The sequence below is a fragment of the Gordonibacter sp. An230 genome (assembly GCF_002159915.1).
Classification (GTDB): Bacteria; Actinomycetota; Coriobacteriia; order Coriobacteriales; family Eggerthellaceae; genus Rubneribacter.
The window spans coordinates 1-53208 of record NZ_NFJP01000010.1; the positions used below are offsets into that span (position 1 = coordinate 1).

At 60.4% G+C, this 53208-nt stretch carries 67 protein-coding genes, 4 tRNA genes and 1 other RNA gene; 9 read left to right on the forward strand and 63 right to left on the reverse strand.

All coding sequences use genetic code 11. From position 1 onward, the window contains the following. From arcC to arcA, 3 genes are all read right to left on the reverse strand, one after another. Window positions 1-953, reverse strand: a 953-nt coding sequence (gene arcC, locus B5F40_RS06640) for a carbamate kinase (protein WP_140396441.1), incomplete at its 3' end; no start/stop codon positions are given. Between the two features lie 21 nt (window positions 954-974). Next, on the reverse strand, window positions 975-1970 hold the full coding sequence (gene argF / locus B5F40_RS06645; protein WP_087193567.1) for an ornithine carbamoyltransferase: 996 nt from the start codon (window positions 1968-1970) through the stop codon (window positions 975-977). 135 nt (window positions 1971-2105) lie between these two features. Next, window positions 2106-3323 (reverse strand): arginine deiminase, encoded by a 1218-nt coding sequence (gene arcA / locus B5F40_RS06650; RefSeq protein ID WP_087193568.1) that lies wholly within the window; start codon window positions 3321-3323, stop codon window positions 2106-2108. Window positions 3324-3869: 546 nt separating this feature from the next. Here arcA and B5F40_RS06655 point away from each other — a divergent pair. Continuing rightward, window positions 3870-3945: transfer RNA gene (locus B5F40_RS06655), tRNA-Arg, on the forward strand. A 282-nt stretch (window positions 3946-4227) separates the two neighbouring features. After that, entirely contained in the window at window positions 4228-4470 is a 243-nt protein-coding gene (locus tag B5F40_RS06660; RefSeq protein WP_087193685.1) for a glutaredoxin family protein, read from the forward strand. A 412-nt stretch (window positions 4471-4882) separates the two neighbouring features. Here B5F40_RS06660 and B5F40_RS06665 read toward each other — a convergent pair. The 7 genes from B5F40_RS06665 to murI form a co-directional block, all read right to left on the reverse strand. Further along, a tRNA-Gly gene (locus B5F40_RS06665) sits at window positions 4883-4956 on the reverse strand. A 422-nt stretch (window positions 4957-5378) separates the two neighbouring features. Continuing rightward, complete coding sequence (locus B5F40_RS06670; RefSeq protein ID WP_087193569.1) at window positions 5379-6713, reverse strand: ABC transporter permease; 1335 nt, start codon at window positions 6711-6713, stop codon at window positions 5379-5381. Then, window positions 6710-7471 carry an ABC transporter ATP-binding protein gene (locus tag B5F40_RS06675; protein ID WP_087193570.1) on the reverse strand — a complete coding sequence of 254 codons (762 nt, stop codon included), beginning with the start codon at window positions 7469-7471 and terminating at the stop codon, window positions 6710-6712. The genes B5F40_RS06670 and B5F40_RS06675 overlap by 4 nt, the downstream gene beginning before the upstream one ends. A 171-nt stretch (window positions 7472-7642) precedes the next feature. Next, window positions 7643-8614 carry a helix-turn-helix transcriptional regulator gene (locus B5F40_RS06680; protein ID WP_087193571.1) on the reverse strand — a complete coding sequence of 324 codons (972 nt, stop codon included), beginning with the start codon at window positions 8612-8614 and terminating at the stop codon, window positions 7643-7645. 585 nt (window positions 8615-9199) lie between these two features. Beyond that, window positions 9200-9276: transfer RNA gene (locus tag B5F40_RS06685), tRNA-Pro, on the reverse strand. Between the two features lie 213 nt (window positions 9277-9489). Then, a complete protein-coding gene (rdgB, locus tag B5F40_RS06690; RefSeq protein WP_087193572.1) occupies window positions 9490-10095 on the reverse strand; it encodes an RdgB/HAM1 family non-canonical purine NTP pyrophosphatase in 606 nt (201 codons plus the stop codon). Between the two features lie 83 nt (window positions 10096-10178). Continuing rightward, entirely contained in the window at window positions 10179-11075 is an 897-nt protein-coding gene (murI, locus tag B5F40_RS06695; RefSeq protein ID WP_087193573.1) for a glutamate racemase, read from the reverse strand. Between the two features lie 162 nt (window positions 11076-11237). Between murI and B5F40_RS06700 the strand changes: the two genes are divergently transcribed. Then, window positions 11238-11852 carry a flavodoxin family protein gene (locus B5F40_RS06700; RefSeq protein WP_087193574.1) on the forward strand — a complete coding sequence of 205 codons (615 nt, stop codon included), beginning with the start codon at window positions 11238-11240 and terminating at the stop codon, window positions 11850-11852. A gap of 2 nt (window positions 11853-11854) precedes the next feature. After that, entirely contained in the window at window positions 11855-12352 is a 498-nt protein-coding gene (ybaK, locus tag B5F40_RS06705; protein ID WP_087193575.1) for a Cys-tRNA(Pro) deacylase, read from the forward strand. 168 nt (window positions 12353-12520) lie between these two features. Here the strand turns inward: ybaK and B5F40_RS06710 are convergent, their stop codons facing one another. Further along, entirely contained in the window at window positions 12521-13915 is a 1395-nt protein-coding gene (locus B5F40_RS06710) for a L,D-transpeptidase family protein (RefSeq protein WP_239442937.1), read from the reverse strand. Window positions 13916-15017: 1102 nt separating this feature from the next. Here B5F40_RS06710 and B5F40_RS06715 point away from each other — a divergent pair. Next, complete coding sequence (locus B5F40_RS06715; RefSeq protein ID WP_162610916.1) at window positions 15018-17774, forward strand: SHIRT domain-containing protein; 2757 nt, start codon at window positions 15018-15020, stop codon at window positions 17772-17774. A gap of 921 nt (window positions 17775-18695) precedes the next feature. Further along, window positions 18696-19043 (forward strand): hypothetical protein, encoded by a 348-nt coding sequence (locus B5F40_RS15890; protein WP_140396442.1) that lies wholly within the window; start codon window positions 18696-18698, stop codon window positions 19041-19043. Between the two features lie 100 nt (window positions 19044-19143). On the opposite strand, the gene B5F40_RS06720 is transcribed toward B5F40_RS15890, so the two are convergent. The 50 genes from B5F40_RS06720 to B5F40_RS06940 all read right to left on the reverse strand — a co-directional run bounded on the left by B5F40_RS06720 (window position 19144) and on the right by B5F40_RS06940 (window position 49584). After that, window positions 19144-20208 (reverse strand): LysM peptidoglycan-binding domain-containing protein, encoded by a 1065-nt coding sequence (locus tag B5F40_RS06720; RefSeq protein WP_087193577.1) that lies wholly within the window; start codon window positions 20206-20208, stop codon window positions 19144-19146. Further along, entirely contained in the window at window positions 20189-20899 is a 711-nt protein-coding gene (locus B5F40_RS06725) for a C39 family peptidase (RefSeq protein ID WP_140396443.1), read from the reverse strand. Before B5F40_RS06725 ends, B5F40_RS06720 begins: the two co-directional genes overlap by 20 nt. Beyond that, window positions 20892-21152 (reverse strand): phage holin, encoded by a 261-nt coding sequence (locus B5F40_RS06730; protein ID WP_087193579.1) that lies wholly within the window; start codon window positions 21150-21152, stop codon window positions 20892-20894. The genes B5F40_RS06725 and B5F40_RS06730 overlap by 8 nt, the downstream gene beginning before the upstream one ends. A gap of 1 nt (window position 21153) precedes the next feature. Beyond that, window positions 21154-21600: a hypothetical protein gene (locus B5F40_RS06735; protein ID WP_087193580.1), complete on the reverse strand. Its 447-nt coding sequence runs from the start codon at window positions 21598-21600 to the stop codon at window positions 21154-21156. 1 nt (window position 21601) lies between these two features. Then, window positions 21602-22048, reverse strand: a complete 447-nt coding sequence (locus B5F40_RS06740; protein WP_087193581.1) for a carbohydrate-binding protein — start codon at window positions 22046-22048, stop codon at window positions 21602-21604. Window positions 22049-22126: 78 nt separating this feature from the next. After that, window positions 22127-23044, reverse strand: coding sequence for an RNA-directed DNA polymerase (locus B5F40_RS06745; RefSeq protein WP_239442938.1), 918 nt, complete (start codon window positions 23042-23044; stop codon window positions 22127-22129). Window positions 23045-23451: 407 nt separating this feature from the next. Further along, the gene (locus B5F40_RS16950; protein ID WP_413467510.1) at window positions 23452-23592 is read right to left on the reverse strand and encodes a DUF6273 domain-containing protein; all 141 of its coding nucleotides are present in this window, start codon (window positions 23590-23592) and stop codon (window positions 23452-23454) included. Window positions 23593-23604: 12 nt separating this feature from the next. Further along, window positions 23605-24015 (reverse strand): hypothetical protein, encoded by a 411-nt coding sequence (locus B5F40_RS06750; protein ID WP_087193582.1) that lies wholly within the window; start codon window positions 24013-24015, stop codon window positions 23605-23607. A gap of 75 nt (window positions 24016-24090) precedes the next feature. Continuing rightward, complete coding sequence (locus B5F40_RS06755) at window positions 24091-24993, reverse strand: DUF6273 domain-containing protein (RefSeq protein WP_087193583.1); 903 nt, start codon at window positions 24991-24993, stop codon at window positions 24091-24093. A 15-nt stretch (window positions 24994-25008) separates the two neighbouring features. Then, complete coding sequence (locus B5F40_RS06760) at window positions 25009-26010, reverse strand: BppU family phage baseplate upper protein (RefSeq protein ID WP_087193584.1); 1002 nt, start codon at window positions 26008-26010, stop codon at window positions 25009-25011. Beyond that, a complete protein-coding gene (locus B5F40_RS06765) occupies window positions 26007-26408 on the reverse strand; it encodes a hypothetical protein (protein WP_140396444.1) in 402 nt (133 codons plus the stop codon). The genes B5F40_RS06760 and B5F40_RS06765 overlap by 4 nt, the downstream gene beginning before the upstream one ends. Before the next feature lie 11 nt (window positions 26409-26419). Continuing rightward, window positions 26420-28981: a phage tail spike protein gene (locus B5F40_RS06770; protein WP_087193586.1), complete on the reverse strand. Its 2562-nt coding sequence runs from the start codon at window positions 28979-28981 to the stop codon at window positions 26420-26422. Continuing rightward, a complete protein-coding gene (locus B5F40_RS06775; RefSeq protein WP_087193587.1) occupies window positions 28972-29709 on the reverse strand; it encodes a distal tail protein Dit in 738 nt (245 codons plus the stop codon). The genes B5F40_RS06770 and B5F40_RS06775 overlap by 10 nt, the downstream gene beginning before the upstream one ends. After that, on the reverse strand, window positions 29699-32353 hold the full coding sequence (locus B5F40_RS06780) for a hypothetical protein (protein ID WP_087193588.1): 2655 nt from the start codon (window positions 32351-32353) through the stop codon (window positions 29699-29701). Before B5F40_RS06780 ends, B5F40_RS06775 begins: the two co-directional genes overlap by 11 nt. Before the next feature lie 90 nt (window positions 32354-32443). Then, entirely contained in the window at window positions 32444-32689 is a 246-nt protein-coding gene (locus tag B5F40_RS06785) for a hypothetical protein (RefSeq protein ID WP_087193589.1), read from the reverse strand. 106 nt (window positions 32690-32795) lie between these two features. Beyond that, window positions 32796-33047, reverse strand: a complete 252-nt coding sequence (locus tag B5F40_RS06790; protein WP_087193590.1) for a hypothetical protein — start codon at window positions 33045-33047, stop codon at window positions 32796-32798. 10 nt (window positions 33048-33057) lie between these two features. After that, complete coding sequence (locus tag B5F40_RS06795) at window positions 33058-33651, reverse strand: major tail protein (protein ID WP_087193591.1); 594 nt, start codon at window positions 33649-33651, stop codon at window positions 33058-33060. 10 nt (window positions 33652-33661) lie between these two features. Next, the gene (locus B5F40_RS06800) at window positions 33662-33991 is read right to left on the reverse strand and encodes a hypothetical protein (RefSeq protein WP_087193592.1); all 330 of its coding nucleotides are present in this window, start codon (window positions 33989-33991) and stop codon (window positions 33662-33664) included. Then, complete coding sequence (locus tag B5F40_RS06805; RefSeq protein WP_087193593.1) at window positions 33988-34359, reverse strand: hypothetical protein; 372 nt, start codon at window positions 34357-34359, stop codon at window positions 33988-33990. Before B5F40_RS06805 ends, B5F40_RS06800 begins: the two co-directional genes overlap by 4 nt. Further along, window positions 34352-34663, reverse strand: coding sequence for a phage head-tail adapter protein (locus B5F40_RS06810; protein ID WP_140396445.1), 312 nt, complete (start codon window positions 34661-34663; stop codon window positions 34352-34354). Before B5F40_RS06810 ends, B5F40_RS06805 begins: the two co-directional genes overlap by 8 nt. Then, the gene (locus B5F40_RS06815) at window positions 34660-34962 is read right to left on the reverse strand and encodes a head-tail connector protein (protein ID WP_087193595.1); all 303 of its coding nucleotides are present in this window, start codon (window positions 34960-34962) and stop codon (window positions 34660-34662) included. Before B5F40_RS06815 ends, B5F40_RS06810 begins: the two co-directional genes overlap by 4 nt. Before the next feature lie 14 nt (window positions 34963-34976). After that, window positions 34977-36257: a phage major capsid protein gene (locus B5F40_RS06820; protein WP_087193596.1), complete on the reverse strand. Its 1281-nt coding sequence runs from the start codon at window positions 36255-36257 to the stop codon at window positions 34977-34979. Between the two features lie 4 nt (window positions 36258-36261). Then, window positions 36262-36897: an HK97 family phage prohead protease gene (locus B5F40_RS06825; protein ID WP_087193597.1), complete on the reverse strand. Its 636-nt coding sequence runs from the start codon at window positions 36895-36897 to the stop codon at window positions 36262-36264. Then, a complete protein-coding gene (locus B5F40_RS06830) occupies window positions 36878-38155 on the reverse strand; it encodes a phage portal protein (protein ID WP_087193598.1) in 1278 nt (425 codons plus the stop codon). The genes B5F40_RS06825 and B5F40_RS06830 overlap by 20 nt, the downstream gene beginning before the upstream one ends. A 2-nt stretch (window positions 38156-38157) precedes the next feature. Continuing rightward, complete coding sequence (locus tag B5F40_RS06835) at window positions 38158-39894, reverse strand: terminase large subunit (RefSeq protein ID WP_087193599.1); 1737 nt, start codon at window positions 39892-39894, stop codon at window positions 38158-38160. After that, complete coding sequence (locus tag B5F40_RS06840; protein ID WP_087193600.1) at window positions 39875-40297, reverse strand: hypothetical protein; 423 nt, start codon at window positions 40295-40297, stop codon at window positions 39875-39877. The genes B5F40_RS06835 and B5F40_RS06840 overlap by 20 nt, the downstream gene beginning before the upstream one ends. A 170-nt stretch (window positions 40298-40467) precedes the next feature. Further along, window positions 40468-40785 (reverse strand): HNH endonuclease, encoded by a 318-nt coding sequence (locus B5F40_RS06845; RefSeq protein ID WP_087193601.1) that lies wholly within the window; start codon window positions 40783-40785, stop codon window positions 40468-40470. A gap of 18 nt (window positions 40786-40803) precedes the next feature. Next, a tRNA-Ser gene (locus B5F40_RS06850) sits at window positions 40804-40891 on the reverse strand. A gap of 97 nt (window positions 40892-40988) precedes the next feature. Beyond that, window positions 40989-41438, reverse strand: a complete 450-nt coding sequence (locus B5F40_RS06855; RefSeq protein ID WP_087193602.1) for a hypothetical protein — start codon at window positions 41436-41438, stop codon at window positions 40989-40991. Beyond that, window positions 41435-41821 carry a hypothetical protein gene (locus tag B5F40_RS06860; protein WP_140396446.1) on the reverse strand — a complete coding sequence of 129 codons (387 nt, stop codon included), beginning with the start codon at window positions 41819-41821 and terminating at the stop codon, window positions 41435-41437. The genes B5F40_RS06855 and B5F40_RS06860 overlap by 4 nt, the downstream gene beginning before the upstream one ends. Window positions 41822-41833: 12 nt before the next feature. After that, the gene (gene dut / locus B5F40_RS06865; RefSeq protein ID WP_087193604.1) at window positions 41834-42271 is read right to left on the reverse strand and encodes a dUTP diphosphatase; all 438 of its coding nucleotides are present in this window, start codon (window positions 42269-42271) and stop codon (window positions 41834-41836) included. Continuing rightward, complete coding sequence (locus tag B5F40_RS06870) at window positions 42271-42555, reverse strand: hypothetical protein (RefSeq protein ID WP_087193605.1); 285 nt, start codon at window positions 42553-42555, stop codon at window positions 42271-42273. Before B5F40_RS06870 ends, dut begins: the two co-directional genes overlap by 1 nt. Before the next feature lie 11 nt (window positions 42556-42566). Beyond that, window positions 42567-43022: a single-stranded DNA-binding protein gene (locus B5F40_RS06875; protein ID WP_162610918.1), complete on the reverse strand. Its 456-nt coding sequence runs from the start codon at window positions 43020-43022 to the stop codon at window positions 42567-42569. After that, window positions 43019-43477 carry an integration host factor, actinobacterial type gene (mihF, locus tag B5F40_RS06880; RefSeq protein WP_239442940.1) on the reverse strand — a complete coding sequence of 153 codons (459 nt, stop codon included), beginning with the start codon at window positions 43475-43477 and terminating at the stop codon, window positions 43019-43021. Before mihF ends, B5F40_RS06875 begins: the two co-directional genes overlap by 4 nt. After that, entirely contained in the window at window positions 43474-43650 is a 177-nt protein-coding gene (locus B5F40_RS16220) for a hypothetical protein (RefSeq protein ID WP_162610919.1), read from the reverse strand. Before B5F40_RS16220 ends, mihF begins: the two co-directional genes overlap by 4 nt. Before the next feature lie 6 nt (window positions 43651-43656). Next, the gene (locus B5F40_RS06885) at window positions 43657-43908 is read right to left on the reverse strand and encodes a hypothetical protein (RefSeq protein ID WP_087193608.1); all 252 of its coding nucleotides are present in this window, start codon (window positions 43906-43908) and stop codon (window positions 43657-43659) included. A gap of 153 nt (window positions 43909-44061) precedes the next feature. Beyond that, window positions 44062-45240 (reverse strand): tyrosine-type recombinase/integrase, encoded by a 1179-nt coding sequence (locus B5F40_RS06890; RefSeq protein ID WP_204217346.1) that lies wholly within the window; start codon window positions 45238-45240, stop codon window positions 44062-44064. Then, window positions 45237-45458: a hypothetical protein gene (locus B5F40_RS06895; protein WP_087193609.1), complete on the reverse strand. Its 222-nt coding sequence runs from the start codon at window positions 45456-45458 to the stop codon at window positions 45237-45239. Before B5F40_RS06895 ends, B5F40_RS06890 begins: the two co-directional genes overlap by 4 nt. A 1-nt stretch (window position 45459) precedes the next feature. After that, window positions 45460-45657 carry a hypothetical protein gene (locus B5F40_RS06900; RefSeq protein WP_087193610.1) on the reverse strand — a complete coding sequence of 66 codons (198 nt, stop codon included), beginning with the start codon at window positions 45655-45657 and terminating at the stop codon, window positions 45460-45462. 153 nt (window positions 45658-45810) lie between these two features. Continuing rightward, a complete protein-coding gene (locus B5F40_RS06905; RefSeq protein ID WP_087193611.1) occupies window positions 45811-46092 on the reverse strand; it encodes a DUF3310 domain-containing protein in 282 nt (93 codons plus the stop codon). Further along, window positions 46089-46481, reverse strand: coding sequence for a hypothetical protein (locus tag B5F40_RS06910; protein WP_087193612.1), 393 nt, complete (start codon window positions 46479-46481; stop codon window positions 46089-46091). Before B5F40_RS06910 ends, B5F40_RS06905 begins: the two co-directional genes overlap by 4 nt. Before the next feature lie 122 nt (window positions 46482-46603). Then, on the reverse strand, window positions 46604-46900 hold the full coding sequence (locus B5F40_RS15895; protein WP_140396447.1) for a hypothetical protein: 297 nt from the start codon (window positions 46898-46900) through the stop codon (window positions 46604-46606). A 4-nt stretch (window positions 46901-46904) separates the two neighbouring features. Continuing rightward, window positions 46905-47321, reverse strand: coding sequence for a Lin1244/Lin1753 domain-containing protein (locus B5F40_RS06915; protein WP_162610920.1), 417 nt, complete (start codon window positions 47319-47321; stop codon window positions 46905-46907). 50 nt (window positions 47322-47371) lie between these two features. Next, window positions 47372-47599 carry a hypothetical protein gene (locus tag B5F40_RS16225; protein ID WP_162610921.1) on the reverse strand — a complete coding sequence of 76 codons (228 nt, stop codon included), beginning with the start codon at window positions 47597-47599 and terminating at the stop codon, window positions 47372-47374. Further along, complete coding sequence (locus B5F40_RS06920; RefSeq protein ID WP_022386139.1) at window positions 47586-47864, reverse strand: hypothetical protein; 279 nt, start codon at window positions 47862-47864, stop codon at window positions 47586-47588. Before B5F40_RS06920 ends, B5F40_RS16225 begins: the two co-directional genes overlap by 14 nt. After that, complete coding sequence (locus B5F40_RS06925; RefSeq protein ID WP_087193614.1) at window positions 47854-48255, reverse strand: hypothetical protein; 402 nt, start codon at window positions 48253-48255, stop codon at window positions 47854-47856. The genes B5F40_RS06920 and B5F40_RS06925 overlap by 11 nt, the downstream gene beginning before the upstream one ends. Before the next feature lie 192 nt (window positions 48256-48447). Next, the gene (locus tag B5F40_RS15900; RefSeq protein WP_140396448.1) at window positions 48448-48837 is read right to left on the reverse strand and encodes a hypothetical protein; all 390 of its coding nucleotides are present in this window, start codon (window positions 48835-48837) and stop codon (window positions 48448-48450) included. Next, window positions 48824-49084 carry a hypothetical protein gene (locus tag B5F40_RS06930; protein ID WP_087193615.1) on the reverse strand — a complete coding sequence of 87 codons (261 nt, stop codon included), beginning with the start codon at window positions 49082-49084 and terminating at the stop codon, window positions 48824-48826. Before B5F40_RS06930 ends, B5F40_RS15900 begins: the two co-directional genes overlap by 14 nt. Then, window positions 49081-49359: a hypothetical protein gene (locus B5F40_RS06935; protein WP_087193616.1), complete on the reverse strand. Its 279-nt coding sequence runs from the start codon at window positions 49357-49359 to the stop codon at window positions 49081-49083. The genes B5F40_RS06930 and B5F40_RS06935 overlap by 4 nt, the downstream gene beginning before the upstream one ends. Before the next feature lie 3 nt (window positions 49360-49362). After that, the gene (locus B5F40_RS06940; RefSeq protein WP_087193617.1) at window positions 49363-49584 is read right to left on the reverse strand and encodes a helix-turn-helix domain-containing protein; all 222 of its coding nucleotides are present in this window, start codon (window positions 49582-49584) and stop codon (window positions 49363-49365) included. Window positions 49585-49725: 141 nt separating this feature from the next. On the opposite strand from B5F40_RS06940, the gene B5F40_RS06945 reads away from it, so the two are divergent. From B5F40_RS06945 to B5F40_RS16230, 3 genes are all read left to right on the forward strand, one after another. Continuing rightward, window positions 49726-50100 carry a helix-turn-helix transcriptional regulator gene (locus B5F40_RS06945; protein WP_087193618.1) on the forward strand — a complete coding sequence of 125 codons (375 nt, stop codon included), beginning with the start codon at window positions 49726-49728 and terminating at the stop codon, window positions 50098-50100. A gap of 15 nt (window positions 50101-50115) precedes the next feature. Beyond that, the gene (locus B5F40_RS06950) at window positions 50116-50370 is read left to right on the forward strand and encodes a hypothetical protein (protein WP_087193619.1); all 255 of its coding nucleotides are present in this window, start codon (window positions 50116-50118) and stop codon (window positions 50368-50370) included. Window positions 50371-50462: 92 nt separating this feature from the next. Continuing rightward, window positions 50463-51953 (forward strand): recombinase family protein, encoded by a 1491-nt coding sequence (locus B5F40_RS16230; RefSeq protein WP_162610922.1) that lies wholly within the window; start codon window positions 50463-50465, stop codon window positions 51951-51953. On the opposite strand, the gene ssrA is transcribed toward B5F40_RS16230, so the two are convergent. Continuing rightward, window positions 51904-52272: a transfer-messenger RNA gene (gene ssrA / locus B5F40_RS06960) on the reverse strand. The genes B5F40_RS16230 and ssrA overlap by 50 nt on opposite strands. A 225-nt stretch (window positions 52273-52497) precedes the next feature. Next, the gene (locus tag B5F40_RS06965; RefSeq protein WP_087193620.1) at window positions 52498-53205 is read right to left on the reverse strand and encodes a hypothetical protein; all 708 of its coding nucleotides are present in this window, start codon (window positions 53203-53205) and stop codon (window positions 52498-52500) included. Between the last annotated feature and the right edge of the window lie 3 nt (window positions 53206-53208).

The following is a 53208-nucleotide window of genomic DNA, read 5'->3' on the forward strand; positions in this document are numbered from 1 at the left end:
TACCTCGTGATGACCGTGCCGGTCTCGCCGCGCAGGCCCGCCGCGGCGCACTCGAGGCTGGTGATGAGCGCCCTGCCGGCCGGGTACTGCTCGACGTAGTCGATGCAGGCCTCGACCTTGGGCAGCATCGAGCCGGGGGCGAACTGGCCCTGGGCGATGTACTCCTCGGCCTCGGCCACGCTCATCTGGTCGATGGCCCTCTGGTCGGGCCCGCCGAAGTTCACGCACACCTTCTCCACCGCGGTGAGGATGACGAGCATGTCGGCCTTGAGCTTGCGGGCCAGAAGCGCGCTCGAGCGGTCCTTGTCGATGACGGCCGGGACGCCCTCGTACTGGCCGCCCGCCTCGAACACCGGCACGCCGCCGCCCCCCGTGGAGATGACCACGTAGCCGTCGTTGACCAGGTCGCGCACCGCGTCGAGCTCGACGATGCGCACGGGCTTCGGGGAGGCCACCACCTGCCTCCAGCCGCGGCCGGCGTCCTCCTTGTAGGTCCAGCCGGTCTCGGCGGCCTTGGCGCGGGCCTCCTCCTCGGTGAGGAAGGCCCCCACGGGCTTGGTGGGGTTCCGGAACGCCGGGTCGTCGGGGTCGACGACCGTCTGCGTGATCACGTTGGCCGTGGAGCGCAGGATGCCGCGGGCCTTGAGCTCGTTGAGGATGGCCTGGCTGAGCTGGTAGCCGATGTAGCCCTGGGACATGGCGCCGGCCTCGGGGAAGGGCATCTCCGGGGTCTTGCCGTCGCCGGCGCTCGCGTGGGCGAACGCGTTGTTGATCATGCCGACCTGCGGGCCGTTGCCGTGGGAGACCACGACGTTGGTGCCGTCCTCGATCATGTCCACGATGTGGGCGGCCGTGTTCTTCACGAGCTCGAGCTGCTCCTGGGGCGTGTTGCCCAGCGCGTTGCCGCCGAGCGCGATGACGACGGTCTTACCTTCGCCGATAGTGTAAGGCATATCGATTCACCTTCGACTTTCTTAGGAAAGTGTCGCGTACATGACGGCCTTGATGGTGTGCATGCGGTTCTCGGCCTCGTCGAACACCTTGGACTGCTTGGACTCGAACACCTCGTCCTCGACCTCCATCTCCGTGACGCCGAAGCGCTCGGCGATGTCGGCGCCGATGGTGGTGTTGGTGTCGTGGAACGACGGCAGGCAGTGCAGGAAAATGGCGGAGGGGTCGGCCATGGCCATGACCTCCTTCGTCACACGATAAGGCTCGAGCAGGCGGATACGCTCGGCCCAGACCTCGTCGGGCTCGCCCATGGACACCCACACGTCGGCGTAGATGACATGAGCGCCCGTGCAAGCATCTTTGATGTCCTCGGTCAGCTTGACCGTAGAGCCGTTTTCGGCGGCGATGGCCTCGCAGGTCTTCACGAGCTCGGCATCGGGCATGTTCTCCTTGGGGCCGCAAGCAACGAAGTTCACGCCCAGCTTGGAGCACACCACCATGAGGGAGCGAGCCACGTTGTTGGCGGCATCGCCCATGAACACGAACGTCTTGCCCTTGATGTCGTAGTTGAAGTTCTCCTGCATCGTGAGGATGTCTGCGAGCATCTGGGTGGGATGCCACTCGTTGGTCAACCCGTTCCACACCGGCACGCCGGCGTTGGCGGCCAGCTCCTCGACATCGGTCTGGGCGAAGCCGCGGAACTCGATGCCGTCGTAGAAGCGGCCGAGCACGCGCGCCGTGTCCTCGATGGACTCCTTCTTGCCCATCTGGGAGCTGCCGGGGTCGAGGTAGGTCACGCCCATGCCGAGGTCCATGGCGCCGACCTCGAACGCGCAGCGGGTGCGGGTGGACGTCTTCTGGAACAGGAGGACGATGTTCTTGCCCTCGAGGTAGCGGTGCGGAGTGCCCGTCAGCTTCAGGTTCTTGAATTCGCGAGACAGCTTCAGGAGGTACTCGATCTCCTCGGTGGTGAAATCGAGAAGCCTCAGGAAATGGCGACCACTCAAGCTAGTAGGCATGGTTCGTTCCTTTCATCGTGCGTGTCCAACAACAAACGATATCGACAGGCTGCGCCAAGTATTCAGCCCGCCTCCTTTTCGGCTTTGGAACCGAAGCGGCTCCGACAGCCGGAAAAGACACAAGGGATCCTCGGACTAGTCCTCGCGCCAGATGGGCATGCTCATGCAGCGCGGACCGCCTCGACCGCGAGAAAGCTCCGCCGAAGGAATCTCGATGACGTTGATGCCTTTCTCCTTGAGCAGGGCGTTCGTCACGTCGTTGCGCTCGTACACCACCACGGTGCCCGGCGCGATGCACAGCGTGTTGCTTCCGTCGTTCCACTGCTCGCGCTCGGCCGCGATGCGGTCGCCGCCGCCGCAGGGGATGAGCTCCACCGAACGGCCGACGTACTTTTCGAGGATGTCCTCGAGCTTGCCGCTCATCTCACGCACCTTGATGCCAGCTCCCTCAGGAGTGATCTCGAATACCGTGAGCGGCCCCATTATGCCGGGGTGGATGGTGAACTTGTCCACGTCGATCTGCGTGAACACCGTGTCGAGATGCATCATGGCGCGATTGTTGGGAATGTTGAACGCCAAAATGGTGTCCACGGGGGACGTCTCGTCATTGAAGATGTTGTGGGCGATCTCGTCGATGGCGTCGGGCTCCGTGCGCTGCGAGATCCCGATGGCCAGCACGTGCTCGTTAATGTTGAGGATGTCGCCGCCTTCGATATGGAACGCGCTGTAGCGGCTGTAGTACTGCGGGACGTCCTTGAAGTCGGGATGGTGCGTGAAAATGTACTCAGCGAAGATCGTCTCCCGATTGCGCGTGACCGAGTACATGCGGTTGATGGACACGCCGTTGCCGATCATCGCGAACGGGTCGCGGGTGAAGTAGAGGTTCGGCATGGGTGCGATGACCATCTTGGAAGCCTCGGAGACGAGGTCGACGAGCGAGTTCGACTTGTCCGTGTGCAGCTCGGTGAGGTTGATGCCCTCCATCGTCTTGAGCACGAGATCGAAGTTGTCGGGATAGTTGTCGTTGAGGTAGTCGTAGATGATCTTCTGGTAGCGCTCAGTTCGGATGCCCGCCTCTTCGATGAACTGCTTGAGGAATTTCTCGCGCAGCTCGGGGTTTTGGTCGAGGACCTCGGCCATGAGCCTCTCGAGGTAGACGACCTCCACGCCGTTGTCCCGAAGGGCCTGGGCGAAAGCGTCATGCTCCTCCTGGGCCACCTTCAGAAACGGGATGTCGTCGAACAGCAGCTCCTCGAGCGTGTTCGGCGTCAGGTTCAGAAGCTCTCGGCCCGGGCGGTGCAACAACACTTTTTTCAAGGGCTTGATCTCGCTCTTGACGTTCACACCAGCCATAGCAACCCTCCTTCTTCTTCGATTTTATGCATTTTCCAGATTTGCGACCATCGGATCAGCCCGTTGCGCACCGGACGTCCGGTTGACAGGGTCAAAATCTCACGGTTCCGGTCAAATTGCAACCACAAAAACGAAACAAAACCGCCCCTCGGTGATTACCGCATGTTTTTTCGGCGAACGGTTTACCCGAACACGACCTTTCTCCACTTTTTCTTCAAATTTAGGCACATCCGATAGCACGAATCAGAGATGGAACGACAGCGCACAACGGTTGTTTTCAAAGCGATGGAGCATCATCTCGCTGAAAAAGCGATCGACCTGAATGCATAAAAATTCAGAAACATGCAGTTTCGGTGCAAACGCCGTTCCGCACTGCGGCACCCGAAGGGCAAACTGCGAGACCCTCATCCGCCCCAAACCTGTCATTTTTATCGTAATACCTGATGAAATCCTATATTTATCCGCTCATCCAGCAAATGAGGGTCCTTGCGCATCGAAAAGGTCCTGCGAGGGATTTTGCGGTATAATACCGACAGCGGCCGAAATGCGCCCATGGCTCAATGGATAGAGCAACGGACTTCTAATCCGTCGGTTGCAGGTTCGAGTCCTGCTGGGCGCACCATCGGCTTTCAATCGCTCTGTTCAATCTGAACTATTTTGCTTAAAAGCGTTTAATTATCCCATATTTAAAAATTATTGACAATGTTTTTTTGTGAAACAATTCGAACAGGCGATGCGCTCGCAGAACGTGAGGCGCATTTGTCGTGCGCATCAGAACGATTGGCAACCGATTGGCAACGATACGCTTACGACACAATAGCCAATGAACCTCATGTCTTATCATTATAGGCTCTATCGATGAATGCTCATTCGTTCGCTGAACGAGCATCGAGAGGAGCTTTGCATGCCTTATCTGGAAAACCACACGCTTTATTACAAAAAGACCTGCCCCTACTGCCAAAAGGTCCTGCGCTTCATGGACGAGCAGAGGATCACCATGAATACGCGCGACACCCTGCAGCCCGGCAATCAGAACGACCTCGTGCGCATCGGGGGCAAAAAGCAGGTGCCATGCCTGGTCATCGATGGCAAGGCTCTGTACGAATCCGACGACATCATCGCCTACCTGCGAAAGGCGAACGTTTAAATCAAGGCGCGCACCTTTCGGAAGGCCCCGGTCGCACGTGCAGCCGGGGCCTTCCCCATATGCGGACGAAGTCGCCACCAAAAACGCAGATCGGCACCCCTCCCTTTTTGTCCCACCATAGCACGCCAAGCAGGCAGTGCCCATCGAAGAGGAAGCGGAAGGCGGAATCCGAAGCAGCGTATCCCGCGGCGACCGGATCGGAGCCCTATGCGCCGGATCCGGCCAAACGGTGAGAGACCACGGGGCGTCGGAGGCGCGCTCCGCGGAATCGGCAGGAGCGAGTTTCGTGCTTTGATTGAACGCCATGATCACGTGCCAGCAAGGCATGCGAACCGGGATAAGGCCCGGAAAGCAAGAAGGGGCGCAAAAAAGCCAGGCAGAATGCGCGCTTCCGACCTGGCTTTTCGTTTGATGGAGCGGGTGACGGGAATCGAACCCGCGTCATGAGCTTGGAAGGCTCAGGTTCTGCCATTGAACTACACCCGCATGACGCGTCGGCTATTGTACCGCAACATCGGCCGTCGTGCGCGAGATTCCCTGGGAGTTTCCACCAGATTCCGCATAAACCCGATAGCAGAGCCGTCCGCGCCGAGGGAATCGGCAACTTCGAAGGCTTCCCGCGCCGCAACGGCCTCGTCGCGCGCAGACGCCTGATCGACGCCCAACGTCGAGAAGGTCGACGGCCGCCGTGCAGACAGCCGTCCCCGCCCCCGCCCCGAGGGCGTCGCCATTGACGGCGCGGTCGTCGCGAGCCCTGGAAAGCCCCTATCCGAAAGCTCCGCGCCTCGAAGGAAGGCGGCGCGGCAGCTTCTCCCGCACCGCTCCGGTTGCTCCCTGCGCGGACGGGCGCGTCCTGAGCGTCGCGCCGCGCTCGCCGTGCGCCCATCCCAGCGCGCGGCGGCGATGCGTCACTCCCGCGCGGCAAGCGCGGGCACCGCCCCTTTCCGCAGCACGGAGATCGTGGGGGCAAGCTCGGCGGCAAGCACCAGGACGAGCCCCGCAAGCGACACTGTCGCGCCCTGCACGAAGGAAAGGCCCTCGAGCGGAGGGAGGCCGAGGGCGAAGGCGACGGCGGCGTTCGAGGCAACAGCGCAGAGCATCCCCGCCAAGGTGGCGGTGACCGCATGGATAAGCGCCTCACAGACGGAGGACGCCAGCACCGTTCGAAAGCTCGCCCCGCACGCGACGAGGAGCGCGACATCGCGCACGCGCGCCCTCGACGACATCGCCATGCTCGCCGCCGCGCCGACGACGGCGAGCAGCACGGGCCCGCCGAGCAGAAGCACGCTCGACGTCCAGTCGAGCGAGGTGCTGTAGCCGACCGCGCTCCGTGAAGCCACGAAAGCCCCCAGCAGGTTGGAAAGCGAGAAGACGCCCGCCACCACGCCGAAGCCCACCACGACGGGAGTCTCGACCGACGTCGAGGCGGCCAGGCCGAAACGGGCCGCACGGCGCGCGAGGAACCAGGCGTTCCAGCGGCCCCGCGAAACAAGCGCCGTCCAAGCGCCCAGCAGCGCAGGCAGCGCCACCGGAGCCGCAGCCGCAAGCGTCGCAGTCGCGAGAAGGGGCACGAACAACGAGCCCGACAAAGAATCCAGATCTCCCCCCGACAGGGACGCCGCAACCTGCCAGGTCGAGAACGCCAGGATCGCGCACAGCGCAGCGCGCGCCCACGTCATCCCCCTGCGCGCCTCCTCCGGCTCGCGCAGGGCGGCCACGGGCGGCGTCTTCGCCGCGCTGCAGGCGCCCCTCAGCCCTCCGATCAGGAACACCACGGCGACCGCGAGCCACACCGCCGGCATCGTCGGCAAGCCGACTTCGAGCGCCACCTGGTCGATGGGCTGGTAGAACGGCGAGCTGAACACCCAGGGGAACAGCGGCTCGAACGCAGCCGCCTCGGCCAGCGTCCCGCAGAGCGACCCCAGAAGCGCCACTGCGGCGATCTGCCCCAGCACCACCGCGCGCACCTGGCAGGGGCTCGCGTTCGCCAGCTGCCACAGGGCGTAGGAGCGCCGCTGGGCCGTCACGGCCAGGCTCGCCGTCTGCGCAGCCACCGGCACCGCGGCGATCGCCGAGAAGGCGATCACGGTGACGGCGAAGCTCTGCATGTTCGGATACGTCCTCGCCGTCTCCGCAAGCGACACGCCCCAGCCTCCGACGAACCCGCAGACCGCAGCGACCATGAACGCGCCGATCCAGGTGGTCGCATGGTCGCGCAGGTCGCAAAGCGCAAGCCGGATCATCGCGCCGCCTCCATCGCCTCAAGGATCTCGGAAGCGCTCGACCGCCCCAGCTCGCGCACGACGCGGCCATCTTTGAGCACGAGCACGCGATCCGCACGCGCGGCGGCCTCCAGATCGTGCGTGACGAGGATCACCGAGCGCCGCGGATCGTCCGCGATCTCCCGCAGCATGTCGAGCACCGCACGGGCGTTGCCCGAGTCGAGCGCGCCGGTGGGCTCGTCGGCGAACACCGCGTCCGCGCCCAAGGCGAGCGTCCGCGCGATGGCCACGCGCTGCTGCTCGCCGCCCGAAAGCTCCTCCGGGCGACTCCCTTCCCTGCCGGCCAAGCCGACGCGCGCAAGCGCCGAAAGCGCCTCCTTCCGCGCAAGGGGCCGTCCCGCCAAGCGCGCGGGCAACGACACGTTCTCCGCCACGCTCAGCGAAGGCACGAGATTGTACGACTGGAAGACGAACCCCACATGGCGCCGCCGTATCCGCGACAGCCCGCTTCGGCTCGCACCGCTCACCCGCTCCCCCGCGACCTCGACGAAGCCGGCATCGACGTCCTCGAGCCCCGAGAGGCAGTGCAGAAGCGTCGACTTGCCCGACCCGCTCGGCCCCACGATAGCCACCATCTCCCCGGCCCCGACGCTCAAGGTCACGCCCCTCAGCACCTCGACGGAACCGCAAGCGCCCTTGCGGCGGCCCTTCCCCCCGAACGGCCTCCTCCCCCCGAACGACTTCCTCACATCGCGCGCAACGACCATTTCGGCGCCCATGCGCCCTCCCTTCCTTGGGTTTTCCGCAGCCTGCGCAAACGGCACGGAGCGCACGGCTCCGCACGGCCTTTCCGGCCGCATGCGGTCCCGCACAGCTCTCCGCACCCTGCGCGGCGCCCTTCGTTCGACGACGAACTTCTCCAACGATGATCGAAATGCGCGGCGCGCGGGTTACGCGCCGCTTTTCAGAAGACGGAACGCCCTGATCGCTCCGTACACGAGGCCGCCGATGGGCCACGCGATCCAAAACCAACCTCCCGCGCCGAGCGCTGGCACGAACAAAAGCGCAAGGCCGACGGCGGTGGATATGCTCATGACGAGCTTGAGAAGGGCGCGATTACGGCGGGCCTCGCGAGCTCGGTCGCCAAGCGCGCCATCGCCCAAAGCCTCGATGTCGGCTTCGTCAAGAACCCCAAGCGACGCGCGGTTGTAAGCCTCCAGATCGCAGCGCTTCGCCATGAGGCAGCCGTGGACGACGAAGAGAACCCCCAGCCCCGCGCCCAGCAGAGCCGCCGCTTCCGCAAGCCACGCCGTCCCCTGCGCAAGCACGGCCACCGCGCATCCCGCCAGGAAGCATCCGATGCCCGTCGCCGCCTCCGTCGCCACAGCCGCGCGCATGCGCGCCTTCTGATCGACCGTGTAGAAGTCCTCGACGAAAGGATGCGCCCTGCGAAAACCCCTGCGTTTCGAGAAGGCCGGCAAAACGAGGGCGAGGCAGACGGCGACAGCCGCGAGCCCCGCCGCGCCGACAAGGCTCCACAGATCTATCGCGGAGGCGAGCGCAAAGCCCCAGAGGAGCAGCGCCGCCGCGATGCCCGCGAACGGCACGGCGAAGCCGAGGGCGGCGCGCCCGGCGAAGGAGCGCATGGCTTCGTCGTAGCCCGTCACATCCTGCGGCGAGCCCGTCTGCGGCATCCGAACCGCCTCTTCGACCTCGCGTGCGGACAGGTCGCCGGACACGAGCTCGTCGAGCGTGCAGCCGAACAGGTCGCATAGCTTGAGCAGCTTGTCCATCTCTGGATAGGCACGCTCGGCCTCCCACTTCGACACGGATTGGCGGCTTACGCCAAGCAGCATGGCAAGCTGTTCCTGCGTCATGTTGCGCGCAGCGCGCAGATGCTGCAAGTTGTCCCGAAAACTCATGGCGACCATCCTTTACGATTCCGTTCACATGCAACGTGCCGGGCATCGCGCACCATCCGCACGACCCGCGAATGCGGTTCGACGCAGCGGACGAACGCCCGTCTGCCGCCCTATGGTGCGGGCGCGCCGCCCTCCGATCAACCAACTTGCGGCTTCCTTTTCGAACGCCGCGGCGCGACCTCCGGTAGCTTACCGCAGGTCGCGAAAGCGCAACCTGCAAAACCGCGCAAAAAGCGAACCGGGCAGGACCGAAAACCGCGGCGAGCCGAGACGGACCGCAGGCAGGACGGTCGGGAGCCCGCAAAGAAGGGAGAGGTCGAGGGGGGGGGTCGATGCGAGGGGACGGAGCGAACCATGGTGCCTCGCACACTCGCGAAAGGGCGGGCGCCGCTCCATCGGCCCCTTGAGACAAGCGTCCCTTCCGTTCGAGAGAGCTCATACGGCCCGCCCTCCTTCGACAGGCGCGAAAGGACGGACGCCGCGCTGAAGGCGGAAAGCGAAGAGAGGGGGAAGAAGGGGACGCCCGGATTCGAAGCCTCCATGCAACGGGGAAGGGCCGCAGCCCTCCCCCGAAAGAACCCGTACTGGTCGGGACGACAGGATTCGAACCTGCGACATCCTGCTCCCAAAGCAGGCGCGCTACCAGACTGCGCCACGTCCCGACGAAAACGGCAGCTGCCAGTATAGCAGAAGACCGACGGCGCGAGCCCGACGAAACGAAGGTCGGCCCGCGACGCGCGAGCACCCGCGGCGCAAGGCTCGACGGACGCTCACCATCCCGCTCGAAAGACGCGCTGAGCCACACGCTCCGAAGGCGCGCAGTACGCGACGTTTCCGCAGATGCGGCGTTGCTCGCAGATCAGGCCGCAGCGCCTTTACGCCGCCCCCTCGATCCGGGCGCGCAAAGCGCGCAGGGCGTTTCCGCGATGCGAGACAGCGTTCTTCTCCTCAGGCAGCGCCTCGGCAAGCGTGCGCTCGCCTCCGAACACGTCGGGCAAAAACAGCGGGTCGTAACCGAACCCGTGCTCGCCGCGCCCCTCATGCCCGATGCGCCCTTCGACGGCGCCGCAAGCCACCGTCTCGGAGCCGTCCTCGTCTATGAACACGAGCGTGCACACGAAACGCGCCGTGCGCTTCTCGTCGGGCACCCCGGCCAACTCGGAGAGCAGCTTCGCGTTGTTCGCCGCATCGTCGCAGGGATCTCCCGCGTAGCGCGCCGAGCGCACGCCGGGCGCTCCATCGAGCGCGTCCACGGCCAAACCCGAGTCGTCGGCGAGCACCGCCCTGCCGCCGCTCGCCTCGCGCGCCGCGCGAGCCTTGATGCGGGCGTTGCCCTCGAACGTATCAGCGTCCTCCTCGGGATCTGAGACAATCCCCACCTCGCGCAGAGTGCGGAACCTCCAACCGGGAAAATCCAGCGCTTCGGCGATCTCGCTTACCTTGTGCGCGTTGTTGCTGGCGATGACGACGATTTTCTCCATTTCCTCTTCCTTCTCCTGCCTGCGCCGCACCCCGGCATCTCGCAGCCCTCGCTCGCGCGAATCGAAGCCTCCCGCATGCACGCTCACGCCCCGAAGTCCACCCGAGCAACCGAATCGATAGGCGCACTGAACACGCGGCCGCCGAATCGTCCGAACTCCTCCACGTCGTCTCCCGTTGTGTAGAACTCGTAGCGAGGGACGCCATCGGGCCGAGCGAGCGCGTTGCGCTCGCGCAGGATGGCGGCCACGTCGCGCGCCGTCTCCTTCCCCGACGAGATGAGCGTCACATCGCGGCCCACAACACCCCCGATAAGCGCCTTGAGCAACGGAAAATGCGTGCATCCCAGCACGAGCGCATCGATGTTGCAGCGACGCAGCGGCTCAAGGTACTCTCTCGCTATCTCCTCGAACGCAGGGCGGATGTACACCTTTGACGCGAGCGAGGTGAAATCCTCCACCGGCCCCTCGGCCATACGCACGCCCTGCTCGGCGATCTCGACGAACCGCGGCGTAGCCGTCGAGAACACCGTGATGCCAGGATCTATGGCGCGGATGGCGCTTGTGTACGCTCCCGACTCCACCGTCGCCTTCGTGGCGATGACGCCCACCCTGTTGCTGCTCGTGGCACGCGCGGCCGCACGCGCCCCCGGCTCCACGACGCCCACAACCGGAACGGGAAGCGTCTGACGCGCATGCGCAAGGCCCGCAGCCGTTGCCGTATTGCATGCGATGACGATGATCTTCACGCCTCGCTCGACGAGCCAGCCGCCGATCTGCTGCACGAAGCCATCCACCTCTTCGAGAGGACGGGGTCCGTACGGGCAGCGCGCCGAGTCCCCCACGTAGACGATGGATTCCCTTGGCAGCGCCTTTGCGATCTCCCGCGCCACGGTGAGTCCGCCGAAACCGGAGTCGAACACGCCAATTGGCGCATCATCGTAACAAGCGGCGATACCGGGCGATGTCTGCTTCTTGTCCATAACGACAGTATAGCGCAGGGCCTGTTCGTTGTTTGCAAACCGTCACGCCGGGCCATAGTATCTGCTAATCTGTCAGCAACGCGCAAAGCAAGATCAACGCGCCGAAGGCGGATCGGGCACGATGTTCGACGACCGCAGGAAGCCGCGGGAGAAGGAGCTGTCATGAAGGTTCTGCTCATCAACGGAAGTCCGAACGAGAAGCGCTGCACGCGCACGGCCCTCGACGAAGTGGCGAGCGCCCTTGAGGTCGAAGGCGTAGCGACGGAAACAGCTTGGATCGGCCGCAACCCTGTACGGGGCTGCTTGGGCTGTGGCGGCTGCGCCAAACGAGGAGATGCGCGATGCGTGTTCGACGACGATGTGGTGAACGACCTCATCGCCAAGGCGGAAGGATCCGACGGCCTCGTAGTGGGCACGCCCGTGTTCTACGCCGGAGCGAACGGAGCGCTCCTCGCCGTGCTCGACAGGATGTTCTACGCAGCTTCCGCGCGGCTTCGCTTCAAACCAGCCGCCGCCGTGGCCTCGGCACGACGCGCGGGCACGACGCCGGCCATCGACCAGATCAACAAATATTTCCAGATCAACTGCATGCCCGTCGCCTCCTCCACCTACTGGCCCATGGTGCATGGCCAAAGCATCGAAGAGGTGCGCCAGGACGGCGAGGGACTGCACACCATGCGCATGCTCGGCCGCAACCTCGCCTGGCTCATGCGCGCTGTCGCAAACGTGCCTGATCCCGATGTGGAGCCCAAGATCAGGACGAACTTCATCCGCTGAGCATGTCCAAGGAGCATCGCAAGACCAACGCGATACGCGCCCTTGATGCGGCAGGGGCGCGCTACGAGGCGCGGTTCTTCGAATGCCCTGAGGCGCTTTCGGGGGTCGAGGTGGCGCGGCGTCTCGGGCTCGATCAGGATCGCGTGTTCAAAACGCTTGTCGCTGAAGGGCGCTCGGGCGCCCACTACGTGTTCATGATACCCGTTGCCTGCGAGCTCGATCTCAAAAAGGCGGCGGAAGCCACAGGCGAGAAATCCGTCTCCATGGTGCGCTCCCGCGAGCTTCTGCCGCTCACAGGCTATGTGCACGGAGGCTGCTCACCTATCGGAATGAAGCGCCCCTTCCCCACCACCATTGACGAAACCTGCGAACTCCATGAGCGCATCGCGTTCTCGGGAGGGCGCATCGGCTGCCAAATAGAGATGGCGCCCGACGACCTCGCCCGCATCATCCCGCTTGCGCGAGCAGATTTGACCGTAACGAGGAAACCGGCAGATTGACGCAGCCGGCCGGACAAGATCGAGCGGCACCGACCGGCTGCGCGAGCGAACACGGCTCCGACTCCGAAGAAAGATGAGGAGGTCCGAGCTTTTTCGACGCGGGAAGGAAACCTCGGCAGCGAACCACGCCCTTGTCAAGGAGCAGACAACGAAGCCCTTCCGCGATGGCTACCAGTGGCAGACCACCACATCGCCCCCCTCTATGAGGCCGTACAGCTCGGCCGCCTTCGACGAGGGCAGATTGACGCAGCCATGGCTGCCGTAACCATCCTTGTACATCGTCCCCCCGAAATTCGGCTGCCAATCCGCATCGTGAAGGCCTATGGCGTTTCCGACGAACGGCATCCAATACTGCACTTCGGTTTCGTATATCTTCGTGTTTCCGCTATAGCCGATCAGGGTCGAGGGGCTCTGCTTTTGGTTGAGCCAGTACACGCCGCTCGGCGTGTCGTGTTCGCCGTTGGGCGTGCCCGTCACGCAGTCGGACTCCCATACGAGCCCGCCCGACTCATCGTAGAAGCGAACATGCTGCTCGGACAGATCGATGTCGAGGTAGCGATCGCCCCAGTCGCGCGCGCCTGCTCCGTTGTAGGCGGTGCCAGTGGTGGAGCAAGGCACGTCCACCGCGCCCGCACGACCCGATTTCACACCATCTTTCACTGTGCTGAGCAGCGTTTCGCGATCCACCGACCAACCGTACACGCCTCCCGACACCGTGACCTCCTTGCCGTCGGCGCGCGTGTAAGTGCGTTCGGTGCCCACAGTGTCGCATCGCGAGGCGAGCTCGTCCAGCCAAGCAGACAGCGCCCCCTCGTCGAGCGCGGCGTTGAGGTCGCCGTCCAAACTGACCCATTGCGACACGAGCTCGGCGTTCACCTCCCCCACCGTCATTCCCGACATCTGCAGAACGAGATCGGTCTTGATCATGGTGTTCGCCTCGTCAACCGCCTTGGCGAGGCGCTCGTCCGACTCGAAAACAGAAGGTTGGAGCAGATAGCTTTCGGTGAGGCTCACATGCTCTTCAAGGTTCGCGAGCGCCTCGTCGGCTGCTTTGACCACGGCTTCAGCGTCGAGCGCAGTGCCTATCTGTTCGGGCACAATGGAGAACGAGCCCGCGCTTTCATCATAGGAGACCGTCGCGTTCTCGGGAGCAACCGCCGTCGCGTTGAAGTCCTCCACCGCATCGCGAACGAGCTCTTCGAGCCCCGCCTCGCTGTAGCGGGCCACAAGCTTGTCCGTTTCATCGTGCTCGCGTCCCAGCTCAAACGGCCATGCCCATGGATTCGAATCAGCCAGCATATCTCCCACCACGGCGGGGCCGTCAAAGAACACGCCTGCATCAGAAGCAGAAAGAACCAGATCGAAGCCCTGACCCTCGATGGAAAGCTCGTAGCTGTCGATCACCTCCCCGAGACGCTCTTGAACCTCCGAGGAGGACATGAGCGACACGTCCATATCGCCGACAGTCGAGTTCGGCATGAAGCGTCCGGTGAAGTACACGGCCACGCCAACATACGCGACAAGGAGAAGCGAGGCAAGCACAGCAAGGCCGATGCCAATCACTTTAGGCGCACGGTGGCTTGCTCCAGGCGAAGGCGCCTGCATCGCATCGACCGGCCTTACGGGGCCTCCAGGAGCAAAGGCGCCTTCCGGCACGTAGCGCGAGGGGCGAGCCCCCCGCTGTGGCTTCTGACGCATGACGCTTGCCGGACGCATGGGCTTGGGCATCGAAGAAGTCGCACCGGACGAACGACGAACGGACGAAGAAGAACCATCACCCGAGACGGAACCAGCCGGCACAGGCTCGCTCCCGGCATGAAGGCTGTCACTGCTGCTTTCAGATATATTCTCGCTCATAACCACCCTCAGACACTCGGACCATGCGCCAATTGTACCAAGGAGCGCAACCTCCTTCGGCAACAAAACCCTCGTATGGTGCCCGCCATGCCGAACTTCGCAAATTCGACACGGCGAGCGCACGGAGCGTGCGCATTTACCATCGAAGCGCGTCGGATCGCCGGAAAGCGTCACGCCGACAGCATCTTCTCCAAGGCTCCGAGATCCACATCAACCTCGCACTGCCCGATCTGCGATCTCCATGCATATATATCGAATCGTGACAAGGCTCGCCAAGCGTTCTGCAGCCCCTCCCTGCGTCACCGAAAGGACGGGGTTATTTGGGAACGAATCGGACAACCACCTTCGGAAAGCCCATACCCACGCACACCGCCCCTCCGCCAAGAATGAAAGGCGCTGGGACCCTGACGAAGTTTTCCGTCGCCGCGTCGCGCTCCCGAACGTCGAGCACGCACTCGGCGGACCCTCCTGCACGACCGCACCCCTTGGGCTTCGCGCGGCAGTGCCCACTGCGGAAATCTCCCGCACCATTAGCGCTCCATCTCCGCCGCACGCATCGTCGGCGCACAGCCCGCTCTGCCTCCTGCTGCGGCCGCTCTTCCCCGATTGCACGCCGTTTCCTGAATATGCCCTTTTCGGTATTGATGAAGACTTGCGTTTTCGTATGATTGGAGTAACCTATTTTAAAGTGTGCGAACCCTCATGTTCCAATATGTCGCGTTTCGCGCTGGAAAGGAGTATATATGCAGAGAGAGAGAAAGAGAGAGAGAGAGCCGCGCTCTCCCGCGTCATAGCGGGCGCCGCAGCGGTGCTTCTCGCGAGCTTTTTCGTGCTCTCGGTGCGCCCACCTGAGGCGTGGGCGTCAGAGTGGACGAAGCAAGGTTCGGGAGCCTCGGTCGACGATCCGTTCATCATCTCCGAGTCGCTGACACCCGATGCGTTCCACTTCTCAAACGATACCGAACTGGAATACATCGATAAGATATGGGGGGCGGCCAATCTTGACGACAAGCAATACGTCGCGATTGAGATCCCCGAGAAAACGACTGAAATCACGAGCAACACGCTTTTCGGAACCTCATATTACGGAGCCCAAATCGCCGACAAGGTGGTTGCCGTCGACTTTTCCAAGGCAACGAATCTCGAGGTCATCGAAGGTGGCTTGACAAAGGCGCCTCACCTTGGCGAAGGTTCGCTTCCGGATGGACGGAAGGGCATCATTGACCTGAGCGCCACGAAGGTTTGGAAGATACGAGGAAACACCTTCAAGGAAAATCCTGAGCTTGTCGGTGTCGTGCTTCCCGATACGCTGACCGAGATCGGCACGAATGGCATGAACATGCCAACATTCGGGGACTGTCCCAAGCTCGAATGGGTTCTCTCTGCGTCCGAGTACAACGCCCGCATGCAGAGCGGGGAAACGCTTTCGGGCATCGTGCTTCCAGAAGGCATAAAGAACGTGTACGAGGCGGCATTCGACCTCGATCCATGCCCCTTGCTCGACGATATCGCAAACGGATCGATCTTCGTCGTCGTCCCCGAGAGCGTCGAGATCATAGGGGAGCGTGGATTTCAGTTTCCCGGCAGTCAAGACGCTCCAACCAAGGCGACCATCGTGCTTAAGAGCGCCGAGCACCTCGAAGGGTTCGATAATAAGGCCTTCTCATCGAGCACCCACTCTTTTAACTTCCCAACGGTCATCCTCCCGGATTTCCAAGACTATGGGGACCATCAAGCGAAAGTCGAGGAGCTCGAGAGTTACGCACACTTGAGCTGGCCGGTCGATCTGCAGTTCATGAAAGCCGACGGGACGACGGTGATGACGACCGAAAGGAAGCTGCGCGGGTTTTCTTTGCAATACGAGCTCGTCGATGGCGAGTGGGTCTGGAACGACGGGTATCGCCTCCCTTCCGCTCCCTCTGATGCGCCCGAACCGCAAGACGGCTTTGTCGGAGCCTGGACCATCACCGGCACGACGACCCTTGAGGACGGCGCTCTTCTCAACAGCGAAATCCTCGGCTCCGCTCCCCAGGGAACATATCAGGTCACATGGAGCGTCGATGACTTCATCGAGGAGCCGACGATATGGCTGTCCATCAACGGGAAGAAAATGCAAGACATCACCGCATCCACCGCGACGACGCCCACGCTTCAGGCGCGTCGCCTCGATACGGTCGGAGTGACGGTCGACCATCCGCTCCTCAAGACGGAATCCACGGGAAGCGAGGATACTTACGTCGAGTTCAAGTATCTGTGGTACGACCGCATGAAAAGTGCCGACAGCATCGTTTCAGGCGCACGCACCCAAGCGTCCGACGGCGAACACGAGGACTTCTTCTATACTCCCGCCGAGTTCGATACGCCTATTACCGCCGATAGGCTGAGCGCGGTAAACGAGATTCCGCTGCGCACGCTCGAAGACGCGCGCAATGACGGCTCGATATTCCCCAACGATACCGGCGACGATCATTACTTCTGGGGTAATCCCGCCTACGGCGTCCAGATATTCGGCACAGTTTATAAAAACGGAGTGGCGCAGGACACGTTTTATTTCAAATCGGCGGTGCCGCTCATGCCCCTTGGAACCGGCAATTATAGCTGCAACGACGACGTGACGACATGGAACAGCTACGATTTCGCCGTCAACGTCGAGCCGGCGCAATACACGATCACGTTCGATTCCGCAGGCGGCTCTGAGGTCGACCCCGTCATCGCAAACGAGGGCGAGACCATCACCGAGCCTGCGATCCCTGTGCGCGATGGCTACGAATTTGCAGGTTGGTACGACGAGGACGGCTCCCTTTACGACTTCTCCCAGCCGCTTCCGATGAGGCAGTCCGCCGACGACGGCGCAATGACGCTCACGGCGAGCTGGACACCTGTGGCCACGTCGTTCGAGGTGAGCTACTCGTTCCGGAGCGCCACGCCCGGCCTCGAGCTGCCCGCCGAGGTCCTGGCGCTGCTGCCCCCGGCGACCTCCGCCGCCGCCGGCAGCACGGTGACCCCCGAGCAGCCCGGCCAGACCTCGGTGAGGGTCGCGGGCGGAACCTGGACGTTCGCCGGGTGGGACCGCGACCAGGCCGTGGCCGACGCCCCCGTCGAGTTCGTGGGCACCTGGCAGTTCGCGGCCGACGCGTCGTTCGAGGTGAGCTACTCGTTCCGGAGCGCCACGCCCGGCCTCGAGCTGCCCGCCGAGGTCCTGGCGCTGCTGCCCCCGGCGACCTCCGCCGCCGCCGGCAGCACGGTGACCCCCGAGCAGCCCGGCCAGACCTCGGTGAGGGTCGCGGGCGGAACCTGGACGTTCGCCGGGTGGGACCGCGACCAGGCCGTGGCCGACGCCCCCGTCGAGTTCGTGGGCACCTGGCAGTTCGCGGCCGACGCGTCGTCGTCCAGCCCAGACACGAATCCCAGCAACCCCAAGCCAGGTTCTGACGACGCCAATGCGGACCAAGGAGGCACGCTTGCCGCGACCGGCGATTCAACGGGAATCCCCGCAGCACTGCCCATAGCACTTTCCGCGCTCGCCACAATGACTGCGGCGAGCGCCCTCAAGCGGCGTATCTAGGTGCTTCTTTCCTGCACCCGCATATGATCGGGCAGGACAATCGTAAGTCAGCTTTGCTCAACGGTTGTCCTGCCCGCCTGCATTTCCACCCACCTTTCGACGTGCCGCGCAATCGCTAAGCAGCCCACTGCAGGAGCGGCACCACGTTCATGTTCCGCAATCCAATCCGCCGATGCCATTGCAAAGCTCTTGGCGCGCCCATCATGGAAACCTCGGCTTCATTGACCCTCGCCCTGTGCAACGCACCGCTTCGAACATGTGAATTACTGAAATGCGCATCGGAAGTCCGAACGCCCGAGCGATTACGCGGCCGCGCCGACACGAGAGGCTTTCCCAACGCCTTTCCGCCCATGCGCCATAAACGCCTTTCGACTCTCTTATCGCACGCTCATCCGCTCTGACAGCGTTTCCGCGACAGCCCGCACGCCTCGCGACACCGCCGTAAGCGCCGTCATCCGAACAGGGTCATGCAAGAACGCCAGTCGCAGAATCATCCAAACGACGAATCGGGCCAAAGAGCGCAATGGGCCGGAAGCGAGGAGCTCCGCTACACGATGCCCGATGGCTACGCGAACTTTCTCGACACCGCCAACAAGAGCATGCGATTTCACTCGGAATGCTCCCGACACCGAAGGCGCCGAGGATGATCGGAGCAGCGCATCCGTCGGCCAACGATGATCGCCGCAGGAACCGCATCCCGAAAACGATACGGCTCTTTTTCCGCACGGTCAGCTGCTTCATCGCGAATACCCAACACCGCAGCGAATCACGCCGCAAGGCACGGGAACGCCAACAAGGCCCAAAAGGTGCCGCTTGCGAGCCGGGGAAAGAAAACTCGACATACGACGAGGGAGGAGAAGGAATGGGGGTTGCAGTCACTCGAGCACGCCCCACGTCCTTGCCCCACCAAAGCGAGAGGGCTTGAACGATGCCGAAAGACGATGCGAAGATGCGCTGCCACAAGAAGCCGCATTGCACCCGACAAGGCAGAGGCTACCTGAAACGCCCTTCAAGCCTAAATCGACCGAATCCAAGATCAGAATTGGCACCGAACAGAAAAAAGGGGTGCGCCTGCACGGCGCCACCCCATCTATGAATCAGCGCGACACGTTCTCGCAAAACGAGTCGACGCTTCCTACTCTGGTGGAGCTTATGAGAAAAACGGCGAACTCCACAAGCACCGCCAACCGCGCAGCTATCCAGCTTGATACTTGCATAGTTAGAGTATCGAAAAACTGGTTTGTTGTCGTTGGCACGTGCCAAAAATAGCAATTTCCGGTGTTTGCAAAACACCAGATGGGCGGCTTGCTGTAAGCCCGTCTAACGCCAGAAAGCGGGGCACCCCTTGTCAGGGTACCCCGCTTGAACACTAATAAGAAAGCTTCTGGCCGGGGTAGATCGTATAAGGTGCCCCAATGCCGTTCTTGCTTGCGATGGTGTGCCAGTCGATACCGAGCGAAGCGCCAATCTCGCTGAGCGTGTCTCCGCTCTTGACGGTGTAGACGCGCGCAGCGCCAACGCCCGCCCTCTGGTTGACGATTGCCTGAACCTCGCTGAAGCGGTCGCCCAGAACGTCGCTGCGCGTCGGCACAACGCCGAACATTCCGCGTTCCACATCATCTGCGAGCTGAGAAGCGGAAGCGCCGTCAATGTAGTTGATGAGGTCTTGCACCTCTTGGTAACGGTCGCCGAGCTTTTCGCGGCGCTCATCGTCAACGCCATACTCGCCGCGCATGACCGCTGCTGCAAGGTCAAGCGTCGTGCCCTCCGGCGAAGGCTCGGCGACCTCTGCGGGCGGAACGTCGGGCGCTGCCGCGCCGGACGGGTTGGCAAACTTGCCCCACGCTTCGCGCGTCATATAGGCGATATCGAGATCAAGCGGCGCGTTGAAGCCATTGAGACGGCCATTCGACGTGTACTGGTGGATTGCGCAGCTACCCCAAGCGCCGAAGCCGCCATCGGGAAGCCACGGCGAAGACTGGTAGCCGGTGCGGTTGTTGTTAGCGTACTGCGCAACCCAGAGCGCGTGATTCGGCGCGATCTTCGACCAATCCTCTTCGGTGCAAACGCTACGGCTCATATAGACGATGCAGCGAACGCCGGTCTGATCGTAGACGTAATCGAGGAACTGCTTTGCCTTGTCGGTTCCGATGCGCCCATACATCTCATAATCGAGAACGGGAATGCCGTTGCCGAAGTAGTTACGGCAGCTTGCGACGAAGTGCTTAGCCTGAGCTATGGGGTCTTCTCCGTTCATGAAGTGATAGAAGCCCCAGAGCTTGCCGAGTTTGATAGCCTGCTGAATCCACGGGTCGCAGGTGTTGTGAACGATGGTGGTTCCCTCTGTCGCCTTGCAGATAACAAAATCGCAAGGCACCTGCGCGAGGTCAAGCCCGCGCTGGTAGTTAGAAATATCAATGCCGTTGAGTGCCATAGAAGCCCCCTCTGATGCAGTAGAAGTAGTGAAAATCGACCTGCTCTAGCTCTTCGAGCGTGAAGGCGCGCGCTGAGTTCCCAGCGCTCGCCGGGTCGCGTATCCAGTAGCCGTCATCGTCGGCGCGCCAGATAAGCACGACGTGCCCGCCGTAGTCCCTATCGCCGAGCGTTCCGCTCATGCCAGCGAAGGCAAGCCACCCATCGGACACGTTTTGAAGGACGGGTGCGAGATCGTAAGAAATCGGCGTGCTCTCGATGCCGTATTCCGGGTAATGCTCGGCAATCCACGCGCAGAACTTGCCGGGGTCGTTAACGCCATCGGTAAGGCACGTGTCACCCACGAACGATGCGAGCGTGAGCGGCGTAATGTCCTGAAGCGTCATGTATTTGACAGCCATAGCGGCGCATGTAAGGCCGCAGCCGTGGTCGCCGATGGTGCCGCCCGCATATGGTATGTAGTCCCATTGCGGGTCGGTCTGAAGCCATATCGGCATGCTGTTACCCTCGGCAATCGGCCTATCGGCAACGATTGCTAGGCGGTCTTCCTCAGCGGCAGCGTAGCCCTCTTCGTGCGCTTCAGCGAGCGCGCCCGCGTCGCTCTCGATATGGCCGACGATGAGCCAGCCGCAGAAGAGCATTGACGCGAGCGCGCCGGAAAGCACGAGGGCGACAGCCTTTAGCCTACTCATCGCGCTTCGGCTCGGTGTAGGTGAGCGCTTGCGCGGAATCGCCAACGCCCGCCGTGGTCGGGTCGGTCACGATGCCAAGAATCGCGAGCACGGCGAAAAGCGCGTTGATGATCGCGGCCAACTGCTCGTTCAGAACTCCAAAGTCCCACTGGTAGCCGAACGGCGCGGCGACCACCTGCACGAGCAGCAGGACGGCGGGAATGAGAGTAAGCCAGAACGTCTTGTTCTTGATTCGTGCAGTGAAGTTAATCATTTCAGTTCTCCTTTTCATAGATGAGGTCTACGCGGTCGTAGATGTGATCGACCTTGTTTGCCATGTCGTGCGAGTGCTCGCGCGATTCCCTGATTTCGTCGTGCAGCGCCGCCGTGGAAGCCCTGAGAGATTCCATAGCTGCTTGCAGCCCTTCCGAAATGTTGTTGCTACGCTCCATCTGCGCAGCGATGCGGCCTTCCATTTCCGAGCGCTCGCGGTCGCGCTGCGCGCGCTCGTTGAGTTCGTCGCGCTTGCGCTCTTCGCGCTTCAGCTCTAGTTCTGCCTGCCGCGCCGCGTTTCGCTCTTCAAGCTCTGCCTTGCGCTCGTTGTTGCGCTGGTACTCGTTAAGCAACTGCTTTGCGAGTATTCCGAAACCGATAGCAACGAGGAACGCGAAGAACCATTCGGCACCGAAGGCCGCTGCATGGTCTAAAACGCTCTCCGCCACGTCAGCCCTCCGTCACCTCTCGCCAGACGGTTTCTGTGCCGACAGCCCCCGGCTCCCAGACGTTGTTTGCAACGAGGGATTCCCAGACCTTGCCGTTGTGCTTGACGCGGGCACCGAGCGGGTAGGGATTCGTAGAATCGGGCTGCACCCATTCGGGCACTTCCTCTGTCGGCGTGTCGGGCGTGCCAGCTTCAAGCACCTGCGCCCAAAGGCTCGGCGCTGCCGTGGGTGCCCAATCGGTCTGCGACGTGTGCGCCTGAAGGCACGTGTAAAGCTCGCCCTCATAGCTCACGCGCTCGCCCTCGGCGTAGGCGCGGCCGTTGCTGTCCCACGCGGCGAAGAGCGCGGCGGCTCGGCTCGCCACGTCGGTTGAGAGAGACGGCGCTTGTGTCTTGTAAATCGCGATGATCGCGCGCACCATGCTCTCTTCGTCTTCGGTGAGTGCCATTTGTTGCCCCTTTCTCTCGGTAACGAAAAAGCCCCCGCGTCTGCGAGGGCTTTGGTACCTGATAGTGTGTGTTCGCTCTTAGCTGAAGAGCTGCTTATAGAGCGCGTCCATGCGCCTTACCGTCTCGTGAGCGTCAAGCCGCTTCATGCCTCCGCGCCACGATTGGTAAGACTGGTTGACTTGCTCGACGGTCATAACGCCGCGAGCGACCAGCGCCGCTTGCTTCTTCAGCTTGCGCCGCTGCCGCGTCACGGAAGAGCGGCAAGGGCGAACAACCACCTTTTCACCCTCGCCATATGAAAACCTCTTCTTCAGGAAAACGAAGCCGCGCGACAGCTTCACTACGCGCGTCTTCTTGCGGTTGATGATGATTCCCAGATCGTCGCAGAGCGCTTCGATGCGCGAAAGCGCGTCCCAAAGCGTCTGCTTGTCAAGCGCGATGCAATAGCTATCGTCCATGTAGCGACCGCTCGCGAGGATGCCCGGAAGCGAAAGCATCAGATGGTCTATCGGCGACGGCAAGGCCACCGCTAGAATCTGGTTCGGCTCGCTGCCAAGACCAAGCCCGCGCGCACCGTGAGCGTCTATCTGGTCGCCCATGACGCGCTTAACGCGCTCATCGTCAATGGCTCTGTCAATGATGCGCTTGCAAGCGTCGTGGTCGATGTTCGCGAAATAGTCCGAGAAATCGACCTGCAAGATGTAGCCTTCCGCCCCGTGCTTTCGCCGGTGGGCTACAAGCTGACGCTTCATGCGCTTGATTGCGTACTCGGTGCCGCGCCCCTTCACGTTTGCGGCGCATCCCTCTGTCAGGGTAGGCCAGATCGCGGGTGCGAGCGCGTGACGGCTTAAAGACTTCTGTATGACACGCTCCGAGAAGTGGACAGAGCAGATATGACGAAGCTTTCCGCGCTCGAAAAGGTCAAACTCGATGAAGCCGCGCCGGAAGTCAGCGCCCGTGAGCAGGTCGCGGCGCGCCCGCATGATGTTTGGCATGACACGCCCCATGTAGCGCTGGACGCTTGCCTTCCAGCGAACGCCCGCAGCAGCGCCGTTCGCCGCGCTGTATAGGTTATCGAGGTCTGCGACGGCTTCTAGCGTGCATCCTTCGATGCGCCTAGCCCTATTCTCCGCGCGCTTGGCATCTCGCCTTGCGCGGCGTGCTACGCGTCGCTCTTCAGAGTTCATGAGGGCACCCCGCGCGGCTTGCAGTCGGCATCCAGCAGCCGCTTGACGGTTGACCATGAAACGCGGTCGGAAGCCGAGAACCGCGCCATGCAAGCAGCGAACGGCAACCGTCGCGGGGTGCATATTTACGGGCGCATGCCCGGTGGTCGCCCCTTCCTTCCTCAAATGCACGGCGCGCGGCGCTTACGGCCGCGTGGTCTGGCAAAGCTTGGGAATCACGGCAGCGGGCGTATCCAGTCGTTCGTCGGCGCGTTGTTGTTGGCATTGCCGTTGTTGTTGACATTGCACGCGTTGGACGAAGAACCACCCATGACAGACCGCAGCCACCAATTGACGCGACGATTTCCAAGGGACAACTCGCGAACATTTTACCCCTTTCCTATGAGTTTCACGCCAGCGCGAGCGCCCTTTATCAGCTTAATGTCGCTGTCGATTCGGTCTAGGATTCCTTCGAGCCGCGCGGCCTTGATGGGAAGCCCCATAGTCAGAAGGCTTTGCATGTCTTGGTAGAGCTGGTTTAGATCTGCCAGCGCAAGCGTCATGTAGCGCTTCCGCTCATCGACGTTGCGCGCCGTGTTCGGATAGAATGCGTCGGCCTTAACCAGATTGAAGACAACGCTTCGCGCCGTCTCTGCCATAGGCACCGCGAAGATGAAGCGGTAGGATTTCGGAACGTCGCGCGACGTTACAAGGCGCGTCACGTCGTTTCTGATCGCAACCGCCGTGTTGAAATACTCGAAAGAGCTTAGGTTGCGGTTGCGCATGTATACGCCGCTCACTTCGCGGCACCTCCTAATCTGCGACGGTTGGCGCATGCGCAAGGCATGCGCCAGCGCGGTACTGTGTACGGCTTATCAGCCTATGAGGAAGCACGGCAGCGGGCGTATCCAGTCGTACGCCGGCGCGGCGTAGTAGGCAGAGCCGCCGCCGTCGCCAGAGCACGCGTTGGACGAAGAACCACCCATGACAGACCGCAGCCACCAAATGACGCGACCGCCCGCGATGCGGCTTGCCGTATCGCTGAAGATGGGGAACTGGCTATCGAAGCCGACAGAGTAGCCCTTGGTGCCCCATACCGGACAGCCGTAAACCTCCATCTCTGAGGGCGACCAGACCTTGCCCAAATCCGCCCAGCTCCAACCGCTCGATTCGGTGAGCTTTTCGCTCGAAGAATAGCGCTCTTCGAGAAGCACGCGCTGCGCCATGATCGCGTTCTGAAGCGCGGTCGGCAGCGCTGGCAGGAAGTCGTTGATTTCCCAGTCGTGCAGCTTCGAAACCAAGTAAGGGTGCTTTTCCTCGGCGGTACCGTTGTTGTCGTTCGTATCTCGCCACTGAAGGTAGCTGGTGTTTGATGCCTTGTCTCCGGTGACGCTCACGGGCGCGAGCGGCACCATGACGATATGGTGCCCCTTCGCTGTGTCGCCGCACTGGTAATAGTGGTCGATAGCGCCGATGCGGTAGCGCACCGTCTGCGACGGCACGTTAGCGCCCGCCGTGATGGGAACGTCGATGTAATCGCCGATACGAAGACCGGCGAAGTTGGCGCTTCGAGCGCGGTTCCGAAGCCATGTGTAAACGTCGGTGCTCCCGATCTCGCTTGCGAAGACCGAAGCGAGCGAGCGACCGCCGTATGCGTTGATGATGTGCTGCCGGTCGTATTCCTCGGCAGTCGTTACGGCGTTCGCCGTGTTGCGCGCAGAAGAATCCTTCAGATTGTAGGCGGTTCCGCCGATAGAGAACTTCGACAAGTCGGCCATTGCTTTTCTCCTTCCTTAGTTGAGCGTCGCCGTCTCGCCGCTCACGTTCGCCTGAGCGACGGTTACGGTCTCGCTAGAAAGTGCAGTGCGTCTGTTGGTGGGCATGTACGCAGTTTCGCCAAGAACTATGTAGCCGTCCTGTAGCTCCACAAGCGCCGTCGCAAGCGTCGCGTTCTCTTCGCGCAGCTCTTGCACCTCGTCATCTGAGGGCGGCTCGATAGAAGCGATAGAGTTTGCGATGTTAAGCGCGTTCTGCGCAGCGGCGGTGGCATCCTCCGCCGCGCCGTTTGCCGCAGCAGCGGCGGCGTTGGCACTTGAAGCGGCAGTGTTCGCCGCGCTCGCGGCGGCGTTGGCGTTGGATGTTGCCGCGTCGGCGTTCTGCTTGGCGGTGTTGGCGGCTGATGCCGCGTTGTTCGCAGCCGTGGTTGCAGCGTCGGCGTTCTGCTTGGCGGTGTTCGCCTCCGAAGCTGCGCTTGTCGCCGACGCTGCGGCATCGTTTGCAGCCTTCGCGGCGTTGGTCGCGCTCGTAGAAGCCGAGTTCGCCTTGCTCGCGGCGCTGTTCGCCGCGCTGGCCGCGCTGTTGGCTGAGCTTACGGCCTGATTGCCACGGTCGATGAGGTCTTGAACGGCATCGTCCCAGTTCTGCGCGGGCTGCTGCCCGTCAAGAGCGCTGCGCAGGATTTCGATAGCGAACCGCTCCGTTGAGTAGGTGTTTCCGCCCTTCGTTATCGTGAAGTAGGCTTCGTCGGTGTAGCCGGGGACGCTGCAAAGCTTGGATTCGTCAACCGTGATCGTGGCGGCGTTGCCGCTGACTGAGCATTGCCCGCGATAGTAGTTGCGCTTGTTCGGCAGAAGCGCCACGAGCCACACCGTAGCGCCCGAAAGCGAGAACTCGGCTCCGTTGTCGTAGATAAGCGCGTTGATGGTCGTTCCGCCATCGTCGCCCTGACCCACCTTAATACAAGTTCCCGCTCCCTCCTTCGAGATATCGAGTTCAAGCGTCCGCGTGTTGCTCATTGCGCGCCGCCTTCCTCGCCGGTTCCGTAGGCGAGTGCGCGGAGGGCTTCGAGCGCTTCGGCGAAGCTCATAGCAGACCGCGCCTTGCTAGACACGGGCTGCACGTCCGCACTCGCGGCGACGGCTGGCACGCTCGCGGCCAGAGCATCGAATACGTCAACGACAGCTCTAACCCTGTCATCGACGTATATGGGCTGAACGATGGTGAACGAGCCTTCGCGGTTCTCAGGCTCCTTTACGTCGTCAACGGGAACGATGGAACGGCTTCCATCATCGTCAACGGCGATGAATACAATTCCGCCCTCAGCGGCTTTCTTAAGAAGCTCGCTGTCGTACTCAGTAATGACTGCTTCCGAGTTGCTTAGCGGGTCGTGAGCAACGTAATAAATAGTCGCCATGAAATACCTCCCTAGTCCAGTCCGCAGTATGTGCATAACCCGTTCTTGAAGTTGATGGATCGCGTTTTCCAAGACCAAGAAATTGTTCCGTCTCCGTCATCTCTAATCTCGCTAATGTACGTGACACTCGAATCTTTCGTTGTGCAGATGGTCGCTGTCGTACTCTGATTGCTTGATACGGCAGTCGAAATCTGCGGCGAACTGATGCGCACCGTTCCTTCTGCCGTAATCTGAATGCCGCGATACTTGATTGACGGATCGTCAATGTTGTACGAGTGGGCGGAGAAGTCAATCTTTCCTATCTGCGTGCTGTTCTCATACCCGTAGATAGCACCGCTGACAATGCGAAGAAGGTTCGACACCGTACCGCATTCGAACGTTCCGCTTGCGTTTATGTTGTTCGCGGTCATGTAGTTAGTCGTGAGCTTTCCCGTGCTCAGGTTCCACGTGTTACGCCCCAGACGGTCGCTGATCGTGCCGGTCTCGATGTAGGTAGCGTTGATATAGAGCAGACCGCCGCTTAGGTAGATTCCCTGCGTAGCGCCGTTGTTCGTCAGCCGGTTGAAAACCTCACGTTGCGTGAGGGAATCGTCCAGCTCGTCCACCTTGTCTTGCGCTTGCGCCTGCTCAATAATGCTCTTCGCCTGACGGGCTGCTGAGTTGTACGTCTTGATGGTATCTGAATAGTCGCTGTATGCGATTTCGTAGAGCTGCATAGCGTCCGACAGCTCTTCAGCCGTCGTTGTCCCAAGCACGTTTTGGATGCGCAGTTCTAGCTTCGCATGCGTGCCGTTGACACTAAACACCGCTTCGTACTGAGTTCTGAGAACTTGCTTGAATTGGTAGTTGAGGTATTCGCTGTTGTATAGGCTTTCGTACTCGTTTTCGAGGTCTACGCGCTCCTTCTCGACGGTCTGCATGATCTTAGACACCGCCGCGTGCTCGGCTTCCGTTATGATGCCGTCTTCGGCTATGCCGTCCATCGTCTTATCGAGTTCGTCAAGCCCGGTGAAAAGGTCTTCAACGCTCGTGTCGCCCAGTTTCGCGCCAGCGGAAAGCGAGAACTCGCCGCTGGTCAAGTCCCAGAAGTTGTTTCCCTTCTCGTCGGTCAGCAGACCGGCGCGCACGCGGTCGGCCTTCATGGTTCCAGCGTTGATAACGTCGGCAGTAACCATGCCACCCGTGAAGAACGTTCGCCAATCCCATTGACCGTCTGACGTAAGGCCAGCAGCCAACCGCTGACCGCGACCGTTGACGTTGATAGCCCACATGTCGGCGGTTGACTTGACCGGCAAACCCGTTTCGGGGTTCAGCGGTACGTTGCTCCAAATCTCGCCCAGCTCGAACGTCTCGACATGGTAGGTGCCAACCGCGTTGAACTGAGCGTTGAGCGCCTGCTGAAGCTGAATTAGCCACGATACCGACGTGCCAGCCGCAGCGTCGTAGAGCGCGTTTTGCTGGCTGTTGCTCTTCAGGGCGCTGCTAACGCTCTGCCACATGTCGGCCATCGTGTCCGTAAGCGTGCCGAACGTCACGGTCGCGTCGCCGGTGAGCAAGTCGCGCTCAATCTGAGACACGCGGCCATGAAGGCGCACGCCTTCGGCAGAAAAGCCCTTGTCGATGATCGCAACGTCATCGCCCACGCCCACGCCCTCCCACGAGCGCCCGAACGCGTATAGGTCGATAACCGAAGCGGTGTAGGTTACTTTCGGCTCCTTCACTTGCTCTAGGTAGTCTTTCGTTTCCTGCAAGAGCTGCGCCGCGTCCTCGCACTGCTCGTTGACGTATGACGCGACAGCGGGAAGAATGCCGCCCTCTCCGTCGGGGTGCCCCCAAACGGCGGTAGCTTCGGCATCCTCCACGTAGTCTTTGCCGCCGTTGATATCGCCGAAAGTGAGACGGCGACCGTAGCCGCCGCCTTCCGTCTCAACGCCCTTGCCGTAGCCGTATACGCGCGTTTTCGGGTTGTCGCTCGCTATTGAGCGCTTGACCGAAACGAGGTCTTTAGTCCACGTGAAGCGCTTTGCGCTGCTCTGGTTCCCGCGAAGGGCGCGAATGTTCACGCGCCGCGCGACGATGCCAGCGCCGTTGTGAACGATGGTCGTTTCAAGCTCGCCGCCCCACGTTTCCAGCAGCTCGGCTATGCCCTCGCGCACGCTGATGTGGTAGAAGGTGTGCGAAGCTCTGCCGCCCTGATCGCAGGTGCCAACCTCCCAGCGCGTGTCAGCGAGAATGGATGAGAGGGCTACCGACACGCTGCCAGAAGGCCGCTTATCGTCCAACCAGTCATCCCACGTCTCGTTAACCGAGTTGATGCAGACCGCTTGCGTCTCTGGCGCGCCGTCATCGTCGTGTACGCGGTCTACGGTGTCAACGATGTGTTCGTGGCAAACTCCCTGAAGGTCAATCCAAACTACGCGGTCGCCCTTCACGAGGTCTTCGGCGCACGTGATTTTCAGCTCGTCGGTGCCGTCCAGCGCGTCGGCGTGCGTCGCGGCGCTCACCGTGAGCCGCCCCAGATTGTCGCCCCAGCGGTTGAAGCGGGTGAAGCTGATACGTCTAACTAAAGCCATCGTTCCACCCACTCAAGAATCGCGGTGCCGTTGGTGATGTTCAGGTGGCATCGTCCGTTGATTTCGAAGTAATCCGAATCAATCGTTACCGGCGCGGTCTGGTTGTTAACCGTCGCGTGCTCGGTCTCCATGTCAAGCCTGATGGTGCTTGAAGACGTGAGCGCGGTGTTGATAGCCACGAACTCGCCGGTATCGACGTTCGTAATCCGCCACGCGCTGCCAGCGGAGGGCTTCGCCGTGACCTTCAGGTAAGCGGGGCGGTTGCCGCCAGCGTTTACGTAGACGTTGCCCGCCGAAACCTCCATGCGGCGCTTCTGCCCGTAATAGTCGGGGTCGCCGACATGGAAAGTCACGGTGGTTGTCGGGCAATCGTCCGTGATCTCGTCTAGGTCGGTGCTGCCGCTCACGATTGCGAGCAGGTAGCGCGTCGGGTCATCGGGAAGGTAGAGCGGCGCGGGTTCTTCAGTCCAGAGAGCCGCCGCGAGCTTGTGCCGCATCTCCGCGACCTCGCGGCGGTCTTCAGTCCTAAGCCAAATCTCAACGGGGAGGTCGTAGCCGCCACGGTAGGCGCTCTTGAAAACCTCGCCGTGCCGCCCCGGCACGCTCTCGAACGTCGCGTTGACGGTCGCCATGATGGGGCGGCGCACCTTGCAGTAAACCAGCTTCGATAGGTCGGTGCCGTTGAAGATGATTCGGTCGTGCTGGTTCCTAGTCCGTCTAAGTTGCAACTGGCACCCCCCTTTGCTTCAGCTTGCTTGCGATGCCAGCGCCGATCTGCTGGCCTGTCTCGTATGCGTCCACTCCGTCAGCGACCGTGGCGTAAACCGTCACGGCGACGTTAACGGGCTGGCTCGGCGTGTCGGCGAACCGCGAGAAGGCGCGGTTGACCGACGTTTCGATGAAGCCTTGCAGCTGCTTCTCAGGCGCGATGAACTCGCCGCCCGCCTCGCCAACGCCGACGATTGAAGGCTCATCGAAATAGCCGCCGCGCGCGTACCAACTAACGCTTACGCTGGGAAGGCGAACCGGTCCCAAATCCCACCAGCTAACGGAGAAATGGGGCAACTTCACCTTCGGTATGCTGATCCTGATTCCGCTGAAGGCGTTCATGATCTTCTGCGGAATGCTCGAAATCGCGTTCCATGCGCTTTCGATAGGGTTCTCTATGAAGCCCCGAATGCTGTTGAACACGCCCTGCACCTTCGAGCCAAGGCCGGGGAATCCCAGCTTGTCGCCGATGCGGTCTGCGATGCTAACCGCCGTGCTCTCGGCAGCGTCAAGCTTCGAGCCGATGTTGTCTTTGATCGCGTTGAAGGCGTTTGCCGCTTGGCTCTTCGCCGTCTCCCAGTCGCCGTTCATTGCGGCTTGCAGAGCGCCAGCCGCCGAGCTGCCAACGGTCTTCGCGGTGTTCATGTCGTTCTGAACCGTGGAAGCGATTTGCCCGAAGGCCGAATCGGTGTTGCCGGTTAGGTTGTTCCACCAGTTAGACACGGTATCGACTGCGCCTTGTGCGAGGTTCCCGACGTTGGTTTTAAGATCATTCCAAGCGTTCGAAGCGCCGGTTTTGATGTTCTCCCACGTGTCGGAAGCGCCTTGCTTCAACTGCTCCCACTTCTCGCCAACGCCGGTGCAGAAATCCGAAACGCCGGTGCTGACCTGCTCCCAGATTCCGCCCCAGAACTCAGGCACGCCAGCGAAGAAATCCTGCACGGCTTGCCACTTCTCCGAAATCCAGCCGGTGAAGTCAGACCACATCTGCTTACCCGTCTCGGTCTGCGTGAAGAACCACGTAAGGCCAGCGACGGCGGCTGACACGGCGGCAACGCCAAGGCCGATAGGATGCGCGGCGATAAGCCCGGTAAATCCCGTCCAGCCGCTAGATAGCGTGCCGGTGAGCATGCTTCCAAGACCGCCCGCCTTGGTGACGATGTTAGAGAAGCCGGTTCCGATCTTGCTTAGAAAGCCCGTGTCGCCCATGAGCTTCTTAGCGCCGCCCCAAAGCTCGCCAGCGGTCTTGAAGGCGCTTCCCACGCCCTCTGCGGCTTCCATCGTCTTACCAATGGCGGTTGTCACGCCGCCGAATGCGACCGCGCCGAGCGCGAGGTTATTAACAAGCGTCTGCTGCTCTGGCGTTAGGTTCTTGTACCAACCCGTGACGGCTTCGAGCGCGGGCGCGAGCGTGTTAAGAAGGCTCGTGCCGATCTCGGTAACGGCGGTCTTGACGGGCAAGGCCGCTTCGCCGAGTTCCTGCATGCTCTGGTTCATCTCGTTCTGCGCGTCGCGCGAAGCGAGAAGGTCTTTGTTCGTCTCTTGGTACTGCCGCCCCGCGTCCGCGTAAAGCCCGGTAAGCGTCTCGGTGATGAGCTGCGAGCGCTCCTGCTCGCTTCCGCACGCGGCAAGAGCAGCGTTGAAAGCGTCTTCTTTGGTCTGACCCTCGGCGACCGCCTGATTGAACGCGGCCTGAGCCGAAGAGTGTCCGGAAAGCGCCGCGCTCCACTGCTCGGCGGATGCCGTAGACCAGTTGAGCGCGTCGGCAAGACCGCCAGTGACGGTGCCCGTGTGCGCCGTCTCCTGCGCTGCTTCCGCCAAGTTCTGAAGCGGCAGAGCGTCGCCGAATGTCGCGTAAGCGCCAGCGGCAATGTCCGTCCACTGCTGCAATTCCTGCTCGTTGGTTGTCAGGCGCGCTAGGTTCTGGCTCGCTTCCGTGGCAGACGAAGAATCGCCAAGGATGCGGTAGAAGCTCGCATAGGTCGAAGATGCTTGCTCGGCGGTGCCGCCAGCGCTCACCCATGCCGTTTCGAGCTGCCCGCTCTGCTGTATCGCTTCCTCTTGGCTCGATGCAAGGCCGGTGAGCGCTCCAGCCGCGCCGATGATGCCGCCAGACAATGCCGTTCCCGCGCTCGAGATCTTAGACCCGGCGTTTGAAAGCTTGTCGGCGTTGTCCTCGATGGTCTGACCAACCTTGTAAAGCGCCGTGCGCGATGCGTCCGCTTCGCGCGCCGTGTCCGCAAGCTCGCTGCCGTAGCTGTCAAGCTGGCGCTCGCACTGCATGATCGCGCGCTTCAGGCTGTCGTACTGCCGTTCCTCCTGAGCCGTGAGCTGCGCGCCGCTCTGCTTCTTGCTCTCCAACTGAGCGAGCGCTTGCTTGTAAGCATCAAGCTTCTGCTTCGTCTCGCCGTAGGCAGAGTTGAGCGCCTTTACCTTCTGCTCTAGCAGCTCGGTGTTTCCTGGGTCGAACTTCAGCGCCTTGTTGATATCGCGCAAGTCGCTTTGGGTGTCGCGCGATGCTTGCTGAACCTTCTTCAGGGCGCTTTGAAGCTCGGTAGTGTCGCCGCCGAACTTGATAACAAGCCCCTTGTAAGTGACCGCCACGTAATCACCCCTCTTCGGTTGTCAAAGTCCCATGAGTGCTTGAAGCAACGCGCCCTCGCGGGTGCGCTGCCGTCAAGAACTCACTTCACGTCATGACCAGAACGCGGCTTCTGCCTTGCGCGCCTTCTCGTCCTCGTCGTAGTGCGCCGCAGCGTCGGCGTAGAACGCGTTAATCTCCAGAAGGTCTTTAACCTGCCGGTAGCTCATCATCTGAAGGTCTGAGAGCGTCAGTCCGCATTGCTGGCAGTTGTAGATGTATCGCGCGTCGCACGCGTCTTGCAGGTTACTTGGAAGCGGCGGGGCTGGCCTTTTCGGCTCCCTCGGCTTCCACTGCATCTTTCGCGGCGCTTGGAAAAAAGTTGTCCTCGACAATGCGCATCACGTCGGAAGCCCAACCGTCCCTGCGCTCCAAGTTGTACGCGTCCGATGGGAAGGAAGAAACCTACTCATCGAATCCGGTATCGAACTTCGGCGTTGCGGTCTTGATGCACGCGTAGAAGATTTCGAGAAGCGGGACGATAGCGGGCACGTCGCTAGTCATGAGAGAACCGGCGATCTTGGAAACCGCGTCCGCAATGTCCTTCGGTCGCTTCCTCCCTCCATCGACAACCTCATTGAAGCATCGAGAATAGGCAATCGGCGTGAACGCGTTGAAGGTCGCTTCGAACTCATTTTCGCCAACCTTGATAACCATTCGCAACCTCCTACTCGGACGGGGTCTTGTGCGCAAGCTCGATATCGACCGCATCAAAGAAGGTGTCGTAATCGGCAAGGCCGGTGAAGCTGTCATAGCCGCTCGTGCGAATGTCGGTGCTCGGGATGGTGACGGGTCGCCACGTGAACGGGTAATCGAGCTGCGTAATCTCCGGCGTATCCTGAATGGTGTTAAGCTCCTGCGTCGGCTTCGAGAGCTGGCACATGAGAAGGCAGCGGCGGCGACCGAGCACGTGCCCCGGCTGCTCGCACATGAAGGCGAACTTTTTAGGCGTTCGGTCTGCGCTCAGGATGGTTCGCCCGTCCTGCGCGATCTCGTAGCCCACGAGGTCTGCGATGAGCTGGCGAAGATCAGCCGTCCCCTCGGTGTCGTAGAAGCTCATGGTGCCGCTTCCGCCGTTGTCCTGCTGCTTGTCAAGCCAAACCTCGTTGTCGGCGTAGCTAGAAGCCGTCTCAACGGTCGGCTCCATGCTGATAGCGACGGTGCCCGCGACGTGCACGGGGTCTTCGTAGGTAAGCGCGTCTTCGTCGGTGCAGATCGCGAAATGCGAGTTCTTCACGCCGAAGAATCCGTTTCGTGCCATTTGGTCTCTCCTAACTCTCGGCGACGTTCACGGTGAACGCCGCTTCGGTAAGCTCTTCTGAATCAATGTTCGTGATGCTCAGCATGAACGGGCACTCTGCGGCTTCGAGCGCATCGCGTATGCGTTTCTCGGTCGCGTAGTCGCGGTGCCGCGTGTAGAGCGCGATATCGTAGGGCATCCACGAAAGGTAGGTGCCGTTGTCCGCGTAGGCCGCTTCGTTGTAGCCCGCGACAAGGCAGATGAAGGGCGGTGCCGGTTCCTCACCGTCAGCGAAGCGCTGGTTAGCCCACGGGATGCCGAGCGAATCGAGAACGCCGCAGAGCGCCTTTAGCTCAATCATCGTCCGTCGCCCCCCATCTCCGCGAACTCTCGCGCCACTTGGTCTGCAACCTTCCTGATAACGCCGTCGCCGGGAACGGTGCCGTAATCCTCGCCAGTCTGGTCCGTGATCTGGTGGCCGTTCTCCAACAGGTGCGTTAGCTGGTATCGCCGGTTGTGCACGGTGCATTCGGTGCCCGTCTCATCGGTCTTAACGTCGGCCTTCCAGCCCTTCTTGTAAGCACCGGTGCGCACCTTGCTTTCTTGCTTCAACAGCTTTACGGCGCGCCTTCCTGCTTCGCCCGCGTTCTCAGCGAGCGCGGAAACGTTGTCTTCCACGCACTCTTTCATGCAGCTGCTTATGAACCGCTCGATGCTCTGCTCAGCCACGGTCGCCCACCACCTCAGCGAGCGTCAGGCGCACGAAGTCGGGGCTTGACCTGTCAACGCGCGCGACCGTGAGCCGCGCGCCGTCGAACTCGACTAGCCGCTCACCTTCGTATGCGCTCTTGCGAATCTGCAATACGGCTTCGGGGTGTACGCCAGCGGCAGCGGCGGCGTAATAGGCCGCGTCGCCCATAGAGAAGACGTTGCAGAACACCTTGCGCTTTGTTTCCTCCGTCTGCTGCACGCCGTATTCGTCCTTCTTGACGGTCTTAGCGATGAGCTGGCACGTGCCAGCCCACATGCTCATTTCACGCCCCCGAACTCCGAGCTGCCGCGCATCATGGTTAGCAAATCGTCGAAGCTCTGAGTAAGGCGGTCGGCATCGGGGTTGTCCATGCCGAAGGTCGCCTTGCAGTAGACCTTCACCGCGAGCCGAACCGTGCTGTTCGAATCGTCGGCGGCTACGGTATCGGCAACGCCGCCCGCGCGCATCGCGGCGCGGGCGGCTTCGATGAGGTCTTCGATCTCAGCGTCAAAGTCGGTGCAGTCGGCGGGAATCCTCAGCGCTTCGCGGCACGCGTCAAGCAGCTTCGGCTTCTCTGCCATCTGTCACCACCTCGTTACTTTGCGGCGGTGCCGATGGTGAGCTGGCCGAAAGACTTAGGCACGACAAGCCCGCCGTCGAAGAGCAGGTATCCGTCAAAGCAGCGCTTCTGCGTACCCGGCTCGACGTAGGGCGTAATGTCCACTCCGTCGAAGATGTTTCCACGGAACAGGTCGGGATAGCCCGCCTTGATGATACCGTCCGCCATCGAATCGTCGCGCTTAACGAGCTTGCCGAAGATATGACCCTCAACGGCGGGGTCTTCGGTCTTCTCGTCCACGAAGTAAGAGCGCCCGTTGGCATCCTCGACCATAGCAATGTGGTTCCAAATAGTGTTGCCGTTGGCGTAGATAATGCAGCCCTTCGGCGCGGGGTTGCCGTAGGTGTAGAGCAGGCCAAGAAGCTTGGTGATATCCGCCTTGGCAAGCGTGCCAGCGGTGGCGCAGTTAATCTTGTTGCCGGAATCCATGCCGAGCGTGCCGTCAACAGTCTTGGCGTGGACACGCGCGTTGGCGGCGACGGCAAGGCGCGCGCCAGTCTCGTTGACGATGTACTGCTCAAAGCCGTTGATAGACTGAACCGCCATCTTGCGGCTCATCTTGACGGTCTTCTTGATCTCCTCGCCCGTAAGGGTGATGGTGTCGAACTCGTTCTGCTCCTCATCGGTGGGCGCTGCGCCCTCATCGGTCTTCGCCGCGTCGCCAGCCTTGATGCTCTTATGGCGGATAAGCTCGAACTGATGCGGGAAGTTGTCCTTGTGGATGTCGCCGTAGAGAACAGCCGTGTTGTCAATCAGCGTGAAAATCTGCGTCTGAAGCTCGACGGGGATAACCGCATCGGTGTTGCTGGTCAGATGCGTAAACGCCGTGCGCTGCTCGATAAGGTGGTTGTACGCGTCGCGCTCAACCTGCGTAAGCTCGGTGCCACCGATGAGCTGCACGCCGGAACGGCTGGCAATGTCCTTCACCCACGCGCGGCGGGCGGCGGCGTTGTAGTCGGTGGTGTCGCGCACCTGCGGAAGGGCACCGCGAGCGCTCGCGGAAGTCCCCAGCGGCACGGAATCGACACGGCGGGCGGTGCCGTTCTCGATAGCGGCGCGCGCAGCTGCAACGGTCGCGGTGTGGCTGTCGCGGCGCTGAGCGGCGGCGGCGTTGCGCTTCTCGATCTCGGCGGTAAGCGCGCTCATGCGCTCTGCGTCCTGCTCGGTCGGCTCGGTGTCGGTGCCGTCATCGGCCTTGTACTTATCGACAAGACCCTGAAGCTCGTTAAGCAGGTCATCCATAGTCATCTCGTCCATCGTTCTAAACCTTTCTGCTCTTGGCGATTGCCAGTGTCGCCCTCGCAACGGCAAGGGCACTCTTACGGCGCGCAAGCTCCTTGCGCGACTGCTCAATCGCTCCGTTGAGCAGGTTTCTTGCTGATATCTCGGTGTTCGGGTCAGCCGGAAGGCTGACGGCGGACACGTCGAAAACCTTTTTGACGCGCGTAATGGTCGTAGTATGCGTCTCGCGGTCGTATTCGTCTGCCGCTACCGTGAAAGCCCATGACATGCGCGTGATAAGACCGGCCTTTATCTCTTCGAAGAGATCGCGCGCGCCCTGAGAGCGCGACAGGTCGGCGGCGATGAAAAGCCCGTGCTCGTCCGGCTCCACAATGAGCGTCCCGTTGCTCATGCGGGCGTACACTCTGCCCGCATGGTCGAACTGAAGGATAACGTCGCTCATGTCCGCGCCGTCGAAAGCGCCCGGGTCGATGATCTCGCGATACTCGTTGCCGTCCCAGTCGGTGAAAAGCACGTATGGGTCGTTGAATGTCGATGCGTAGCCCTCGACGTAGTAATCAGTGTCAAAGCGCTTGTTCGCGCTTCCGTCAGCCGTCCGCACGTTGAGCGGCACGGCAAGGGAACGGTATTGCCGCTCACTCGGTTTCGCTGGCATCGTCTACCTCCTTGCTGGTTCCAACGCCGCTGCTCGCGTCGATAGCGGCTATGTTCGCGTTCGTCTGCGCGGCTTGCGCCGCCTGTTCCGCCGTGTGCTCGCTGATGAGCGCAAGGTCGATGTACTCGCCGCGTATGACGTGGCGCTCGCCGCCGTCGTAGTGCGGCGATTGGAAAACATCGGCAACCTGATTGCCGTTCCAGATGCCACGGTCGAAGAGCGCGACCGAGACGTTAAGCTTCGTCGTGTTGCTGGCGAACTCTAGTCGGTTCGCGCTGAACATGATTGAGTTTCCGTGCGCTATCTCGTTCGCCGTGTACGTCATGGAGGTGATAACGAAGCCGAGCTGAACAGCGAACGGCTCGATGCGTCCTTCGTAGTAGCTGTTGAAGGTGTCTTCGTCCGCGCGGTTCGTGACGATATCCTCATTGGAGCCGAAGAAGCGGTAAGCGCTCTTCTCGATTCGCTCCATCTGCGCCGCATCGACCGTGTAACTGTTCGGCGTTATCTGCTTCACGTCTGAAAACAGCTTGTCATATACGGCGATGCCGCCCGCGTTGTCTGCGGAAAGCTGAGCGTTGAACGCCTTGCGCGCCTTCTCTTGGTCGCCCTCGTTGCGGTTCTGGCTGAGCTTGCCGATGAACCGCACCGCCGCGCCCTGATTGATAGCCGACTGCTCGGCTTCGTTCTGTGCGTGCATCAGCTCCAACGTCGGCTGAAGAACGTTCGTGCCGTCGCCGAACAAATCGCTTTGGTACTGGTGGCGCGTCATAACGCCCACGCGCGACCACTCTACAAGCACGCTGTCGCCGGTCGGAAACGTGAGCTTCAGCCAAAGATCGCCGTCAACGTCGTATGCTTCGCACTGGCTCGGAAGAACGGGGTAATAGCCCGTTATAGTGGTGCCGTCTCCCGCGTCTATCGGGATGATGAGCGCCGTGTCGTTCACCTGAAGAATCGTCCAAACGCGCTTGATGAACTGCGGCGTTGTCATCCAAGGGTTAGGCTGCTGTCGCAGCGCTCGCGCAGCCGTCGGCTGAGCCGTGCCCGATACTTCGGGCTTCAGCTTGCTTGCGTGGTCTGCGCCGCTCTCGATGATGCTGCGCGTAAGCTCGGCTTCGTAAAGACCGCCCTGCCATGTCGTGAACGACGGCGCATAGGCCGTGAACGTGGAGAAATAGCCGTTGACAGCCTGCATCTGCGGACGGTGGAACACCGCATCGAAGAGCGAGCGCACGAACGGTTGTGATCTGCTCAACTCTAACCTCCTATCATCGCGCGGTAATCGTCCGCAATGTTCTTCATCGCAATGAACGCGTCGCACTCAGCCGCCCACGCGTCTATGCGGTTGCGCGGGTCTTGGTTCTTCTTGTCGGGCTGAATGTTTCCGTTCACGTCGGTTCGAATGGCGACGTTCGAACGGCACCATTCGGCAATCGGGTTGGCGTTGTCAACGATGCGCCCTTCCTTGTAGAGCGCTCGAAGCTCCTTCATCGGCATTGACAGCGTTTGTGCGCCCTGAATGACCTTTTGCAGGTTGTCAGCGCCGAAATAGTCTTCGTATGCTTCCACGGTCGGCACGTCTCGCATGTGCCACGGGTCGTAGCCGCAAGAAACGGCATAGATGCCGTACTTGTCCTGAACCTCAGCCACCCAATCCAGAACGTCGCGCTTGTCCATGATGGGCGTTTCACATGTGCGCATAAGACCGCGAGCAATCCACGCGTCGTAGGGCACGCCGTCGCGCCCTCCGCGCCGCCCCTCCTTCTCCGCCTGCTCCAACGCTCGAAGCGGAATCCAAGCCATGTGCAGCGCGTAGAAGTTCGGATCGTTAGGCCGCTGCATGAGAAGGCAAGCGGCGGTAAGGTCGGTCGTGTCCGCAGCGTCAACGCCGAGCACGGCATACGTAAACGTTCCGTCGCCGGGGTCGAAAGTGGCTTCGTTGTGAATCTCAGACCACGTAAGCCAAGCCTGAGACTGGTTTTCAATGAGGTTGAAGTCCTTAACTAGCAGGGTGGGAAGGTATGTCGCATCGTCCTTCGCCTTAGAAACGTTCTGGCGAAGCGCCGAAAGCGATTTGATGGTGCCAAGGCCGGGGTTAGCCTTGACCCAAGCGCCTTCGTCCTGCCATTCCTCGCGCTCGTCAAGCTCGAAGATGAACGCTATGAAGCGCTCTGCCTTCTCGCCGGTCGCCTTGCCGTCAAGCCATTTGGTCGCGTACTCGTATTGCGCATCGAAGATGCCGTTTCGCACGAAACCGTTAGTCGTGATCTCCAATACGAGCGGCTGGCGGCGCGCGGACGTTCCCTGCATCGTAAGGTCGTAAAGGTCGCGGTTCTTCATCGCGGCCAGCTCGTCAACGATAGCGCCGGAAATGTCCAGACCGTCTAGGTGGTTCGTGTTGGCGCTCAGCGCCTTGATGGTGCCCATGTTCAGATCGCAGTAAAGGTCTGACACGCGCTTTCTTATGTGCTTCGCCAGCGCGGGGCTTGTGAGCACCATGCGCCACGCGTTGTTGAATCCCTTTGCCGCCTGATCGTGGGCGGTGGCGACGTTGTATACCTCCGGCGCGCCCTCATCGTCGTTCACGAGCAAGTCAAGCTCTATCGCAGACGCAAGCGCGGTCTTTCCGTTCTTGCGCCCCATAATCCAGAGCACTTCGCGGTATTGCCGCACGCCCTCGGCATCAACGAAGCCGAAGACAACCGACAGAATGGCGCGTTGGAAAAGCTCTAGCTTGAAATCGTGCCCTAAGCGCCCGGACGGTAGGCGGCAAAAGCTTTCGATGAAACGAACGTGCTTCTGCGCGAACTCTTCGCGGTAGTGGTACGGATAGAGCGGGTCGGTGTTGTCCATGTCGCGCAGGACATGAGCGGCAACCTGCTTCATCTTCTCCCACGCTATAATCTCGCCGCTCAGTATGCCGCCGAAGTATTCGCGTATCGCGCGCTCGCACGAGCCGCCCTTAGACTTCGCCCTAGCCGTACCGCGTTTCATTGATGAAGTCAATGAGCGCGTCGGCAGCGGCGGTGCCGTTCGGCATCATGTCGGTAAGCTGCTTCACGCCGCGCGAAAACGTAGTGAACAGCTTGTTGTATGCACTGAATCCGGGGTGCTCGCGCAGCCCGGTTTGCCCACCGCCGTTGTCATACTCGGTGAAGATATCTTCGTAGAGCAGATCGGCGCGGGCATCGTCAAGCTTGACCTTCAGAAAAGCGAGGTTCGCAAGCAGCGGCATGACGGTTTTTCGCTTCTCGTCGGGGATAGCGCCCTTGGTGATCTCGCGCAGCTTTCGAATCTCGCTCTCTACGCGCTTCTCCTTGGCAACTCGCCGCTTCGGCGGGCTATTCCCCGCTACTGCGGGCGAAACTTTCGAAGTATTGCCTACTTTTGCCGTCATCGCAAGACCACCCCCTTTCGAAAATCCGTCACGCGCAAGAAATTACCTCCCGGCGTTGGTGCCCTAGGCACCGTCTGCGTTTTTCAGACCGGGGGGATTGTCACGCGGGTCTACCTGCGGTTTTGCGTTCGATTTCCCGCGCTTGCGCCGCGTTGTGTCGTGTTTGTGTGTCAGTCTGAAAGCGATATCAAGTTCCCGTCGCTGTCGAAAGCCAACCCTTGACGCGTTGAGCCTTGCCTTATCCAACCATGCACCTTCTTATGGCATCGGTCGCAAAGGCTAACGAGGTTGTCTAGGTTGGTCGCAACGTTCGGGTCGTTGACGTTCGCTGGTGTCAGCTCCGTGATGTGATGCACCATGACGGCGGGCGTGATCTCTCCTTGCTGCAAGCAGTGCTGGCATAGGTGAGCGTCGCGCGTCAGCGCCGCGTCTCTGGCGTGTTCCCAGTCGGCGGATGAGTAGAAGGCACGCGAGAAGTCCTTAGCCATGGCGCACCCCCTGAGATATGGCGGAGCGTGTAGGATTCGAACCTACGGGCGCTGGCGCGCCACACGGTTAGCAACCGTGCGCAATAAGCCACTCTGCCAACGCTCCAAACAAAAAGGCCACGAGCGCGACTGCCCGTGGCCTTGACCTAATCCACCGTACCGAATTCTAGCAGAAGTAGTGAACTGATGTGAACAACGATTTATCAGGCGCTTTTCACATGCGCCCATCCAACTTCGTCAATGTACGCAAAACCTACATCGCAAAGCGCGTGGCACCACCGCACCGAACCTTGCATGATTTCGGCAATCTCACTCCATGGCTGCGCTTGCAGATACCCCATGCAGATAGCGTCTGCGTATCGCGTGCCCTTCAGCTTCGCAAGCCCTCCGCGACCGTCAGCACCGTATAGCACTTCGCACGCTTCGTCTATGGCTTCCTCTGCATCGGCAATGCGCTTCTTCAACCTTCCCTCGAAGTCTATGCGGCGCGATATCGAATCCATAGGGTCGCTGACGTCTCCACTCCCGCCGCCAGCCTGATAGCTCTGCGCCTTGGCTCCTTCACGCGCCTTCATGCGTTCGAGCATTTCCCGCGCCCTGTCGGTCTTCACCACCTCGGCGCGGATGCCCTCGAAATACTCCTTTGCCCTCACATGCCGTCACCGCCAGATCGCGCGCGCTTGAGCTCTGAGCGCCAAAGCTTGAAGGCTTCCCACATCCCAAGCTTCGCAAGGTCGGTGCTCGGCGGCTGAGCCTTAACCAGAGCAACGCCGTCTATTGAAGCCGCTACCACTTCTGCGCCCGTAATGCACTCGATGAGCAATCCCACCTCATCAACAATGACGCGCTCGCCCTTCATGACGTAGCTAGAAGGCGTAATCACTGGCGGAATTTCCTTGTGCATCCTTCGAGCCATAAGCTCGATGCTCTCCGCCATGCCGCGCGTCGCGGTCAGGATTGGATAGCCAGTCTCGTTCGACATTTCGATAAGGCACGTTGTCTTGCCCGTTTGCCTTCCACCGATTATTGCCAGCATGACAGCCACCTACTAAACGCCCGTGCTGCCGAAACCGCCAGTGCCGCGCTCGGTGTCGCTAAGCTCATCGACCGGCACGAGATCGCACGGCACATAGGGCATAACGACAAGCTGGCAGACGCGCGTTCCAGCTTCGAGCGTAACTGTCTCGTAGCTCTGGTTTATGAGAGCCGCGCAGACCTCGCCGCGATAGCCGCTGTCGATAACGCCAACGCTATTCGAAAGCGTGATGCCCTGTTTTGCCGCAAGGCCGCTGCGCGGGAACACCAGCCCCACGCAACCGCTCGGAATCTCGACGGCAAGGCCGCAACCGACAACGCACTTCTGCATCGGCTCGAGCGTGACAGTCTCGGTAATGCGAAGGTCAAGCCCAGCATCGCCCTCATGCGCATAGCGCGGCATCTCGATTCCCTCATTGACCTTCTTAGCGCGAAGCTTCCTGCCAATCATTAGCGCACCCCCAGAACATGACGCGTGACGCGCACGCTTCCAGCCTTAACCCACTTGCCGCCGTAAGTCTGACCCTTCGGACGGATAACAACCTTGTTTCGGTGGCTCATCGCGACAACCTGATATTCGCTGCCCTCATGCTCCACCGTGTCGTTGAGAAAAACGAGCTTACCCGCCGAATCTACCGGGAACGAAGCGGCACTGGCGTATGCCGCGACCTCCGGCACGAGCACGACATAAACGGGCTGCTTGATCTCTGCGCCCTTCTTCTTGATTCCGAACATCCTTCTTCCTCCTAAAACGGTACGTCATCGTCGTAAAGGTCTGGCGCTGCCGGTTGCACTGACGCAACGGGCGACGGGTCGCCGGTAGCCATCGCAAGACCGGGCGCGGCTGCGTTCGCTTGTGCTGGCGATTGCGCGTCGCGCTTGTACTGCATGAGTTCCACATCATCAACGCGCACTTCCCAGCGTTTGATGCTCTGTCCGTCCTTCTGGTAGCTGCGCGTGTGTATGCGTCCGAGAAGCGAAATCTTGGTACCCTTGCGAAGCCACGGCGCGAGCGCTTCGGCGCGCTTGCCGAACATAACGCAATCAGGCCAGTTGGTGTATTCGCCCCACGTTCCGTCTCCGTTCGGCGTGCGCTCGTTGACAGCAAGCGAGAACGAAACGACAGGGTTTCCGCTCTTCGTATAGCGCAGCTCGGCATCTGCACCGAGATTTCCAGATAGCGTGATCTTGTTAAGGCTCACCGCGCACCCCCGAACAGTTCGACAAGCGCCGCTCGCTGATTCGCCCCAAGACCGCGAAGGCGACGCGATTCGGAAATGTGGAGCTTGCGCATGGTCTGCTGCGTGCGGGCAAATCCGTAGCCCGGTGCAGCCTTGATGAGAGTGAACACCTTCATTCGCGACACCGCATCATCGGTGAAAGCCATGTTGAGCACGTCGGGGACGGTATAGGAGCCGTCGGCAACGCCCTTCAAGATCGCGGCGCGGCGCTGCCGTGCCGCCTTGGCCTTTTCAAGGTTTTCTCTGCGTTGCTCAGTTGTCAATGTCGGAATCATCTTTCTTCCCTTCGTGTTCGTAAATCGTTTCTTCGGTTCCGTCCTCGTTGCGGACGGAAATTGAGAACTGCAAATCGCAGTCTTTGAAGATTTCTGGTGCCCTGTCAGCAACACCGTTGAAGATACGTTTCCATTGCTCATTCGTTAGACCGCTCATTGTCTTCTTCACCCCCTGTTTCGTAGGTGATGTATTCGTTGCCGTGCGTAAGCTTGACGGGCGGCGTGTAGTCCTTCATGGCATCGTCAACGCTCTGCGTCATGAGCTTGCGTTTGAGCCGTGCCCAGTCATCGTCGTTAAGCTCAATGGTCTTCATCGCACCTCATTTCTTCGTGACGCGGTAGGTTCCGGAAACCCGAATCGCCTTCAGTGACTTCAAGACGTGCTCCGCGTGCTCCTTGCCAACGATGGTCAGCGTTTGGGCGGGAATCGTGATCTCGTAGACCGTCTGCGCTTCCTGCTTCTCGCGCTCCCACATCCGCTTCAGGGCGGCTTCGGTCTTAGCCAACGTCGCTTGCATTTCCTTGCTTAGCTTCGGCGCGTCAGGCTTGAAATCGAACGTTTGCGGCTCCACTGGCACCCTCCCTTCTCACGATTGCCTGATAATTACTTCTTATCTGGCACGGGCGGTCTTAACCCGTGTCGAAAGCGGCGGTTTATCTCGCGTTTCGTCCTCGGTCGCCGCGATGCCCGAAAACGGCGTTTTGGTTCACCTTTGGCACACCTCCTAACCCGCCGCGCGGCGCTTCGCTTCGCTGAAGAGCTGAGCCGCCGCCGCGTCTCGTCCGGGCATCAGGTGGCCGTAGATTCGAAGCGTCGTTGCTTCGTCCGCGTGCCCCATGCGCTCCGATAGCGTCTTCAGGTCGCAGCCGTTGGCGATGAGCCACGAAGCGTGCGTGTGCCGCAGGCTGTGAAACGTGATCTCTCGCGGCAGTCCGCATGCGTCGCGTATGCGGCTGAAAGCCCGTGAAATCGTCGTTGGGCGCATGTAAGAGCCGTCTAGCGTCACCAGTGGGCAATCAGCGCCCAAGCGCCCCAGAACGTCGCCCTGAAGCTTCGTGAAGGCATCAATGACCGCGATATCGTCTTGCGTGAGCGCGATGTTGCGGCACTTGCGGCCTTTGGTCACGTTGCGGCGATAAGGCTTCTTGCCTTTGCCCTCAATGACATTGCCGCCGACGTGGACGTAAGACAGGGCGCGCTTAACGTCGATGCGCTGCACCGCGCAGACCTCGCCAACGCGCATTCCGGTAACGAGCGACAGCCACGAAGCGAAGGCGTAGACGGCGGCGCGGTAATCGGCTCTCGTCTCGACCTCCTTGCTAAGCGCGCCCTCTAGCTTCCCGTTGAAGCCCTCGAAGTCCCATTCGGTTAGCGCCGAAGCTTCGTGCCGTTCCGGCGATGGTTTGGCGACGTACACCAGCGGGTTGGCGTCGCAAATGCCAGCGTCTACGAAGTGGTTATAAGCGCCGCGCAAGAAGTTGTGGACGTTGATAACGCTGTTGCGGCAAAGACCTTGCCCGCCTTCGTCCTTCGCCATGAGCAAGCGTTGCTCAAAGCGGTTGAAGTCCATAACGCCAAGATCGCGCGCGTTTGCAGTCTTCAGATAACGTGCGACGTAGCGGCAAAACAGCCGATAGCTCTTAATGCTGTTCGGGCTTGCTCCGTTGCGCTCGCGCAGTTGCACGTAGTCTTCGAGCAAATCGGTCAAGCGGGCGCTTCTAACCGTTCCGTCAGCCGTCACGTAAGCCGCCCACGTCTCAGCGAGGGCTTGCGCTTCCTCTTCGGTTGCCGCATTCGGAAACCGCTTGTAAGGGCGAATCGCCTTGCCGTCGATGCTGCGCCCAAGGTACAACCGGCACTCGAAAACGCCATCTGCACCGCGCTTGACCTTAACGCCCATCATGACCACTCGCAGTTTTCACGAATCCGCGAAGGGCAGTTATCGTCGTGGCAGTCCGCGCAATCCAACGGCTCTTTCCTGATGTTGAACTCAACGATTCGGTACTTCAGAGATAATCGGATGAGCAGCAGCAGAGCATGAGCAAGCGAGTTGGTAAATTGACCGTCCCAGAACGGGCAAAGTCCGCTCATCGCGCCGCGAACCTCGTACTTGCCGCCCATGCTACTTGCCAACCTTCATGAACGCGCGCATAACGCAGGTGAGCGCGAACACGACGAACACGGCAAAGGCGATAAGCCCGAAACCAGCGCCGAAGAACACGCCAACCGCGATGCTCACAACGAGCGCCAGAATGGAAAGCAGGACGATTGCGGCGCATCCGTATGCGCCCTGCTCGATCTCTCTATCTTCTTTCAGCATGTGAAACCTCCTAAAACGTGAGCGCTATAAGCGCGAGAAACACTAGGAACAGCGCGATTGCCAAAAGCGCTTGATAAGCCCAGTAACAGACGCACCAGAACGCGGCTACGGTCGCGGCGGTGGCAATGGCGCAAAGTACGATCTGGTAGCGCTTCACTTCTTGCCTTCCGTCTCGGAAATCAGGTAGTCGATGCACTGCTTGCACTTCTGCAAGTCCTGAACGCCGTTCTTGCGCCGCCAGCGCCAAAGGTATTTGAATGCGCAGCCCCACCAGTAGGCCGATTGGGCGGGCAAGGCGTACTGGTCGCCGCTCATCATCGAGCGCATAGCGTCCATGCACTCAATCTGGCCGTCTCCCGCGTAATGGTCGGGATGCTCGACGGCATCACCGCGCGAAAGCTCGCCAAGGCTCTTCGCGTGCTTCGTCTCAATCATCGGTAGGTAACTCCAATCATCCACTCACAAACCCACTTGTGAAACGCTCTGAGAAATGGCTGAACGTTCGTGTCATCAGCCCAGCCCGCAATGCCTATGAATCCGTCTTCGTTGAACGAGATAGCTTCACGGCCTGAGAAGTAGAAGCCGCTAACGCACAGAAACGCGCTTTTGATTCCTCTACCGCCATCGGCAAGGTTGATTTGCGGCTGGTACTTCTTGCGATAGCACGGGTGCATTTCCATGTGCTCGCCGTTGCGCTCATGATGCGCGTACTCGATTGCAAGGAATCCTTCGAGCGCTCGAATGTCGTTCGTCGTGATCTGCTCATAGGAAAGCTTGCTTGCGAACAGCTCGCGCGCGCCGTCTCGTGTTGTTGGCGCAATCATGCAGTCACCCCCATTTCGTGCCATTGTTGAAAACTCTGTTGAAAACCTGTGGAAAGTCGTTTTTCTGGCGCTCGAATGAGCCGCACAAAACAAGGTCTCGTGTTGTTGGCGCAATCATGCAGTCACCCCCATTTCGTGCCATTGTTGAAAACTCTGTTGAAAACCTGTGGAAAGCCGTTTTGCTGGCGCTCGAATGAGTCGCACAAAACAAGACCGCAAAGAGAAGAAGCAAGAGAAAGAACCTTGCTTGTAAGGTTGACTAACAAGCAAGTACGGTGGGTTTTGGTTTTGGTTCGAGGAACCAAAACCCACCTCATCTTGTTTTGTTTTGTTTTGTTTTGTTTTATGGTTAGGCGACCATTTGCGAGTGGGTTTAGCACACCTAAAACCACTGGTTTTGCCTTGGGTTTGGCAATCATGCTTTTACACCTCCTGACCTGCTGAATTGTTGTTCTGTGAGTTCTTGCGCGGTCTTCCGCCCTTGCGCCCGTTGGCGCGTTGGCGACCGAAATAAAGCGCGTTTTTGAGCATGCGAAAGTTCGTCAAGAAGCCGTCTTCGTCGCGTTCGAGAAGCCCTATATCCAACAGCTCTTCGACAAAGGATTTGCAATCCTTTGTCGCCATGTACTCATCGAACGCGCCAGACTGTCCGAAGCCCAGAACGCCCGCGAGAATAAGCTCGTCTTCCTCCGTCTCGAACGCTATACGGTGCCCCTTGGTAGCCGCCAGATATTCGCAGAGCCGCCACCAGCGCCCGTAGCCGTCATATCCCCGGCGATGAATGAGACGTTGGCACTTCACGTCTTGCGAAGCGTTGGAATCGTGCGAGAAGAAGGCCATAGGCTCTTGCGCGGCGGTCGTTTCCTCCCTTGTAGGCATGTTGTCACCCCCTAACCGTCTTCCTCGTCGCCGAACTCGCATGCCTTGCTGCGTTGGTTCCATCCGCTCCATACGCAGCGCCCTATCTCCCGGCAGCTCGTCCAAATGTCGCGCCCGCGAAACGTGCAGCAGGTCTTGCCCTTCCAGCGCAGCGTTTCGAACTCGCATGCTTCGGGGTCTGGCATGGACGGTTCGCCGAAATCGAGCGGCAAGGTTTCCTGCGCGCTATTCCTCTTCATCGCTCGAAATGTCGTAGGCAATCGAGCTGCCAACGTAGGTGAGCAGCTTTTGCATGTGCTTAACGGTGCTCTGCTCTGGCTTCGCGTCATCTTCAAGCAGGGTGTCAACCCATGCGAGGGTGCCGCGAACGATTGCGAGCGTTGCGCCCATATCAACGTCGAAGCCCTCGCCGGTCTTGGGGTTGATAAGCGACATGCTGCCGTTGAGGGCGAAGGTGCCAGCGCCAACCTTGGCGATAGTCTCGGTGATCTCCTTACGCTTCATGGTTGTTCTCCATTTCGTCGAATAGTGAGTGCTTAGTCCAGATGTTCATTTCGGGGTGACGTTCAAGCAGCCAACGCGCCAGAATCGGCGTGATGGTGTTGCATATTCCGTATGTGTGCGGGTTGCCCTGATCGTCGTAGAACGTCACGGGATTGAGCTTCGCGCCGCCTTCGTAACGCTGCTTCTCGATGAGGTATTTAGTCGAAACTCGGATGCCGCGAGCGTCGATAGCGAGCGCGGTAAGCTCGATTTCGCGCATAGCGTCCGGGTTGATTCGCACCCACTCTTCGAAAAGCTCCATATGGTCGCGCGCCTTCAGCGGCAGCGGGCGCGGCCTGCGCTCTTCGCGCATGACCTTTTCGAGTGGCTGCGCGTAGTTATCGGTGTCCATGGCGCGGGCACCTCGCTTCACGGCTCATGACGCGGCGCAAGGCCGCTTCTGCTTCCGCCTTGCTCGCCGATGGTGCGACGGGTAGCATCTGGCGGCGGTAGACCCTGCCGATGCCCCGGTTTTCCGGCGTGCTCGCGTCTTCCTCTATGCGCGCCATCCAGAAGCCCGCGTTGTCGCGGTAGACTTCGGCCTTCATGACCACATCACGCGCCAGAGAGCGCGCCCAACCACGACGTAGAGCGGAACGAGAAGCCACCAGCCCACGCTTTCGCATAGCCAGAGAAGCGCGTTGCACGCAAGCGCCGGGATGATTCCCGACATGGTGAGAGCCGCGAGCGCATACAATCCCCAGCGCTGCCAGCGCGGCATGCGCGCTATACTGTCTTCTGTCAATTGGTAAGCCCCATTTGACGCGCCCGTTCGGTGCTGCAACACCGGGCGGGCATCTTTCTTCGCAGCCACCACGCGATAACGAGAGCCGCAATCGCGCGGTAGAACTGCCGTTGCGCGGCATCTAGGCCGCACGGTTCGTGCATCCGTAAAACCACCCACAAAACCACCGGTTTTCTTATCGGTTTTCATCGTCTGAAACCTCCGTTTTTGAATCGGCTTTGTTAGCGATCGTGCTGAAAAGGTCGAAGAGCGAGCGAGATGCAACGAAGACGAAGAACGCAAGCGCCGATACCGCTAGAGCTGCGTAAATCAAGCTTCCTAATACCGGGTTCAGCAGATACGAGCCGACAAGCAATCCAACAAACAGCCCGACAGCGGCAAACGGAAGAATCGCCGCGATCAGGATTGAAGCAGCCATCATTAAGAAACGCTTCATTCCTCACACCGTCCATCGTTGCCCATCTTGGCGAACTTCTCTCGTATCCTTGGCGCGTTCGAGAGAACCGAGCCAGCCCAGCGCACGAACAGGCTCGTGACGCTCGACGCGAGCGGGTCAACGATGCCAAGCCGCGCAAGCTCGCCCTTGAACCAATCGGATGCAATCGAGAGGTTCCATCCGTCCGCCCCGTGAACATCCAGACCGAGGAAATCGCCTAGGTACTCTTCGTGATCCTTGACTGCTTCGGTAATCCGCTTCTCTACAACGTCCATGTCCTAAACCTCCTTCGGGAACGCGCAAAGATCGTTGGGCGTGCAGCCCAGCGCTTCCGCGAGCTTGCAAGCCGTCTCCAAAAGCGGCGCAGTCTCGCCGCGCAGGTACTGGCGCACCGCATCGACAGAAACGCCAGAAGCCGAAGAAAGCTGCTCGGCGTTCATGTCTGCTTCGGCCATGAGAACGCGAAGCCGCTTGCGCACAACCTGTTTGAACTCAGGCATCGTTTACCTCCTTCCAAAGTAATAACTTCTTAGTACACCGGAAACTCTACTACCAAGATTCTATTAGCGCAAGCGAAAAGTAATAAAAAGTTGGTATCTAGTGAGAGAATGGCTTATACTTACCGCTAGGAGGTGCTAGAAATGAGTTACCGACTGAAGTTAAAAGAGATGCGCAAGGCAAGCGGATTGACGCAAAAAGAGGTCGCAGAGCGAGCAGATGTAAAGCTCGCAACCTATAGAACATGGGAACAGGGCGTTTCTGGTATCTCGCTCGAAAAAGCCTATGCACTTGCAATGGTTCTTGGCTGTAGCGTCAACGATTTGTGCGGCTGGCCTAAAGGTAAGAACGAAGGTCGCGAGTTCGAAGACGATTTCGAAGCCGAACTGCTGAGGTGCTACCGAGCAAGCACGCCGGACAGGCAAGACAGGATTCTAGATACCGCCCGCGATGCTGCGGGCATGTCTAAAGAAATGGCCGAACGTCATATGTCTGAAGCCAAGCAGCAGACGGCATAGAAGGAGGTAATAAGCATGACCGCAGAAGAACGCTACGACGCGGCATTCAACGAGTTCATGGATGCTGTAGAGAGTAGCACCCTCGATGAAAAGCAGCGCAGCGAATACAAGGAGCTGATGCGCCGCGTTTCCTTGTATTCCGACACATTCGACCACCTTTTCGAAAACATCGAAAAGGTGAAGCGCTATGCGAAATGTGCGCCGGAAACGCTGCCAAGCATGCTCGTTCTTTCAGGCCGAATCGCCGAGCTGAACGAGATCAGGCAATAAAAATCCCCGCGCGGCTTCTTGGCGGTTGGCGCGCGGGGAATAGGTGAAAAGCAGGTCGCTTTGTCGCGCCCGCTCTAAGAGGTGATTTTAGCATGACGAAGAACCGAGCCGCCATATATGCGCGCTTCAGCTCGCACAATCAGCGTTCGGAAAGCATAGAGATACAAGTTGAGAACTCGCGTGCATACTGCGAGCGCGAGGGATTGCAGGTCGTGCGCGAATACTGCGACTATGCGCAGACGGGGCGCAACATCGACCGTGCAGAGTTCCAGCGAATGATGAGCGATGCGCGACACGGCCTGTTTGACTACGTAGTGATCTACAAGGTTACGCGCATCATGCGCAACCGAGACGAAATGTCGCTTGCCCGCATTATGCTTCGCAAGGCTGGCGTAGAAATCCTATACGCTGGCGAAGACATTTCCAGCGGGTCAAGCGGCGTGTTGCAGCTCGGCATGCTCGAAGTTCTCGCCGAGTATGAGAGCGCGCTTGATAGCGAGCGAATTAGAGACGGTATCCAGAAGAACGCCGAACGCTGCATGGCGAACGGGCGCACTCTGTACGGGTGGGATATCGTAGAAGGTCGCTACGTCATCAACGAGCGTGAAGCATCGGTGCTTCGCAGGATGAAGAACATGTTGTTTGCCGGTAGCTCTGTCGCCGATATCGTACGCGCCGTGAGCGCTGAGCGAAGCAAGCGTGGTGCCAAGTTCAATCAGGATACCGTCACGAAGCTTCTAAAGCGCGTCCAGAACGCGGGTGTATACAAGTACGCCGGTCATGAAGTGCCGGACGGGATGCCCGCCATCTGGTCGCAGGCCGAACAAGATATGATAGACAACATCCTTGGCGACCGTCACAAGCCGCGCCGCAAGATCAACTCAACGCTAGAGTTCCCGTTGTCCGGTAAGCTCTACTGCGCAAAGTGCGGCGCTCCAATGGCGGGAACAAGCGGCACGTCATGCACTGGCGCGACGTATCACTACTACAAGTGCCGGAAGTGCCGCCGAACCGTGCGGCGTGATCTCGTAGAAGACGTTGTTTGTGATATGACCCTGCAAGCCGTTGCGCGCGAAGACGTTAGGCAGCGCATAGCAAGCGGCATGGTGACGTTTCAAGCCGAGCAACCGAAAGAGCAATCGAGAAGCTACGCGATAAAGAAGGAACTGAAGCGGATTGACCGCACCTTTGAGCGCATCTGGCAAGCGATAGAAGACGGCATCGCTCCGCCCGGTGGCAGAGAGCGCACCGAAGAGCTGAAGCAGCGCAAGAGCGAGCTTGAAGCAGAGCTGCGCATTGCAGAGAGAGAAGAAGCGTTCAACATCGGCGTTGACGAACTCATGCTGTGGCTCGATGATGCGGCGGAAAACCTAACGCCAGAAGTGATCTTAGGCACCTTCGTTCGATTCGTTGAAATCGACGGGAAGACGCTAAACGTCTACTTTGCTTTTGACCACTACGGCGATGATTTCAGGCCGAAACAGAAAAAGGCCGAACCATGCCCCGAAGGGCATAGTTCGACCAATTATCCTATGGTGGAGGCGCGGAGAATCGAACTCCGGTCCATACTAGATCGTCCATGAGGCTCTACAAGCTTAGTCGGCGGTCAGAATTCGGAAGCGCTCGGCTCGCCGACGAGCGTTGCGCCTCCTAGCCGGTTCGAACTTTGCCTGGGCCATACCGGCTACGTGCCCGAGCGCAGCCCCCTAGGTTGATGCCGAACCGCAGGTCGGGGACATCCCACGGACGACAGCCAGGCGCGATTAAGCAGCCATGGCGAGCGCCGGAGCGCTCTGAGTCTTAGCTTTGCCAATTAACTTGACGGTACCCCTGTTTAACGTGGCGAGGAGACCACGGCCTGCTCCTCATTTCAAACCTACCATGTCGAAACCAGTCGCCCCCATGCATGCAAATGCGCATCCGCGCGTCGAACGCTTCGTAGGATGCAGGGTCGAAGGCCCCACCTTGTCAACGTGCAAGCGCGCCCGACCGTGCGCAAGCACTCATTCTATCGAGCATGCTCGGTTTGTCAAGCGCCGTCGCCCTCGATGTGCAACAGACGGGACATGCCGGACGCCGCAAAGCCGCCCACACTGCGAAAGACGTCGGTCACGACGCCCGGCAACGTCACTTCTTGAGGAAGGAACCGAAGTCGAAGGCGTTCTTGATGTCGTCAAATGCGCCTTTGAGCTCGGTGGCTACGGCGATGCCGTCTTTGTAGATGGCGTTCATATCGCTCGTCGCCTCGGCGACGCCCTCCTTCGTGATGCCGAAATCGAACTCGTTTCCGTCTGCGTCGGGCTCGCTTTCGTCCTCTCCGCCTTCATCGTCCTCAACGTAGAAGTACTCGACCTCCTCGCCGTCTTCGACGAGCACGAACCCGATAACGCGTCCGTCTTCATCCTCAAGATAGCGCACGATGTCGTCATCGGAAAGCTCGAGCTCCACCAATTCGTACGCCTCATCCGCATTGTCTTCGGCCTCTTCAAGCTCCTCGGCCGCCGCATCGTCCGCAAGCTCAGCTTCATCGACGTCGCCGTCGCCGCCCACTAGATGGAAGCCCTCTTCGGACAGATCAACGCCCGCCTCCGAGCTGGCGACCGCCGCCAAACCTCCATCGTCGCCCGAAAGCGCCGTCTCGCCTTCGCCGTCAGGACCCTCCTCGTCGAAAAAGCCCTCGTAAGCGTCCTCGAGATCCTCCTCGTTGGCGTCGGGGTCGAAGCCCTCGTCGCTCTGGAACTCCTCGACGTCTTCGAGCTCTGAGGCTTCGTCGACCGCCTCGGCTTGCGTCAGACCGCCGTCCTCCATCTGCTCAAGCTCTTCGTCCAAGCCCATGAA

What these genes read in the sequence shown, in the direction of transcription:
- B5F40_RS06755 (WP_087193583.1), bottom strand. Translation starts at nt 24,993, where the DNA reads ATGGCCGACTTGTCGAAGTTCTCTATCGGCGGAACCGCCTACAATCTG.
- B5F40_RS06660 (WP_087193685.1), top strand. Translation starts at nt 4,228, where the DNA reads ATGCCTTATCTGGAAAACCACACGCTTTATTACAAAAAGACCTGCCCC.
- B5F40_RS06950 (WP_087193619.1), top strand. Translation starts at nt 50,116, where the DNA reads ATGACCGCAGAAGAACGCTACGACGCGGCATTCAACGAGTTCATGGAT.
- B5F40_RS06680 (WP_087193571.1), bottom strand. Translation starts at nt 8,614, where the DNA reads ATGAGTTTTCGGGACAACTTGCAGCATCTGCGCGCTGCGCGCAACATG.
- B5F40_RS16220 (WP_162610919.1), bottom strand. Translation starts at nt 43,650, where the DNA reads ATGAAGACCATTGAGCTTAACGACGATGACTGGGCACGGCTCAAACGC.
- rdgB (WP_087193572.1), bottom strand. Translation starts at nt 10,095, where the DNA reads ATGGAGAAAATCGTCGTCATCGCCAGCAACAACGCGCACAAGGTAAGC.
- B5F40_RS06785 (WP_087193589.1), bottom strand. Translation starts at nt 32,689, where the DNA reads ATGCAGTGGAAGCCGAGGGAGCCGAAAAGGCCAGCCCCGCCGCTTCCA.
- B5F40_RS06675 (WP_087193570.1), bottom strand. Translation starts at nt 7,471, where the DNA reads ATGGGCGCCGAAATGGTCGTTGCGCGCGATGTGAGGAAGTCGTTCGGG.
- B5F40_RS06835 (WP_087193599.1), bottom strand. Translation starts at nt 39,894, where the DNA reads ATGAAACGCGGTACGGCTAGGGCGAAGTCTAAGGGCGGCTCGTGCGAG.
- B5F40_RS16225 (WP_162610921.1), bottom strand. Translation starts at nt 47,599, where the DNA reads ATGAAGAGGAATAGCGCGCAGGAAACCTTGCCGCTCGATTTCGGCGAA.
- B5F40_RS06925 (WP_087193614.1), bottom strand. Translation starts at nt 48,255, where the DNA reads ATGGACACCGATAACTACGCGCAGCCACTCGAAAAGGTCATGCGCGAA.
- murI (WP_087193573.1), bottom strand. Translation starts at nt 11,075, where the DNA reads ATGGACAAGAAGCAGACATCGCCCGGTATCGCCGCTTGTTACGATGAT.
- B5F40_RS06840 (WP_087193600.1), bottom strand. Translation starts at nt 40,297, where the DNA reads ATGACGGCAAAAGTAGGCAATACTTCGAAAGTTTCGCCCGCAGTAGCG.
- B5F40_RS06810 (WP_140396445.1), bottom strand. Translation starts at nt 34,663, where the DNA reads ATGAGCATGTGGGCTGGCACGTGCCAGCTCATCGCTAAGACCGTCAAG.
- arcA (WP_087193568.1), bottom strand. Translation starts at nt 3,323, where the DNA reads ATGGCTGGTGTGAACGTCAAGAGCGAGATCAAGCCCTTGAAAAAAGTG.
- B5F40_RS06730 (WP_087193579.1), bottom strand. Translation starts at nt 21,152, where the DNA reads ATGATTAACTTCACTGCACGAATCAAGAACAAGACGTTCTGGCTTACT.
- B5F40_RS06700 (WP_087193574.1), top strand. Translation starts at nt 11,238, where the DNA reads ATGAAGGTTCTGCTCATCAACGGAAGTCCGAACGAGAAGCGCTGCACG.
- B5F40_RS06845 (WP_087193601.1), bottom strand. Translation starts at nt 40,785, where the DNA reads ATGGCTAAGGACTTCTCGCGTGCCTTCTACTCATCCGCCGACTGGGAA.
- B5F40_RS06930 (WP_087193615.1), bottom strand. Translation starts at nt 49,084, where the DNA reads ATGAAGCGTTTCTTAATGATGGCTGCTTCAATCCTGATCGCGGCGATT.
- B5F40_RS06820 (WP_087193596.1), bottom strand. Translation starts at nt 36,257, where the DNA reads ATGGACGAGATGACTATGGATGACCTGCTTAACGAGCTTCAGGGTCTT.
- B5F40_RS06765 (WP_140396444.1), bottom strand. Translation starts at nt 26,408, where the DNA reads ATGGCGACTATTTATTACGTTGCTCACGACCCGCTAAGCAACTCGGAA.
- mihF (WP_239442940.1), bottom strand. Translation starts at nt 43,477, where the DNA reads ATGAGCAATGGAAACGTATCTTCAACGGTGTTGCTGACAGGGCACCAG.
- B5F40_RS06795 (WP_087193591.1), bottom strand. Translation starts at nt 33,651, where the DNA reads ATGGCACGAAACGGATTCTTCGGCGTGAAGAACTCGCATTTCGCGATC.
- B5F40_RS06860 (WP_140396446.1), bottom strand. Translation starts at nt 41,821, where the DNA reads ATGCTGGCAATAATCGGTGGAAGGCAAACGGGCAAGACAACGTGCCTT.
- B5F40_RS06940 (WP_087193617.1), bottom strand. Translation starts at nt 49,584, where the DNA reads ATGCCTGAGTTCAAACAGGTTGTGCGCAAGCGGCTTCGCGTTCTCATG.
- B5F40_RS06800 (WP_087193592.1), bottom strand. Translation starts at nt 33,991, where the DNA reads ATGATTGAGCTAAAGGCGCTCTGCGGCGTTCTCGATTCGCTCGGCATC.
- B5F40_RS06920 (WP_022386139.1), bottom strand. Translation starts at nt 47,864, where the DNA reads ATGAAGCGTAAGGAGATCACCGAGACTATCGCCAAGGTTGGCGCTGGC.
- dut (WP_087193604.1), bottom strand. Translation starts at nt 42,271, where the DNA reads ATGATTGGCAGGAAGCTTCGCGCTAAGAAGGTCAATGAGGGAATCGAG.
- B5F40_RS16230 (WP_162610922.1), top strand. Translation starts at nt 50,463, where the DNA reads ATGACGAAGAACCGAGCCGCCATATATGCGCGCTTCAGCTCGCACAAT.
- B5F40_RS06965 (WP_087193620.1), bottom strand. Translation starts at nt 53,205, where the DNA reads ATGGGCTTGGACGAAGAGCTTGAGCAGATGGAGGACGGCGGTCTGACG.
- B5F40_RS15895 (WP_140396447.1), bottom strand. Translation starts at nt 46,900, where the DNA reads ATGATTGCCAAACCCAAGGCAAAACCAGTGGTTTTAGGTGTGCTAAAC.
- B5F40_RS06740 (WP_087193581.1), bottom strand. Translation starts at nt 22,048, where the DNA reads ATGGCACTCACCGAAGACGAAGAGAGCATGGTGCGCGCGATCATCGCG.
- B5F40_RS06895 (WP_087193609.1), bottom strand. Translation starts at nt 45,458, where the DNA reads ATGGGCGGCAAGTACGAGGTTCGCGGCGCGATGAGCGGACTTTGCCCG.
- B5F40_RS06770 (WP_087193586.1), bottom strand. Translation starts at nt 28,981, where the DNA reads ATGGCTTTAGTTAGACGTATCAGCTTCACCCGCTTCAACCGCTGGGGC.
- B5F40_RS06900 (WP_087193610.1), bottom strand. Translation starts at nt 45,657, where the DNA reads ATGCTGAAAGAAGATAGAGAGATCGAGCAGGGCGCATACGGATGCGCC.
- B5F40_RS06825 (WP_087193597.1), bottom strand. Translation starts at nt 36,897, where the DNA reads ATGCCAGCGAAACCGAGTGAGCGGCAATACCGTTCCCTTGCCGTGCCG.
- B5F40_RS06910 (WP_087193612.1), bottom strand. Translation starts at nt 46,481, where the DNA reads ATGATTGCGCCAACAACACGAGACGGCGCGCGCGAGCTGTTCGCAAGC.
- B5F40_RS06915 (WP_162610920.1), bottom strand. Translation starts at nt 47,321, where the DNA reads ATGGCCTTCTTCTCGCACGATTCCAACGCTTCGCAAGACGTGAAGTGC.
- B5F40_RS15900 (WP_140396448.1), bottom strand. Translation starts at nt 48,837, where the DNA reads ATGAAAACCGATAAGAAAACCGGTGGTTTTGTGGGTGGTTTTACGGAT.
- B5F40_RS06760 (WP_087193584.1), bottom strand. Translation starts at nt 26,010, where the DNA reads ATGAGCAACACGCGGACGCTTGAACTCGATATCTCGAAGGAGGGAGCG.
- B5F40_RS06870 (WP_087193605.1), bottom strand. Translation starts at nt 42,555, where the DNA reads ATGTTCGGAATCAAGAAGAAGGGCGCAGAGATCAAGCAGCCCGTTTAT.
- argF (WP_087193567.1), bottom strand. Translation starts at nt 1,970, where the DNA reads ATGCCTACTAGCTTGAGTGGTCGCCATTTCCTGAGGCTTCTCGATTTC.
- B5F40_RS06815 (WP_087193595.1), bottom strand. Translation starts at nt 34,962, where the DNA reads ATGGCAGAGAAGCCGAAGCTGCTTGACGCGTGCCGCGAAGCGCTGAGG.
- B5F40_RS06790 (WP_087193590.1), bottom strand. Translation starts at nt 33,047, where the DNA reads ATGGTTATCAAGGTTGGCGAAAATGAGTTCGAAGCGACCTTCAACGCG.
- B5F40_RS06905 (WP_087193611.1), bottom strand. Translation starts at nt 46,092, where the DNA reads ATGATTGAGACGAAGCACGCGAAGAGCCTTGGCGAGCTTTCGCGCGGT.
- B5F40_RS06945 (WP_087193618.1), top strand. Translation starts at nt 49,726, where the DNA reads ATGAGTTACCGACTGAAGTTAAAAGAGATGCGCAAGGCAAGCGGATTG.
- ybaK (WP_087193575.1), top strand. Translation starts at nt 11,855, where the DNA reads ATGTCCAAGGAGCATCGCAAGACCAACGCGATACGCGCCCTTGATGCG.
- B5F40_RS06935 (WP_087193616.1), bottom strand. Translation starts at nt 49,359, where the DNA reads ATGGACGTTGTAGAGAAGCGGATTACCGAAGCAGTCAAGGATCACGAA.
- B5F40_RS06890 (WP_204217346.1), bottom strand. Translation starts at nt 45,240, where the DNA reads ATGATGGGCGTTAAGGTCAAGCGCGGTGCAGATGGCGTTTTCGAGTGC.
- B5F40_RS06745 (WP_239442938.1), bottom strand. Translation starts at nt 23,044, where the DNA reads ATGCCAAACATCATGCGGGCGCGCCGCGACCTGCTCACGGGCGCTGAC.
- B5F40_RS06725 (WP_140396443.1), bottom strand. Translation starts at nt 20,899, where the DNA reads ATGAGTAGGCTAAAGGCTGTCGCCCTCGTGCTTTCCGGCGCGCTCGCG.
- B5F40_RS06720 (WP_087193577.1), bottom strand. Translation starts at nt 20,208, where the DNA reads ATGGCACTCAACGGCATTGATATTTCTAACTACCAGCGCGGGCTTGAC.
- B5F40_RS06670 (WP_087193569.1), bottom strand. Translation starts at nt 6,713, where the DNA reads ATGATCCGGCTTGCGCTTTGCGACCTGCGCGACCATGCGACCACCTGG.